At 56.7% G+C, this 56,194-nt stretch carries 55 protein-coding genes, 1 tRNA gene and 1 riboswitch (2 of these 57 running past the window's edge); of the genes, 26 read left to right on the forward strand and 30 right to left on the reverse strand.

The genetic code is table 11. The annotated features are described in order from the left end of the window. Together ACR0JW_RS03640 and ACR0JW_RS03645 are read left to right on the forward strand one after the other, a co-directional pair. Positions 1 to 615, forward strand: the 3' portion of a protein-coding gene (locus ACR0JW_RS03640; RefSeq protein ID WP_170676610.1) for a type II secretion system F family protein. 372 nt of this gene lie to the left of the window's left edge; 615 of the gene's 987 nt are visible here — the last part of the coding sequence; its start codon lies beyond the left edge, outside the window; its stop codon occupies positions 613 to 615. Positions 616 to 966: 351 nt separating this feature from the next. Further along, positions 967 to 1,317, forward strand: coding sequence for an Arm DNA-binding domain-containing protein (locus ACR0JW_RS03645; protein ID WP_170676608.1), 351 nt, complete (start codon positions 967 to 969; stop codon positions 1,315 to 1,317). Positions 1,318 to 1,615: 298 nt separating this feature from the next. Here ACR0JW_RS03645 and ACR0JW_RS03650 read toward each other — a convergent pair whose 3' ends face one another. Next, a complete protein-coding gene (locus ACR0JW_RS03650) occupies positions 1,616 to 2,557 on the reverse strand; it encodes a response regulator (RefSeq protein ID WP_170676606.1) in 942 nt (313 codons plus the stop codon). A 555-nt stretch (positions 2,558 to 3,112) separates the two neighbouring features. On the opposite strand from ACR0JW_RS03650, the gene ACR0JW_RS03655 reads away from it, so the two are divergent. Both ACR0JW_RS03655 and ACR0JW_RS03660 read left to right on the forward strand, forming a co-directional pair. After that, positions 3,113 to 3,853 carry an acyl-homoserine-lactone synthase gene (locus ACR0JW_RS03655; RefSeq protein WP_480713585.1) on the forward strand — a complete coding sequence of 247 codons (741 nt, stop codon included), beginning with the start codon at positions 3,113 to 3,115 and terminating at the stop codon, positions 3,851 to 3,853. Positions 3,854 to 4,256: 403 nt separating this feature from the next. Further along, positions 4,257 to 5,393 carry a response regulator gene (locus tag ACR0JW_RS03660; protein ID WP_170824591.1) on the forward strand — a complete coding sequence of 379 codons (1,137 nt, stop codon included), beginning with the start codon at positions 4,257 to 4,259 and terminating at the stop codon, positions 5,391 to 5,393. Between the two features lie 63 nt (positions 5,394 to 5,456). On the opposite strand, the gene ACR0JW_RS03665 is transcribed toward ACR0JW_RS03660, so the two are convergent. Then, a complete protein-coding gene (locus ACR0JW_RS03665) occupies positions 5,457 to 6,707 on the reverse strand; it encodes a cytochrome P450 (protein WP_480713586.1) in 1,251 nt (416 codons plus the stop codon). A gap of 385 nt (positions 6,708 to 7,092) precedes the next feature. On the opposite strand from ACR0JW_RS03665, the gene ACR0JW_RS03670 reads away from it, so the two are divergent. Beyond that, on the forward strand, positions 7,093 to 8,520 hold the full coding sequence (locus tag ACR0JW_RS03670) for a sensor histidine kinase (RefSeq protein ID WP_170676601.1): 1,428 nt from the start codon (positions 7,093 to 7,095) through the stop codon (positions 8,518 to 8,520). Between the two features lie 294 nt (positions 8,521 to 8,814). On the opposite strand, the gene ACR0JW_RS03675 is transcribed toward ACR0JW_RS03670, so the two are convergent. Both ACR0JW_RS03675 and ACR0JW_RS03680 read right to left on the reverse strand, forming a co-directional pair. Further along, positions 8,815 to 8,967, reverse strand: a complete 153-nt coding sequence (locus ACR0JW_RS03675; RefSeq protein WP_170676599.1) for a hypothetical protein — start codon at positions 8,965 to 8,967, stop codon at positions 8,815 to 8,817. Between the two features lie 332 nt (positions 8,968 to 9,299). After that, positions 9,300 to 9,386, reverse strand: a tRNA-Leu gene (locus ACR0JW_RS03680). Positions 9,387 to 9,526: 140 nt separating this feature from the next. Between ACR0JW_RS03680 and ACR0JW_RS03685 the strand changes: the two genes are divergently transcribed. Both ACR0JW_RS03685 and lipB read left to right on the forward strand, forming a co-directional pair. Next, positions 9,527 to 10,186, forward strand: coding sequence for a DsbA family oxidoreductase (locus ACR0JW_RS03685; RefSeq protein WP_170676597.1), 660 nt, complete (start codon positions 9,527 to 9,529; stop codon positions 10,184 to 10,186). A gap of 39 nt (positions 10,187 to 10,225) precedes the next feature. Next, positions 10,226 to 10,882, forward strand: coding sequence for a lipoyl(octanoyl) transferase LipB (gene lipB / locus ACR0JW_RS03690; protein ID WP_170676595.1), 657 nt, complete (start codon positions 10,226 to 10,228; stop codon positions 10,880 to 10,882). 308 nt (positions 10,883 to 11,190) lie between these two features. Here lipB and ACR0JW_RS03695 read toward each other — a convergent pair whose 3' ends face one another. After that, on the reverse strand, positions 11,191 to 12,123 hold the full coding sequence (locus ACR0JW_RS03695) for a cation diffusion facilitator family transporter (protein ID WP_170676593.1): 933 nt from the start codon (positions 12,121 to 12,123) through the stop codon (positions 11,191 to 11,193). Between the two features lie 80 nt (positions 12,124 to 12,203). On the opposite strand from ACR0JW_RS03695, the gene ACR0JW_RS03700 reads away from it, so the two are divergent. Beyond that, entirely contained in the window at positions 12,204 to 12,617 is a 414-nt protein-coding gene (locus tag ACR0JW_RS03700) for a MerR family transcriptional regulator (protein ID WP_170824592.1), read from the forward strand. Between the two features lie 2 nt (positions 12,618 to 12,619). Here the strand turns inward: ACR0JW_RS03700 and ACR0JW_RS03705 are convergent, their stop codons facing one another. Then, a complete protein-coding gene (locus tag ACR0JW_RS03705; RefSeq protein ID WP_170676589.1) occupies positions 12,620 to 13,039 on the reverse strand; it encodes an HIT family protein in 420 nt (139 codons plus the stop codon). Between the two features lie 288 nt (positions 13,040 to 13,327). Between ACR0JW_RS03705 and ctaD the strand changes: the two genes are divergently transcribed. The 3 genes from ctaD (at position 13,328) to ACR0JW_RS03720 (ending at position 16,279) form a co-directional block, all read left to right on the forward strand. Further along, positions 13,328 to 14,986, forward strand: a complete 1,659-nt coding sequence (gene ctaD, locus ACR0JW_RS03710) for a cytochrome c oxidase subunit I (protein WP_170676586.1) — start codon at positions 13,328 to 13,330, stop codon at positions 14,984 to 14,986. 144 nt (positions 14,987 to 15,130) lie between these two features. Then, a complete protein-coding gene (locus ACR0JW_RS03715) occupies positions 15,131 to 15,730 on the forward strand; it encodes a 2-hydroxychromene-2-carboxylate isomerase (protein WP_170676584.1) in 600 nt (199 codons plus the stop codon). Between the two features lie 45 nt (positions 15,731 to 15,775). Then, on the forward strand, positions 15,776 to 16,279 hold the full coding sequence (locus tag ACR0JW_RS03720) for a DUF2244 domain-containing protein (RefSeq protein ID WP_170677683.1): 504 nt from the start codon (positions 15,776 to 15,778) through the stop codon (positions 16,277 to 16,279). A 16-nt stretch (positions 16,280 to 16,295) separates the two neighbouring features. On the opposite strand, the gene ACR0JW_RS03725 is transcribed toward ACR0JW_RS03720, so the two are convergent. Beyond that, positions 16,296 to 16,775 carry a GatB/YqeY domain-containing protein gene (locus ACR0JW_RS03725; protein WP_170616417.1) on the reverse strand — a complete coding sequence of 160 codons (480 nt, stop codon included), beginning with the start codon at positions 16,773 to 16,775 and terminating at the stop codon, positions 16,296 to 16,298. Between the two features lie 183 nt (positions 16,776 to 16,958). On the opposite strand from ACR0JW_RS03725, the gene carA reads away from it, so the two are divergent. Together carA and ACR0JW_RS03735 are read left to right on the forward strand one after the other, a co-directional pair. Further along, the gene (carA, locus tag ACR0JW_RS03730) at positions 16,959 to 18,125 is read left to right on the forward strand and encodes a glutamine-hydrolyzing carbamoyl-phosphate synthase small subunit (RefSeq protein WP_170676582.1); all 1,167 of its coding nucleotides are present in this window, start codon (positions 16,959 to 16,961) and stop codon (positions 18,123 to 18,125) included. 80 nt (positions 18,126 to 18,205) lie between these two features. Continuing rightward, on the forward strand, positions 18,206 to 20,086 hold the full coding sequence (locus tag ACR0JW_RS03735) for a glycosyltransferase (protein WP_480713587.1): 1,881 nt from the start codon (positions 18,206 to 18,208) through the stop codon (positions 20,084 to 20,086). A 2-nt stretch (positions 20,087 to 20,088) separates the two neighbouring features. On the opposite strand, the gene ACR0JW_RS03740 is transcribed toward ACR0JW_RS03735, so the two are convergent. Continuing rightward, positions 20,089 to 20,736 (reverse strand): GntR family transcriptional regulator, encoded by a 648-nt coding sequence (locus tag ACR0JW_RS03740; RefSeq protein ID WP_170616423.1) that lies wholly within the window; start codon positions 20,734 to 20,736, stop codon positions 20,089 to 20,091. Positions 20,737 to 20,836: 100 nt separating this feature from the next. Between ACR0JW_RS03740 and ACR0JW_RS03745 the strand changes: the two genes are divergently transcribed. From ACR0JW_RS03745 to ACR0JW_RS03755, 3 genes are all read left to right on the forward strand, one after another. Continuing rightward, positions 20,837 to 21,481, forward strand: a complete 645-nt coding sequence (locus ACR0JW_RS03745; protein ID WP_170676578.1) for a pyrimidine 5'-nucleotidase — start codon at positions 20,837 to 20,839, stop codon at positions 21,479 to 21,481. Between the two features lie 87 nt (positions 21,482 to 21,568). Beyond that, the gene (locus tag ACR0JW_RS03750; RefSeq protein ID WP_170676576.1) at positions 21,569 to 21,817 is read left to right on the forward strand and encodes a hypothetical protein; all 249 of its coding nucleotides are present in this window, start codon (positions 21,569 to 21,571) and stop codon (positions 21,815 to 21,817) included. 74 nt (positions 21,818 to 21,891) lie between these two features. After that, positions 21,892 to 23,088 carry a UbiH/UbiF family hydroxylase gene (locus ACR0JW_RS03755; RefSeq protein WP_170676574.1) on the forward strand — a complete coding sequence of 399 codons (1,197 nt, stop codon included), beginning with the start codon at positions 21,892 to 21,894 and terminating at the stop codon, positions 23,086 to 23,088. 15 nt (positions 23,089 to 23,103) lie between these two features. Here ACR0JW_RS03755 and ACR0JW_RS03760 read toward each other — a convergent pair whose 3' ends face one another. Beyond that, complete coding sequence (locus ACR0JW_RS03760; protein ID WP_170676572.1) at positions 23,104 to 24,231, reverse strand: aminotransferase class V-fold PLP-dependent enzyme; 1,128 nt, start codon at positions 24,229 to 24,231, stop codon at positions 23,104 to 23,106. A gap of 234 nt (positions 24,232 to 24,465) precedes the next feature. On the opposite strand from ACR0JW_RS03760, the gene ACR0JW_RS03765 reads away from it, so the two are divergent. Then, positions 24,466 to 25,167: a GntR family transcriptional regulator gene (locus ACR0JW_RS03765; protein ID WP_170676570.1), complete on the forward strand. Its 702-nt coding sequence runs from the start codon at positions 24,466 to 24,468 to the stop codon at positions 25,165 to 25,167. Position 25,168: 1 nt separating this feature from the next. On the opposite strand, the gene ACR0JW_RS03770 is transcribed toward ACR0JW_RS03765, so the two are convergent. Next, complete coding sequence (locus ACR0JW_RS03770; protein ID WP_170676568.1) at positions 25,169 to 25,627, reverse strand: Lrp/AsnC family transcriptional regulator; 459 nt, start codon at positions 25,625 to 25,627, stop codon at positions 25,169 to 25,171. After that, positions 25,624 to 26,079, reverse strand: a complete 456-nt coding sequence (locus ACR0JW_RS03775; protein ID WP_170616437.1) for an Lrp/AsnC family transcriptional regulator — start codon at positions 26,077 to 26,079, stop codon at positions 25,624 to 25,626. Before ACR0JW_RS03775 ends, ACR0JW_RS03770 begins: the two co-directional genes overlap by 4 nt. A 131-nt stretch (positions 26,080 to 26,210) precedes the next feature. Here ACR0JW_RS03775 and ilvC point away from each other — a divergent pair, with 131 nt between their 5' ends. Then, complete coding sequence (ilvC, locus tag ACR0JW_RS03780) at positions 26,211 to 27,233, forward strand: ketol-acid reductoisomerase (RefSeq protein ID WP_170616439.1); 1,023 nt, start codon at positions 26,211 to 26,213, stop codon at positions 27,231 to 27,233. 45 nt (positions 27,234 to 27,278) lie between these two features. Here ilvC and ACR0JW_RS03785 read toward each other — a convergent pair whose 3' ends face one another. Next, positions 27,279 to 27,734: an SRPBCC domain-containing protein gene (locus tag ACR0JW_RS03785; protein WP_170676566.1), complete on the reverse strand. Its 456-nt coding sequence runs from the start codon at positions 27,732 to 27,734 to the stop codon at positions 27,279 to 27,281. Beyond that, positions 27,727 to 28,041 carry an ArsR/SmtB family transcription factor gene (locus ACR0JW_RS03790; RefSeq protein ID WP_480713588.1) on the reverse strand — a complete coding sequence of 105 codons (315 nt, stop codon included), beginning with the start codon at positions 28,039 to 28,041 and terminating at the stop codon, positions 27,727 to 27,729. The genes ACR0JW_RS03785 and ACR0JW_RS03790 overlap by 8 nt, the downstream gene beginning before the upstream one ends. A 79-nt stretch (positions 28,042 to 28,120) precedes the next feature. Here ACR0JW_RS03790 and ACR0JW_RS03795 point away from each other — a divergent pair, with 79 nt between their 5' ends. Next, a complete protein-coding gene (locus ACR0JW_RS03795) occupies positions 28,121 to 29,023 on the forward strand; it encodes a DMT family transporter (protein WP_170676562.1) in 903 nt (300 codons plus the stop codon). On the opposite strand, the gene glmM is transcribed toward ACR0JW_RS03795, so the two are convergent. The 8 genes from glmM to ACR0JW_RS03835 form a co-directional block, all read right to left on the reverse strand. Next, a complete protein-coding gene (gene glmM, locus ACR0JW_RS03800) occupies positions 29,020 to 30,363 on the reverse strand; it encodes a phosphoglucosamine mutase (RefSeq protein WP_170824594.1) in 1,344 nt (447 codons plus the stop codon). The two genes, ACR0JW_RS03795 and glmM, sit on opposite strands and share 4 nt — an antisense overlap. Positions 30,364 to 30,399: 36 nt before the next feature. Beyond that, a complete protein-coding gene (gene folP / locus ACR0JW_RS03805; RefSeq protein WP_480713589.1) occupies positions 30,400 to 31,398 on the reverse strand; it encodes a dihydropteroate synthase in 999 nt (332 codons plus the stop codon). Beyond that, positions 31,395 to 32,315, reverse strand: coding sequence for a dihydroneopterin aldolase (locus tag ACR0JW_RS03810; RefSeq protein WP_480713590.1), 921 nt, complete (start codon positions 32,313 to 32,315; stop codon positions 31,395 to 31,397). The genes folP and ACR0JW_RS03810 overlap by 4 nt, the downstream gene beginning before the upstream one ends. Before the next feature lie 196 nt (positions 32,316 to 32,511). After that, positions 32,512 to 33,153, reverse strand: a complete 642-nt coding sequence (locus ACR0JW_RS03815; RefSeq protein WP_480713591.1) for a cell wall hydrolase — start codon at positions 33,151 to 33,153, stop codon at positions 32,512 to 32,514. Positions 33,154 to 33,339: 186 nt separating this feature from the next. Then, positions 33,340 to 35,901 carry a pyruvate, phosphate dikinase gene (locus ACR0JW_RS03820; RefSeq protein WP_170676552.1) on the reverse strand — a complete coding sequence of 854 codons (2,562 nt, stop codon included), beginning with the start codon at positions 35,899 to 35,901 and terminating at the stop codon, positions 33,340 to 33,342. 43 nt (positions 35,902 to 35,944) lie between these two features. Then, complete coding sequence (gene glyS, locus ACR0JW_RS03825; protein ID WP_480713592.1) at positions 35,945 to 38,164, reverse strand: glycine--tRNA ligase subunit beta; 2,220 nt, start codon at positions 38,162 to 38,164, stop codon at positions 35,945 to 35,947. Between the two features lie 9 nt (positions 38,165 to 38,173). Beyond that, the gene (gene gltS, locus ACR0JW_RS03830) at positions 38,174 to 39,385 is read right to left on the reverse strand and encodes a sodium/glutamate symporter (protein ID WP_170676548.1); all 1,212 of its coding nucleotides are present in this window, start codon (positions 39,383 to 39,385) and stop codon (positions 38,174 to 38,176) included. Positions 39,386 to 39,395: 10 nt separating this feature from the next. Then, positions 39,396 to 39,941 carry a DUF6446 family protein gene (locus ACR0JW_RS03835; RefSeq protein WP_170676546.1) on the reverse strand — a complete coding sequence of 182 codons (546 nt, stop codon included), beginning with the start codon at positions 39,939 to 39,941 and terminating at the stop codon, positions 39,396 to 39,398. Positions 39,942 to 40,012: 71 nt separating this feature from the next. On the opposite strand from ACR0JW_RS03835, the gene ACR0JW_RS03840 reads away from it, so the two are divergent. Beyond that, entirely contained in the window at positions 40,013 to 40,645 is a 633-nt protein-coding gene (locus tag ACR0JW_RS03840) for a MarC family protein (protein WP_480713593.1), read from the forward strand. A gap of 8 nt (positions 40,646 to 40,653) precedes the next feature. Here the strand turns inward: ACR0JW_RS03840 and ACR0JW_RS03845 are convergent, their stop codons facing one another. Then, positions 40,654 to 41,583 carry a glycine--tRNA ligase subunit alpha gene (locus tag ACR0JW_RS03845; RefSeq protein WP_170676542.1) on the reverse strand — a complete coding sequence of 310 codons (930 nt, stop codon included), beginning with the start codon at positions 41,581 to 41,583 and terminating at the stop codon, positions 40,654 to 40,656. Positions 41,584 to 41,788: 205 nt separating this feature from the next. Between ACR0JW_RS03845 and ACR0JW_RS03850 the strand changes: the two genes are divergently transcribed. Continuing rightward, complete coding sequence (locus ACR0JW_RS03850) at positions 41,789 to 43,528, forward strand: serine protease (protein WP_480713594.1); 1,740 nt, start codon at positions 41,789 to 41,791, stop codon at positions 43,526 to 43,528. A gap of 65 nt (positions 43,529 to 43,593) precedes the next feature. Here the strand turns inward: ACR0JW_RS03850 and ACR0JW_RS03855 are convergent, their stop codons facing one another. The 4 genes from ACR0JW_RS03855 to folE2 form a co-directional block, all read right to left on the reverse strand. Then, positions 43,594 to 45,168 (reverse strand): thiamine pyrophosphate-binding protein, encoded by a 1,575-nt coding sequence (locus ACR0JW_RS03855; protein WP_170676538.1) that lies wholly within the window; start codon positions 45,166 to 45,168, stop codon positions 43,594 to 43,596. After that, positions 45,168 to 46,616 carry a TrkH family potassium uptake protein gene (locus tag ACR0JW_RS03860; protein WP_170616471.1) on the reverse strand — a complete coding sequence of 483 codons (1,449 nt, stop codon included), beginning with the start codon at positions 46,614 to 46,616 and terminating at the stop codon, positions 45,168 to 45,170. The genes ACR0JW_RS03855 and ACR0JW_RS03860 overlap by 1 nt, the downstream gene beginning before the upstream one ends. A gap of 50 nt (positions 46,617 to 46,666) precedes the next feature. Further along, positions 46,667 to 47,371 (reverse strand): hypothetical protein, encoded by a 705-nt coding sequence (locus ACR0JW_RS03865; RefSeq protein WP_170676536.1) that lies wholly within the window; start codon positions 47,369 to 47,371, stop codon positions 46,667 to 46,669. Positions 47,372 to 47,646: 275 nt separating this feature from the next. Continuing rightward, complete coding sequence (gene folE2 / locus ACR0JW_RS03870; protein WP_170676534.1) at positions 47,647 to 48,750, reverse strand: GTP cyclohydrolase FolE2; 1,104 nt, start codon at positions 48,748 to 48,750, stop codon at positions 47,647 to 47,649. 256 nt (positions 48,751 to 49,006) lie between these two features. On the opposite strand from folE2, the gene ACR0JW_RS03875 reads away from it, so the two are divergent. Then, positions 49,007 to 49,804 carry a HalD/BesD family halogenase gene (locus ACR0JW_RS03875; protein ID WP_480713595.1) on the forward strand — a complete coding sequence of 266 codons (798 nt, stop codon included), beginning with the start codon at positions 49,007 to 49,009 and terminating at the stop codon, positions 49,802 to 49,804. Positions 49,805 to 49,849: 45 nt separating this feature from the next. On the opposite strand, the gene metZ is transcribed toward ACR0JW_RS03875, so the two are convergent. Further along, a complete protein-coding gene (gene metZ, locus ACR0JW_RS03880) occupies positions 49,850 to 51,040 on the reverse strand; it encodes an O-succinylhomoserine sulfhydrylase (RefSeq protein WP_170676532.1) in 1,191 nt (396 codons plus the stop codon). Between the two features lie 64 nt (positions 51,041 to 51,104). Then, positions 51,105 to 51,182, reverse strand: a riboswitch (SAM riboswitch). A gap of 118 nt (positions 51,183 to 51,300) precedes the next feature. Here metZ and ACR0JW_RS03885 point away from each other — a divergent pair. Further along, the gene (locus ACR0JW_RS03885) at positions 51,301 to 51,999 is read left to right on the forward strand and encodes a glutathione S-transferase N-terminal domain-containing protein (RefSeq protein WP_170616480.1); all 699 of its coding nucleotides are present in this window, start codon (positions 51,301 to 51,303) and stop codon (positions 51,997 to 51,999) included. Positions 52,000 to 52,068: 69 nt separating this feature from the next. Here ACR0JW_RS03885 and ACR0JW_RS03890 read toward each other — a convergent pair whose 3' ends face one another. Beyond that, entirely contained in the window at positions 52,069 to 52,560 is a 492-nt protein-coding gene (locus ACR0JW_RS03890; RefSeq protein WP_480713596.1) for a hypothetical protein, read from the reverse strand. 234 nt (positions 52,561 to 52,794) lie between these two features. After that, positions 52,795 to 53,166: an OB-fold nucleic acid binding domain-containing protein gene (locus ACR0JW_RS03895; RefSeq protein ID WP_170676528.1), complete on the reverse strand. Its 372-nt coding sequence runs from the start codon at positions 53,164 to 53,166 to the stop codon at positions 52,795 to 52,797. A 127-nt stretch (positions 53,167 to 53,293) separates the two neighbouring features. On the opposite strand from ACR0JW_RS03895, the gene ACR0JW_RS03900 reads away from it, so the two are divergent. Together ACR0JW_RS03900 and ACR0JW_RS03905 are read left to right on the forward strand one after the other, a co-directional pair. Then, positions 53,294 to 53,617: a 2Fe-2S iron-sulfur cluster-binding protein gene (locus ACR0JW_RS03900; RefSeq protein ID WP_170346586.1), complete on the forward strand. Its 324-nt coding sequence runs from the start codon at positions 53,294 to 53,296 to the stop codon at positions 53,615 to 53,617. Then, positions 53,617 to 54,339, forward strand: a complete 723-nt coding sequence (locus ACR0JW_RS03905; RefSeq protein ID WP_170676526.1) for an FG-GAP repeat domain-containing protein — start codon at positions 53,617 to 53,619, stop codon at positions 54,337 to 54,339. The genes ACR0JW_RS03900 and ACR0JW_RS03905 overlap by 1 nt, the downstream gene beginning before the upstream one ends. A gap of 117 nt (positions 54,340 to 54,456) precedes the next feature. On the opposite strand, the gene purD is transcribed toward ACR0JW_RS03905, so the two are convergent. After that, complete coding sequence (gene purD, locus ACR0JW_RS03910; protein ID WP_170676524.1) at positions 54,457 to 55,719, reverse strand: phosphoribosylamine--glycine ligase; 1,263 nt, start codon at positions 55,717 to 55,719, stop codon at positions 54,457 to 54,459. A 75-nt stretch (positions 55,720 to 55,794) separates the two neighbouring features. Here purD and xseA point away from each other — a divergent pair, with 75 nt between their 5' ends. Then, positions 55,795 to 56,194, forward strand: the 5' portion of a protein-coding gene (xseA, locus tag ACR0JW_RS03915; RefSeq protein WP_170676521.1) for an exodeoxyribonuclease VII large subunit. It continues 1,085 nt past the right edge of the window; only the first 400 of its 1,485 coding nucleotides appear in the window; the start codon lies at positions 55,795 to 55,797; its stop codon lies beyond the right edge, outside the window.

Here is a 56,194-nt window from a genome sequence, read left to right on the forward strand (position 1 = left end):
GCCATGGCGCTGCCAATAGAAACCCAGGTTCAATTGGGGGTCGCCGGCATATTGCAGGGTGTTACTTGGATGAACACATTGCAGATCGTAACGGTCTTGATGGTCTCGGGCTTCTATGGACCCGCAATCTGGTTGCGCTATCGAATAAAGAAACGCCGCCAGGCAATTGAACACAGCCTGCCAAACGCACTCGATCTTCTGCAGGTGGCAATTGAGGCCGGTCTGGGTTTTGATGCAGCGATGATCCGTGTGTCACATGAGATGGCAAGTGCGGCGCCCGAGATTTCGCAGGAGTTCTCAATTCTTCAGCTGGAATTGCAGGCGGGCAAGGAACGACAGGCCGCCTTTCTTGACATGGCCGACCGGGTCGGAATCGACGAGTTGAGTTCATTTGCCAACGCGTTTTTACAATCCAACCAGTATGGCACCAGCATTTCCGCATCGTTGCGCAGGTTTGCGACTGACATGAGGCTTGATCGCGAGCTACGTGCTCAGGAAAAGGCAAACCGCCTTCCAGTGCAAATGTCCGCCGTTATGGCCATGTGCATGATGCCCGTTTTGTTGTTGATTTGCCTTGCGCCAATGCTGATCCGCTGGGTGAACATGTTTGGGTGATGCAAAGCTGGTGGTAATGAGATCTTCGATTAAGCGGTCATTCCGTGGTGACTTTAGCCACATCCAGAATTCGGATATGCTCCGGTGACCTTCGGCTTGCGAAAAACTGCCTCGACGATCCGCCAGACCAGTTATTTCACAGACGTAAGGCGCTACATGGCCAGCAAGCATATATTGCCAAGCGCGGGACGCAATCTAAGGCAGCCTAAATCCGCCTCACTTTCAGGGTAATTTTACATTGCTTTAATAGGATTTTGGTGCGGTCGAGATGCATTGAAGACTTGAACACGCATATTTCTGACCGTTTCAGGTTGCCTCAAGAATTCAACTAAACCACTGCAAAACATAAAAATGTGGCTTCCATTCGCGTCAGAGTGGTTCACTGTGTCTCACACTATAAGGTGGACCAGAGGGTGGACCAATGCCAGCACTCAACAAGCTATCATCATTGCAGGTAAAGAATGCCCACCCGGCAAATACTCGGACGGCGGGGGCCTCTGGTTACACAAAAAAGATGGTGATGGCGGCAAGTGGTTCCTTCGGGTCCATGTCCACGGGCGTCGCAGAGAGATGGGTTTGGGCGCTCTGTCAGCCGTATCTTTGAAGGAAGCGCGCGAGGAAGCCGAGAAATGGCGACCCGTAGCCCGTAAAGGCAAAGACCCCATCAAAGAACAAGAACGGATACGCCGGGAAGCTGCTTAGACCGATCACGCTTTGACCGTGGTCGCGAAAGAAACCTTCAGGAAATTAGAGAGAGGCGAATACGCCAGATCTCGCATCAGATCAAATTTCGAGAAGAAGCTTACGGGTTCTTTCTCCGAGTTGTTGCCGCCGGGTAGGCACTGAGATCGGACAAAGTAGGCCAAAAGCACAAAGGTTGAACGTCTGATGAACGAGCGCGCGGATCTATTTCAACCAGCAAAATGAAAAACTCAGGGCGTTCTGATGTATTTTTTGCACCAACAGCCTGGTTTTAATCACCATTCATATATGCAGTCTTTCAAGCGATATTCGCCGCTCGACCCTCCGACATTTCAGCCATTTCGACGGCCTTGTCTATCAAGAACAACGCCTCCATCTTGGTTTTGGCTTTAAGCATAACTTCTTCGCTAACTTGGAAGCCAATTGGCCGACCTGAAGTGGTGTCACCGGAAATTTCCTTCAATGCCTCGGGAAGCGGAGCACCCAACTGGTCCACACTCAAATCAATTTGATTGTCATAGATCATCAAGAATATGCCATTTCCCCAATAGGTCGCTACTTTGCGCCCTTGCTGATTGGCTGTCAGAAGCGCTGTACCAGCTAAAGTCATGGCACTACGGAATTCACTGACCGTGCTCGTCTCATAGATGTGTTCGGCGCCTATGCATTTCACCGCCACAAGCTTTGCAGCCAAGGAGTGCATCGTTGAAAGCTGAATTACGTAGTTCTCAAATTCAGCTAACCCAATGAAACCGGGCAAATCTCCGAAACATTGCGGATCAATTAAGCGAACGTCCGGACCATTGCCAAAACACAACTCAAAATCCGCTTCAGCTTCCAGCACTTCGATTGCGGCTCTTCGTTCCGCTGCCATTCTATAGGCGTCAGACAACCTCTGCTTTAGATCAGAGAACTCAAAAGGCTTTGTAACGTAGTCCGTTGCCCCAACTCCGAATGCTTCGTCGATGTACTCTTTTTGCACCATGGCGGTCACCATGATAATGGGCGTGTACTTGTATTCTGGTAATTTTCGCACTTCTTCGCAAAGAGTTATGCCGTTCATTTGCGGCATCTGCACATCCAGTAGCAAGCAGTCGAACGCTTCGTTAGGTCGTGACAGTGTTTCAATGGCCTCTGGCCCACTTCTGGCGGTGACGACGTCTTTATAACCGAACGCGTCTAGAACTCTATCTAGCAACTCCAGGATGCTAGGATCGTCGTCTACAGCAAGTATACGCATAACTTTTCACCAACCTTTTACACCTCGCCAACCGTTGGGCATTGCAGACTTCAGGCAACGGTTGGCTGGAGCATGATACACTCAGGGTTTTCTCATCCTCTCTTACGAAGGCGGCAAAACGGTGACATAAGGTGGGCTTCCTTATGTCTGTGCATTTTTTTTACCTTGTACAATTCCTCCCGTGCGAGAGCGCATACTGAAAAGCAAATCCCTCCAATTCTTGATGCCATTTTAACTTTGCTTCTATCAGCCGTCACGACTGCCTCGAAATACTATCGGATAGCGAAACTGCGCCTGATCCATCGAGAATTTGAAAGGGATACATAAGAGAAGCTATATTTTTCAGAGTGTTGCCAGACATGGGGAAATAATTGGACCTGCAGAAGAAAATAGAAGCCAAGAACTTTCTAAAGTTTTTGGTCAGGCAGCGAAGGTAACCAAAGGAAGGGAGGAGATTTAGACACACCTATCCATCTATTCGTGCAACTACCGCATAGGGTTGTGGACTTGCTGAGTTGAATCTTGCCATAAGTGTGTCGGAAATATGAGTAAAATATGGACCAACCACTCAGGTATAAGCAGACATACCCGGTCCCGCAGGGGCTTCCGGAACTGACACCTGCTAACGGCACTTCAGGCGCACCAAATACTTTGGCGCGACTAGAAATTTTTGCTGTCAATAGCAAGCCGCCAATGCCACGTGGCAACATTGGCCATATTCGCGCGACTACACTTAATTTTCGCAATATTTACGAGCATGGCACCCTTCTGGCAAAATACCTTGAAACCAGAAAATCAATTTTCATTGACCAGTTAAAGTGGCAAGTTGGTGAAGCTGACGGGATGGAATTTGACCAATACGACACACCAGCCTGTCGATGGGTTGTGTTGCATGAATTCGGTGAGGTCTTAGGAGGTGTACGACTTCTGCCCACGACTGCAGAGTGCGGGGTATATAGTTATATGCTGCGCGACGCTCAAAGAGGTATCCTTAAAGGAATACCATCTGACGTTCTATTTATTGACGCCCCGGTAAAGCGCTCTGTTTGGGAAGCATCCCGTTTCTTCGTGGCAAAGGATGTTGCATCGTCACGCAGGCTTCCGGTTCAACAGGAGTTGTTTCACCAGATGACTACTGTCGCGATGGAAGGTGGTGCAACCAGCATCCTGGGCATCGTCCCCTCAGTCTGGGCACGGTGGTCACGGCGACTGGGCATCAATGCCTCGCCTGTCGGCGCAAAGTTTTCCATCGATGGCACCATCAGTCAGTCGGTTTTATTCAACATCCACAAGTAAATGGAACACCTCACCCACTAGATTGTCTTATTTTCTCTTGGACGCCCGACGCATATTTCATTGCAACTAAGGTTGATTTTAAGACTATTGGGAAAACTCGGTTGTACTGCGTTTTTGAGGGGTTTCCAGAGTCGATGCTTAGACTTCCAACCGTTGTTCAATTCCGTAGTTTTGCGATCGTAGACTGCCCTTTGGCGCCAACAGATTGCCGAAATAAGAACGTTACGAGAAAGCGACGCTAGTTCACAACAATAACTGGCAATTCGTTGTTGAGGCCGTTAGCGCCAAATAAAGGTCAAGAAAAAGCCCCTTTCTACGAAGACTTTCTCCATTTTCGCCGCTGTTTCGACCCACTCTCCTCCTAAGTTTACCCCGTTATGAGGATATCGACGGTTCACCAGTTATGAGACATTCCACATTTGGCAGTGATCGGTTCCAAAGAAATTTAGAGCATCGAGCACAAAGAAAGACCGCACTTACTGTACTGGCGGTTGATGATGATCCTGACATTTTGAAATTGCTCCAGTCAGCACTTCCTGAACTCGAAAACTGCAATGTGGCTGCTGCCAGTTCAGCTGATGAAGCGCTTGGGATGATAGAAGCAGCAGAATCCCCGTTCGACTGTCTGCTTGTTGACATTCAGATGCCTGGAACCTCGGGGATAGAGTTGCTTTCACAAATCCGAAACCTGCCGGAAAATCTGGAAACACCTGTCATAATGCTGACTGCACTGGATGACAGGCAGAACATCGAGAAGGCATTTTTAGAAGGCGCGTTTGATTATGTAACTAAACCCTTCGACTTCTTTGAATTGCGCAGCCGTATGAACGCTGCTCACCTTCTGATGATGGAGAGAAAGAAAACCCAATCCTCATCGGCGTCGATAGAAAATCTTCGCAGTGAATTGGATTTCAACCAGAAATTCAATTTCAAGGATCCATTGTCTATCGACGAGCAAGCACAATGCTTGGGGTATGTCGAATTCGACAACTATGTCGAGCAGCTTTCACGGAGGCGTCGATTTGACACCTGGGTCACCGCAATCAAATTTCGTGACGCCGAGTATCACTTTGATCTGAAGAATTTTGGTGATTTTCGGCGATCTGTTTCCGACATTGGATTCTGCATTGAAAGAACAACACAGGCTGCTGGAGGAATCTATTCCTATCGCGGGAGTGGCGCATTTCTAATTGTTACACATGGGCGGGAATGCACCCAGAATATTCCGACCGAAGCTTTCCTAAACCAAGAACTAGGGACTGTTCTCAGCAACCGCTGCGCATCTGTCCATCTTAAAGTGGTGAAAGGTACACCGGTATCGCTTCGTTCTTTTACGAAGGTTGGAGCATTCGCCTCTTTGGACATGGCTATCAAAAACGTGAATCATCGTGAGGCCAATCTCAGAAAGGGACTGGTTACAACCTCTTCCACATTTTCTGAGCCCACACCGCATCGCAAAGAAATGGTCAACGATAGACTGTTTGATGTAGTCTTGCGTGAGCTGTACGGCGATAACACTTACCTCACTCGCCGGCAGTAAGCTAATTCTATCGCCAGGCCTGACGTCGATCAAAGGTCAGGCACTGGAGTTTAGATATCAACTTTATTCGCGAACCCGTTCGGCGTTGAGGATGAGTGGGCCACTGGTACGCATGGTGAATGTCAAAACTGGTTCCGGTAATTCAGACTCTGTAATAGAAAAATTAATTCGACGGAGCACCGAAGCCATAAGTACCATGATTTCAGTTTCAGCGTACTGAGCACCAATGCAGATTCTGGGACCATCTCCAAATGGAATGTACTGACCTCGAGGTAGTGTAGATCCCAAGAACCGTTCCGGTCGATAGTGGTCAGGAGCATCCCATAGTTTTTCGTTTCTGTGCAAAGAGTAAACTGGGAAGAACAGCGCGTCACCATTTGCAATCTTTACCCCTTTGATTTCAAGGTCGGCAGATGCGTCTCTAGCAAAGAACGCGGCTGAAGGGTAAAGCCGCAGCGTCTCTTTTACATGGGCGCGCAGGAGTGGCATTGCTTCCAGGTCAGAAAACTCCATTGGGCCTTTTGGGCGAACCGACCGAATTTCTTGTCTAACCTTAGCTTGCATATCTTGGTGCAACGCCAGCAGATAATACCCCCAGGCCAGAGCGTTGGCGGAAGTTTCATGGCCAGCGACGACAAAGGTTAAAAGGTTGTCAACGGTTGTCGCTTCATCCTCGAAATCTGTTTTTAACGCCTCAATCATAAAATCAAGGAAGTCCTGTGGCTCGCTGCGGCTTTCGGCGCGACGCTGATCAATGACCTCTCTGGCGAGGTTCCGCATATTGGTGACCGGGGCCAGGCTGCGTAGCCAATTCTTGCGCGGCACCCACTTTGGCAAACCCATTAAATCGAAAAGAGACAAATCAGAAATGTACTCAAAATACTTGATCAGCCCCATGCGTATCTGCTCTGAACTGACTTTCTTGTTACCCGAAAAAATTACCCTAGAAATATTCGTCAACGTTGATGCAGGCGCAATTTGTGCAATATCTACAGGGCCTTCATGTTCCGCCAATGAATCTGCAATCTCGACACCAGTCTCTGCAAAATGCCGGGCCAGAACCGGGAGGTTCCTGGCGGCGAATAGTGGAGAATACCTACGCCGCTGCTGACGCCATTTTTCCCCTTCGGAGAGTATCAACCCGTTGCCTACAGCCGATCCAATAATGTCTTTAGTGAACTTGGCTTTGGGAAACGAACGGCCCTGCCCGACAAGTAACTCGGTTATTATTTCAGGATCGCAGATATAGTGTATGTTCAAAGGCCCACGAACATAAGTTTCACGCAAAGTTTCGGCCGGGATGACTTCAAACATGTTTCGACCAGCGGACCTTGCAAACTGAAGCAGTGTCACCGGCTTTTTTGCAAGCCTAGCCGAAACAGGAGCGACAGCGCCCTGTCCCAACTTCGAAAATTCAACTGCAGTCAAACCCCAACCCTTTTAGATTTTCTCCTTCTTTCTGGCACATTAAGAAAAAAAAAATGCACTTAGCAACGAGATCGTCAATTTTGGGCGCCCCACACTGCATTTGCGCAACAAAAAGTTTTTCAACCTCTCACACCAGAACCTTGCGTGAAACGCCAACAATCACGGTGGCCTTCAAAGGATTAGCGCCAAACTGTGAACCCAATTCAGACCAACTAAGTCCTCATTGTGCCGCTAATGGTACTGTCCAAGCGCCAAAAACGAAGACATCTAGATGACAGCCATCGACGCCAATCTGCCGGACCGGGACTCCGGTGAAACGGAAAACCGGCTTCTGCAAAACATCATAGATTATACTGCCATGAGCTTTGCGCTTCTGTGGCAGCGGCAGGCTATTTATCTGGCCACGACCATTTTGACTGCGTTCTTCTTCGATCCCATTAACGCCATGCTGTTCTACGGGACAATCCTCATTTGCGAAGCGCAAGATTTATTGCTGGCCAAACGCGTACCGCGCTTAAAGCCAGATCAGCACAAAGCAATTAGTATGATGGTTGTTTGGATTCTGTTGAACACGATCCTCAGCTCAACTGCAATCTGCCTGTATGCTGTTTCAGTAGCTTTCGCACAACCCGCCGGCGGTCACTTTACTCCAATGTTCTTCTTGTTTGCTGCGGCGTTGTTTGCAGCAATGAACAACCATCAGTTTCTGTGGGCAATGATTGTCCGTCTGACCATGTACGGCGTATCGTTCATGTTGATTGTCGTCAAGGATATCTGGACCGAACGCCCCGAGCTTTCATCTGAACTCTGGCTGCACTTCTTCACCGTTATCTTTGTAATGTACTTTCTGATTGACTGTTCGGTGGTGTTTCTGAAGCTCTACCGTAGGAATTTGGAACAACTCGAAAAGCTCAAAGCAGAGCACGAAAGAACAAAAGCGGCCTACATTGCGAAAACTCAGTTTATATCGACAGTTAGCCATGAACTGCGTACGCCTCTCACTTCGATCAAGGGATCACTTGACCTAATCAACACAGGCGCATTGGGTGAAGCTCCAGAATCAATGCAAAGCCTCATTCATTTAGCAGGTAAAAACTGCGAACGGCTCGCATCCCTAATCAATGATGTGCTGGACATTCAAAAAATGGAAGCGGGCGAGATGAACTACCGTGAAGGAACTGTTGATGTACATGCGCTGATTCAGGAAGCGATTGCCTGTAACATGGGATACACCAGTGCTCACAATGTAGAAATTGTAGAAGACTTAAGGGGAAACAATGATCTGTACGTTAAAGGTGATGCCTCCCGCCTTCTTCAGGTTTTGGCCAACATTATCTCAAACGCAGCTAAATTCTCCCTCGATGGAGGCGAGATAACCGTCGGATGCGAGAAAGTCGGCGGGAATATTCGCCTCTTCGTCAAAGACCATGGCATCGGGATACCTGAGGGGTTCCATGACAAAGTTTTCGATCGCTTTTCCCAGATAGACTCCTCCGATGAACGTCACGCAGGCGGTACCGGACTCGGGATGCACATTTCAAAGGAAATTGTTGAGCATTTTGGCGGAACAATAGACTACAGAAGCAAACTTGGTGAAGGCACAGAGTTCTTTGTTATGTTTCCCGCGATAAGCGGGCACGAGGTAGGTTCCGCCGGAGCCGAGCACACCTCACTAACCTGCGCAGTGCAATCCAAGTAACTTTAGCCGAATCCCACTAAGCAAGTCACCATGCGTTTTCGAAGGAAACCCATGGTTTCAGAGCGGATTTTTCGCAGTAAAGTTAACGCCAAAATTACATGACCTCATGACAAGCTCAAAACCGCCTGCGGTAAAATGAGGGAGCCTGCATATTGCCAATGCAACTCCAAAAAAAGAAAATGCTGTTCCGGTCATGAGATCGGAACAGCACACTCGTTACCAGATACATTTCCGAAGATGCAGCAGAATCACAACTTTCGGCAAATAGGCCTACTACTTGCAGGCCGCAATATTTCAACGAACATCATAAGTGATGAGCTGTCCAAGCACCGAGAATTTCTCGTGTTTTGTTCGTTTCAGTTGTTCTAATTGATGTAAACCGGAAACAAAGAAGCCAATGACCGCCGGACTGTCAACATATTCAGCTTCTTCATCGATTCGACGCACTCTATCTGAACTAATTCACTCAAGTTTTGACGCCCAACTCAGATTGTATGGTCGTCACAGTACTTAAGCCCGTATTGCACGTTTAGCCAAGCAGCAAATCCTACCGCAAAGGCCCCCGCCAACGCTCCAACCCCTTGTATAACGGAACCTATGTCTCCCCGACCAAAACCTGACATCAGTGTACTTCCGACTTCTAATTGAACTTATTTGCCTATCGTTTCGGCCTTAGCCAGAACCATTGTAACGGAGGGATGCAGGGTGGACCCAAGGGTGGTCCAAATGGCGTAATTATTGTTCAAATATTTGTTTTTAAGTTATTTTGTTAATATTTTTGGTGCGGTCGAGAAGACTCGAACTTCCACGGGAGTTACCCCACAGCGACCTCAACGCTGCGCGTCTACCAATTCCGCCACGACCGCACTGCCGGTGACTTGGTAGAGGGCGTATAGACGCTGATGAAGACGTTGTGAAGAGGCAAAAGATATCTGTTTGAAATCCCCTGCCCTCTGCTTAACTAATCAACCAAACCGACTACAGGATTCCCGCGCAGGAGCTCTCGATGACAACATCCGATCCCCGTCCCGTTGTTCAGATCGACATCATTTCGGATGTGGTATGCCCATGGTGTATTGTGGGATTTCGTCAGCTTGATCTTGCTTTGCAACAAACAGGTGTGCTTGCCCGTCTTCGGTGGCATCCGTTTGAGCTGAACCCCGCCATGCCGCCGGAAGGTCAGAACCTGAGAGAGCATATTGTCGAAAAATACGGCTCGACACGCGAACAAAGCCAGCAGGTACGCGAACGGCTGACAGCGCTGGGGGCTGAGCTTGGGTTTGCCTTCAACTTCAACGATGACAGCCGGATCGTGAATACCTTTGCCGCACACCAATTGCTGGATTGGGCAGAACATGAGGGGCGTCAGCATCCGCTGAAACTGGCTTTGTTTGATGCCTATTTCACGCAACAGCAGGATGTCTCGGACATTGATGTATTGATGCAGGTCGTCCGAGCGGCAGGTTTGAACCCTGACGCGGCACGGGGCGCACTGGCTGGCGGCACCCACGCGGCTGCCGTGCGGAAAAAACAGCAATTCTGGACAAGCCGGGGTATTTCAGGTGTTCCGGCTATGGTGTTTGGGGGCAAGTACCTGCTGACCGGCGCTCAGGGTCAGGACACGTATGCTCAGGTATTGCAGCGATGCCTGTCCGAAGCCGCCTGACCCCTTTTCCCTGACCCCTGCGCAGGATAAGAGGCCGGTATGGAATGGAAGATCACCGAAGGGCTGACCGAATACGAAGACGCCGTGGCCTTCATGGAGGCGCGCGTGGCCGCGATCGCCTCGGGCGACGCGCAGGAGTGTATCTGGTTGCTGGAACATCCCCCGCTTTACACGGCGGGGACATCCGCGCGTATTGAGGATCTGACCGATCCGGAACGGTTTCCTGTTTACCAAAGCAAACGCGGCGGCGAATACACCTATCACGGACCAGGCCAGCGTGTGGCCTATGTCATGCTGGATCTCAACAAGCGTGGCCGGGATGTGCGCAGGTTTGTGAAACAGCTGGAAAACTGGGTGATTTCAGCACTTGCCGAATTCAACGTCCGCGGAGAGATCCGCGACGGTCGTGTCGGCGTCTGGGTGCGGCGGGATGACAAGCCGCTTACCGTTACGGGCCAGCCTGCCGAAGACAAAATTGCGGCCATTGGGCTACGCCTGCGGAAATGGGTCAGTTTTCATGGAATTTCGATCAATGTCGAACCTGATCTTGATCATTTTACGGGCATCGTACCGTGCGGCATCACCGAATATGGGGTGACATCCCTTGTCGATCTGGGGCTGCCGGTGACACTGGCGGATGTGGATTCTGCCCTCCAGAGAACCTTTGACGACGCTTTTGCTGCGGGTGATTCCTGACGGATCGGTCGATGGCGCGGTACAGATTGCCCAACGTGAAGTAACAATCACCGACTCCTCTGGCATCTGTTTCCCGGTCAGTGGGTTCATTAACCACTATTACCCACATTTCCGGTGATATTTATGCAAAGTTTAATTCTGGCCGATACAAAGAAGACGTTAACGAGTAGTATGAGTTCACCGTTCTAAAGTGAGTGGTATGTTAACCGGTGATCACGGGCTTGCCCGGAGAATCCGACTATGTGTTTGGTTACGAGTCTGCCGTTCCGACCCCAAATCGGAACGGCAATTCTCATGAAACCCATAATTCATTGATGCCCAAAGCGTGAAGATGCCGGACAGGATTGGTCGGTCCGCTCAAACTCCAGCGTTGCGTGCGCAATTCCAAATCGGTCTTTCAGGCTCTGCCTGATCCTTGATCTGACGGCCCCGGCATCGGACCAGGACGCCTCGTCAACAATGACATGTGCGGTCAGCGCCGGTTCACGCTCCTGCATGCTCCAGATATGCACGTGGTGTACGGCGGTTACGCCTTCGGCCTCTTCGATGGCCGTGGCAACCTGTTCCGGCTCCAGATCGGGGGGCGCCCCCAGCATGAGAACCCGGATCGTTTCACCGATCTCACCTTTGACATGCCAAAGGATGTAGACCGAGATCATGATCGTGACCGCGGGATCAACCCATGTCCAATCAAACAAAATGACCGCTGTTCCGGCGATAATCACGGCAACAGACCCCAGCGCATCCGCCACGTTGTGCAGGAAGGCTGCCCGGATATTCATACTCTCCTTGGCCATTGAGTAGGTCAGTGCCGCAGTGATGAGGTCGACGACTAAAGCAATCCCGGCAATCCAGACGACAATCCAGCCATTGACCGGTTCCGGCTGGATGAACCGCGTGACACCTTCGTACATCAGGTAGACGGACAACACGATCAACGTTGTGTAGTTGATCAGCGCTGCCACGACCTCGGCCCGGCCATATCCGAAACTCATGCGCGGGTCGGCAGGTCGCCGTGCGATCTTGCGGGCGAAAAAGGCGATGATCAGCGCCGCGGCATCCGACAGGTTGTGCAGAGCGTCGGCGATCAGCGCGAGCGAGCCGGACAGAATGCCGCCGACAATCTGCGCCAGTGTAAGGAACAAATTGACAGCGATTGCCCAGGCGACACGGGCATCTCCGGCCTTTGGGTCGATGTGATGATGGTGCCTGTGGCTTGAATGCGAGTGCTGATGTGCCATGTAACGAGCGCCTGTTGTTTCGGTTCTTAAAGCAATGTAATTCCTCCAGTGACTAGAGGTTCAAGTGGCAGGCCAATAAAATGTACTCAATCGGTGATTTGTCCCGCCATACCGGGGTCAAGGTTTCCACCATCCGATTTTACGAAGAAAAAGGGCTGTTGCCCAAACCTGCGCGAACAGCCGGAAATCAGCGGCGGTATGATGAGGCTGCGCTGCGGCGCTTGCAGTTCATCCGCCACACGCGCGATCTTGGGCTGCCCCTTGCCGAAGTCGAAGCTCTACTGACCCTGGAAGGCGCGCAAGGGGATGACCTGAACCGCGCGCATGACATCGCCGAGCGTCAACTGGCTGACATCCGCGACCGGATCGCACGTCTGGCCCGGCTGGAAAAAGAACTGGCTCGCATCACCAAAGCATGTGACGGGCATCATGATCATGTCTGCGCCGTTCTGCACGCATTCGGGGATCACGACACCTGCGATGGGGCGCATTAGAGTCAGGTCAGAGCTGCGCGAATTTTCTCGGCATGTTGGGCGATGAGGTCGAAATCACCCATATTTCCCGGCGGGCGCATCGAAACGCCCTCGTGCCGAGGCAGGACATGGAAATGCAGGTGGAAAACCTCCTGTCCGCCTGCGGCTTCGTTGAACTGCTGAATGGTGACGCCGTCCGCGTCAAAGGCCGCCTTAACCGCCCTCGCCATTCTCTGCACGGTCGCCATTGCAGCAGCCAGTTGCTCGGGTGAGGCATCCAGAACGTTCCGGCACGGTGTTTTGGGTATGACCAGAAGATGACCGTCCGAGCGTGGCATAATGTCCATGAAAGCAAGCGTGTCATCGTCTTCGTAAACACGGGTCGCTGGGATTTCACCACGCAGGATCTTGGCGAAGATGTTGTCAGTGTCGTAGCCCGTCATGGCATTACTCCCGATTTGGTGCTGCTACCCGTTCTGCGACCCAACCCGCCGGGGGTCAAGCACGGAAACGGGAACCGGGCGTACCTCTTGAAAACCGTACTGCAATGGCCAAATAGCAGGCACCACCGGGTCAAAAATGTCGTGGAAGCCTCCTGCCCGCGACAATTAATCTTGATCCAGATCAAACTCGACCATTGAAGGTCGTCCCCTCGCAATCTAAAACCAGCAGGAATCCCGCGCGTTGGAGAGGTCCGACTGCGCGGTAGTGTTGTAACAGGAGGCACCTAAATGGCAGACGCAGCCATTCATGGTCACGAACATGAGGACAATCGCGGGTTCTTCACGCGCTGGTTCATGTCGACCAACCACAAGGACATCGGGATTCTTTACCTGGTCGTCTCGGCAATTGCCGGTCTGATCTCGGTCCTGATGACCGTCTACATGCGGCTTGAACTGATGCACCCCGGTGTTCAGTACATGTGCCTGGAAGGCTTCATGGCCGACCCGTGCACACCCAACGGACACCTTTGGAACGTGATGATCACCTATCACGGTGTTCTGATGATGTTCTTCGTGGTCATCCCCGCCCTGTTTGGCGGATTTGGCAACTATTTCATGCCGTTGCAGATCGGCGCACCGGACATGGCCTTCCCGCGGATGAACAACCTGTCCTTCTGGCTGTACGTCGCGGGCACCTCGCTGGGTGTGGCCTCGCTGCTGTCTCCGGGTGGTAACGACCAGCTCGGTTCGGGTGTGGGCTGGGTTCTTTACCCGCCGCTGTCCACGACCGAAGGCGGCATGTCCATGGACCTTGCGATCTTCGCCGTGCACGTATCGGGCGCCTCCTCGATCCTCGGCGCGATCAACATGATCACCACCTTCCTGAACATGCGTGCCCCGGGCATGACCCTGTTCAAGGTGCCGTTGTTCAGCTGGTCGATCTTCGTCACTGCATGGCTGATTCTTCTTGCGCTGCCGGTTCTGGCCGGCGCGATCACCATGTTGCTGATGGACCGGAACTTTGGTTTCACCTTCTTTGATCCGGCCGGTGGCGGTGACCCGATCCTGTATCAGCACATCCTGTGGTTCTTTGGCCACCCGGAAGTGTACATCGTGATCCTGCCAGGCTTTGGCATCATCAGCCACGTCATCGCGACCTTCGCACGCAAGCCGATCTTCGGTTACCTGCCGATGGTCTGGGCGATCATCGCGATTGGTGTTCTGGGCTTTGTCGTGTGGGCGCACCACATGTACACCGTCGGCATGTCACTGCGTCAGCAGGCATACTTCATGCTGGCCACAATGGTCATCGCGGTTCCGACAGGTGTTAAGGTCTTCTCGTGGATTGCGACGATGTGGGGCGGATCCATCGAGTTCAAGACGCCAATGCTGTTCGCCTTCGGCTTCCTGTTCCTGTTCACCGTTGGCGGTGTGACCGGCGTTGTACTGTCGCAGGCGGGTGTGGACCGTGCCTATCACGACACCTACTATGTGGTGGCGCACTTCCACTATGTGATGTCGCTGGGTGCCGTGTTCGCGATCTTTGCCGGTGTCTACTTCTACTTCAGCAAGATGACGGGCCGTCAGTACTCCGAGTTCTGGGGTAAGGTTCACTTCTGGATGTTCTTCATTGGCGCCAACCTGACCTTCTTCCCGCAGCACTTCCTGGGCCGTCAGGGCATGCCGCGCCGCTACATCGACTACCCCGAGGCATTTGCCCAGTGGAACTTCGTATCGTCGATTGGCGCGTTCATCTCGTTCGCCTCGTTCCTGCTGTTCTTCGGCATCGTGATCTACGCCCTGCTGCGCGGCGCGAAAGAGACACGTCCTAACCCGTGGAACGAATACGCGGATACGCTGGAATGGACCCTGCCGACGCCGCCACCCGAGCACACGTTCGAGCAGCTGCCCAAGCAGGAAGACTGGGACAAGGGCCACGCCCACTAATCCCTGAAAACATCACTGCAAAGCCCCGCCCGTTCCGGCGGGACTTTTCTTTGGAAAGCTTCCGACATTTCGGGAATATCGCCAGAAGGCCAAAAATCGGCTATTCTGTTTGCGGTTGGTCATCCGGCAATCCGGAGGTACGCAATGCCCGAAATTGATTTCTGGTTCTCAATAGGTAGCACTTACAGTTTTCTGACGGTGATGCGTCTGGATGAATGGTGTGCAGAACATGATGCGACGGTGCATTGGAAACCGTTCAACGTGCGAACCATCATGTCCGAACAACAAAACATTCCATTTGCCGGAAAACCCACAAAGTCAGCCTACATGTGGCGGGATATCGGACGGCGCGCGGCAAAGTACCGGCTTCATGCCAAGCTGCCTGCCCCTTACCCGATTTCCGATCTTGCCCTTGCCAATCAGGTCGCCCTTCTGGGCATGCGCGAAGGCTGGGGCAAGGACTTTACCCAGAACCTCTATCGCATCTGGTTTGAAGATGGCGTCGAAGCAGGCAGCGAAACTGCCCTGTCCGAGGCCCTGTTCAGATGCCAGCAGGATCCGCGCCTTGCACTGTCCCGTGCGCGCAGCCCGGAAATCTCGGAGGCGCTGGAATCCGAGACCAAGAACGCCACCCAGCTAGGCGTTTTTGGCGCCCCGAGCCTCGTCGTGCGCGGTGAGGTGTTCTGGGGCGATGACCGGCTGGATGATGCATTGTCGTGGGCGCGTGTCGGCCACGTGATCTGATCTTTTGGCCATCGACTCCGGGTGTCGATGCGCTATTTTTTCACCATGCCCTATCAATGGACTCAGACATCAGACACAGAGCAGGAATTGCGCCTTTGGCCGCATAATTCGCTGCCGCCCCGCTGGGCGATGCGGGTCATCCTGTTGGTGTTTGCCTTCGGGCTTATCCCGATGCTGGCGGTGCTGGGGTCGGTGCTGCTGTGGGGGCTGCTTCCTTTCATGCTACTCAGCGTTCTGGGCCTGTGGCTGGCCATTCAGACAAACTACCGCGCCCGCAGCGTCTTTGAGGTTCTGACGCTGAGCGGCAGCCAGGCCCGGCTGGTGCACCACCACCCCCGAACCGGTCGTCAGGAATGGAAGTGCAACCGATATTGGGCCCGGCCTGAAATGCACCAACGCGGCGGGCCTGTTCCACATTACGTCACCCTGACCGGCGACGGTCGACAGGTGGAAATCGGTTCATTTCTGTCCGAGGAGGAGCGCATCGCGCTCTATGACGAGCTGATACAAAAACTGCGCGAACCTGTCGCGCAGCAATTGGTGCAGTAAACGTCGAAGTGACAGGTCAGCTGTTGCTGGCCGCGCAAAGCTGATCCTTGACCATCGGTCCGACCTTGCCGAAATCCATCTGGCCGGTATAGCGGGTTTTGAGTTCGCCCATCACCTTGCCCATATCACGGATCGAACCGGCACCTGTCGCGGTGATCGCGGTCAGAATGGCCTGGTTCACTTCGTCATCATCCAGCTGCTTTGGAAGAAATTCCTCGATCACATCAACTTCGCGCAGTTCGCGTTCTGCCAGATCCAAGCGCCCGCCCTCTTCATAGGCGCGTGCGCTTTCCTTGCGCTGCTTGGTCATTTTACCAAGGATTTCAAGTACCTCGGCATCACCGCAACCTTTTGCTTCTTCGTTGTCCGAACCCCGTGTTGCGATGTCGCGGTCCTTGATCGCCGCGTTGATCAGCCGCAGCGTCGACAGACGCTCGGCCTCCTTGTCTTTCATTGCTTGCTTCAGGGCTGCATTCACCCTTGATCGCATATCCATCTGCTCAATCCATCCCCAAGATGAAGGAACCCCGACCATATCGAAACAAAAAGCGCGACACAACCGGGGTCTAATATATCTAAGTCATTGATATTAAATGATTGCCCAAAAATTGAACAGACTTGACCCAGCGGCCCAACCCCCTTAGGAATGCGCCGATTTACCCTGCAGGAGAGTCGCGCCATGGCCCAGAACGCCCCGTCCAAGCCCACCGCATGTCTGGCTTTGGCCGACGGAACACTGTTCTACGGCACAGGCTTTGGCGCCACCGGCCAGACCGAAGCCGAGCTGTGTTTTAACACCGCCATGACCGGTTATCAGGAGATCATGACCGACCCCTCATATGCGGGACAGATCGTGACCTTCACATTTCCTCATATTGGGAATGTCGGTGTGAACCCCGAGGATGACGAGACCGGCGATCCGGTTGCGGCAGGAATGGTGGTCAAATGGGACCCGACCGAGCCTTCGAACTGGCGTGCCGCAGACGAGCTTAAGACCTGGCTGACGCAACGCGGGCGAATTGCGATTGGCGGCATTGACACCCGGCGACTGACCCGTGCCATTCGGCAGCAAGGTGCGCCTCATGTGGCGCTGGCCCACGATCCGGACGGTAATTTCGATATCGAGGCTCTGGTCGCCGCAGCCCGTGGGTTTGCCGGTCTGGAGGGCATGGACCTGGCCAAGGACGTGACCTGCGCACAAAGCTATCGCTGGGACGAAATGCGTTGGACCTGGCCCGACGGTTACTCACGCCAGACAGCCCCCATGCACAAAGTCGTGGCGCTGGACTATGGCGCCAAGCGAAACATCCTGCGCTGTCTGGCTTCGGCCGGATGTGACGTGACCGTTCTGCCCGCGACGGCAACCGCTGCCGAGGTTCTTGCACACGAACCGGATGGCGTATTCTTGTCCAACGGTCCGGGCGATCCCGCCGCCACCGGCGAATACGCTGTTCCCATGATCAAAGAGGTACTCGAGACCACGGACCTGCCCATCTTTGGCATTTGTCTGGGCCATCAGATGCTGGCGCTGGCGCTTGGCGGCCAAACCGTCAAGATGAACCACGGTCATCATGGCGCAAACCACCCGGTCAAGGACATGGAAACCGGCAAGGTCGAAATCACCTCGATGAACCACGGTTTCGCCGTTGACGCTCAATCCCTGCCCGATGGCGTCATTGAAACCCACCGGTCGCTATTTGACGGTTCGAACTGCGGTATTCGCATGACGGACCGCCCGGTCTATTCAGTGCAGCATCACCCCGAAGCATCGCCGGGGCCGCAGGACAGTTTCTACCTGTTCGAACGCTTTGCGGATGCAATGGCCGCGCGAAAAGAAAAGGCTTAGCCGCCTGCCTTTGCCGGATTAACCGGCCATTAACTATGTTGAAGCAACCCTGACGTGCGTAATCGCGTCAGGGTTTATTAATGGTCGAACTGAACTTACAGCAACTTGCTCCGGCAGAACCGGTACCGGCACTGGGGCTGCGCAAACCTCTCGGCCTCTATTTGATGGAACGCGGCCTGATCACCCGCGCGCAACTGGATCACGCATTGCTGCTCCAATCACGACAGCAGGCCCCCTTGGGCGAGATATTGGTGAGCGAGGGCTGCGTCAGCCGGCAGGATGTCTTGCTGGCCTTGCCCAAACAAACAGGCCTGCAAATCGCGGATCTGGAAGAAACGCCGCCATCCCCTGATCTGGTCGATCTGAAACCTGCGTCCTTCTGGCTTAAGAACCATGTTATACCGTGGGTCAGACTGGGTCCGATCCTTCTGGTTGCCACTGCCCGGCCAGACCATTTCGATGCCATTGCAGCAGAATTTGAGGCAAGCCGATATACATTGATTCCCGTTCTGGCGGCACCAGATCAGGTTGGCACGGCGATATCCCGACTATTCTCCCAAGATCTGGCCCGGGCGGCCGAAACCCGTGTGGACCCGCTGCACAGTTGCCGCACCTGGACAGCCCGGGCACGCACCGGACCAGTCGCAGGCGCAATCGCCCTGTTGGCGACAATGATCGCAATCCCAACGATCGGTTGGTCCGTTCTGGTGTTTGCGGCGGTCTGCACGTTGTTCCTGTTCTGGGTCCTGAGATTGTCCGGGTTGCTGGCCTTCTTGACGTCAAAGACAGCTCGGACATCGGAACAGGAAGGACCCAGGGTGTCACGCACTCGCCAGCCCTATGTGTCGATCATGGTGCCTTTATACAAAGAAACCGAGATTGCCGACGCGCTGATCCAACGACTGCGGCGGCTGACATACCCCAAAGCACTGTTGGACGTTATTCTGGTGCTCGAAGAAGACGACGCCGTTACCCGCGAAACACTGTCACGCGTTGATCTGCCCAGTTGGATGCGCACCGTGGAAGTCCCGGAATTGAACGGCTTGACCACCAAACCCCGCGCGATGAACTACGCCCTAGATTTCTGCCGCGGCGATTTGATCGGGGTCTGGGATGCCGAGGACGCGCCGCAACCGGATCAGATCGAACGCGTGGTCGATCACTTTGAACATGCGCCGCCAGATGTCGTGTGTCTGCAGGGCGTGCTGGATTACTACAACCCGCGCACCAGTTGGAGATCACGGTGCTTTACAATCGAATACAACAGCTGGTTCAGGGTAATCCTGCCTGGTATTGCCCGATTGGGCCTTGTGGTCCCGCTGGGCGGCACCACCTTCTTTTTTCGCCGGGACAAATTGGAGGAGTTGGGCGCCTGGGACGCGCACAATGTCACCGAAGACGCCGATCTCGGTGTCCGGTTGTACCGCGCCGGGTATCGGACCGAGATGGTGGACACAACAACCTTTGAAGAGGCGAACTTTCGGACCTGGCCCTGGGTCAAACAACGCTCGCGCTGGCTCAAGGGTTTCATGGTGACCTATCTGGTCCACATGCGCACACCGGTTGGTTTGTTGCGGGATCTGGGATTGCTTCGCTTTTTGGGCGTTCAGGCGTTTTTTCTGGGAACTTTGGGGCAATTCCTTCTTGCCCCTGTCCTTTGGGTGTTCTGGCTGTTGGCGATGGGCATATCCGTACCGCTGCCGCAGGGGCTGACGCAAGAAGGTGTCACAGTCCTTTTCAGCCTGTTTCTTGCAGCCGAACTGACCAACGTCATGGTCGGACTTGTCGCCGTCGCAGCAAGGGAAAGGCGTTTCCTGCTGCCTTGGGTGCCGACGATGATCCTGTATTACCCGTTGGGCGTTCTGGCGGCCTACAAAGCGCTATGGGAGCTGATCTGGAACCCATTTTTTTGGGACAAGACCCAACACGGACAAGCGGCCGAGGAACAGCTGCCCTCCTGAGTTCAGGACTCGCGCCGGACCGCATCCTGTTTGAGGCGGGTCATGAACGCGATCGAGATGTGTTCCCGCAACGCCTGGCTTGCGGCGTCTTCATCACGTGCCGCGATCGCTTCGACAATTCCCTTGTGCTCGTTCTGGGCGATTTCACCCCGGCCCTGCACGGCAAGCGATGTCGTGGCCATCAGGGCCATCGTGCGATGCACCAGATCCAGTTGCTGAACCAGATATCGGTTGTGCGACGCCAAATGAATCTGTTCGTGAAACCGCCGGTTGGCACGCGACAGGGCCGTCGGATCATCGACCAGTTCGTCATCTGCCAGAACCATGTCCTGAAGAACTTTGATTTCCTCTTCCGTTGCGTGTTTGGCGGCTAGACGGGCTGCCAGCGCCTCGAGTTCGCGGCGCACGACGTACAATTCAGCCATCTGGTTGTGATCCAACGATGCCACGATAAGTGATCGCCCGTCCCTTTCCAGCAGGGATTGTGTTTCCAGTCGCTGCAACGCTTCGCGAATCGGGGTGCGCGACACGCCAAAACGTTCCGCCAATTCGCTTTCGACAAGCCGATCGCCGGGCTTGTACACGCCAACATCAATGGCTTCGAGAATCAGGCTGTAGGCATCTTTGTTGGGTTGGCGGGTCTGGCTCATTTTGTCTTTCGTCTCCTCGTTCGGTCATGTCTATCCGCCACTTGGCCTTCCAATCAAGTGAAGCATTGAAATCCGCAGCACCGGACCCTAAACCATAACCATGGTCAAACCTGCATTTGCTCATGTCACCCAGTGGGTATTCGATCTCGACAATACGCTCTATCCGCCCCATATGCGCCTGTTCGATCAGATCGAGGTGCTGATGACGGATTATGTCGTGCGCACTCTGGGTGTGGACCAGGCCGAGGCGGATCGTTTGCGGTCAGAATACTGGCGCCGGTACGGCACAACGCTGGCCGGGTTGATGGCCGAGCACGACCTGGACCCTGATCCATATCTGCATGCGGTCCATCAGGTGGACATGAGTCATATGGATCCGGACGCGGAACTGGCCGCCCATATCCGCTCACTTCCCGGTCGCCGCATCGTCTATACCAATGGCAGCGCGCCCTATGCGGAACGCGTTTTGGCGGCACGCGGTCTGAGCGGGTTGTTTGATGCAGTCTATGGTGTCGAACACGCCGGATACCGCCCAAAACCGGAAAAAGCCGCTTTCGAGGCAATTTTCGCGCGGGACGGTATTCGCGCCGAACAGGCCGCGATGTTCGAGGACGACCCGCGCAATCTGGCAGCCCCGCACGAGATGGGAATGCGCACGGTCCATGTGGCACCTGAACCGCACACTGCGGAGCATATCCACCACTATACAGACGATCTGACCCAGTTTCTCGAACGCCTGGTCTGACAGGGCAACCTGCGACGATCTGCTCATTCTGCACCTGCATCATCGTTCCTATATCCGCCTTAGCGACGAACAGAACGGAGACCTCCAATGAGCGCGATCGAAATGTCCCCGCGCCTGCCTATCTGGCAGCGCTTGTTGTTTGCCATTCCCTTGTTTGGATGGATGGCCCGCGACGTGAAAGACGGCGCGCCCGAAGATCTGGGCTATACCGCCGCCGCCATCGTCAGCATGTGGGGCTGTTCCATCCTTCTGTTCGGTCTTCCCGGCCTTTATCTGCCCGCACTTGCGATGGTGCCGGTGATGTTCCTGATCCTGTTGCTGATTTCGCGGGGTTAGGAACCGGGACAGGATGTCACTTGGCGCCCGGGCCGCAACACCACTAGGGTCTGCGGACAACGGAGAATTTCGCGATGACTGACAGTTGTGACATCCTGATATCAGGTGGCGGTATCGCCGGTCTGACCGCCGCCGCTGCCTTTGGGGCAGCCGGATTTGACGTAATCTGCGTCGACCCTGCCCCGCCCGTGACCGAGCGCGACGTTGAAGGGTCAGACCTTCGAACAACGGCGTTTCTGCAACCCGCCCGGGTTTTGCTGGAACAATGCGGGCTGTGGCAACGTCTGGATGCGCACGCCGCCCCTTTGCAGATCATGCGCATCGTGGATGCCGGCGGTGACGTGCCTGAACCGCGTGTCGTTCGCGACTTTGATGCCTCGGACATTTCCGACCAGCCTTTCGGTTGGAACCTTCCCAACTGGCTGCTGCGCCGGGAAATGGTGGCGCGGCTGGCCGAGTTGCCCAATGTGGATTTCAGACCCGGAACCGGCACCACCAGTCTGTTTACCCGCACCGCCGAAGCCCGCGTCGGGCTTAGTGACGGCGCCCGGGTTCGCTGCCGTCTTGTGATCGCAGCAGACGGGCGCAATTCACCCATGCGCGAAGCTGCTGGTATCGGCGTCCGGACAACACGCTATGGTCAGAAAGCGCTGGCTTTTGCGGTCACGCACCCAATCCCGCACGAAAACGTATCAACCGAAATCCACCGCTCCGGCGGGCCATTCACTCTGGTTCCGTTGCCCGACTGGCAGGGTCAGCCGTCCTCTGCGATTGTCTGGATGGAACGTGGTCCTCGTGCGGTCGAGCTCATGAACCTCGACTCCCCGGATTTCGAGGCAGCCATGACCCGTCGATCCTGCGAACTCTTCGGACCGCTCAAGTTAGCGTCGCGCCGCACGATCTGGCCGATCATCAGTCAATCGGCCGAGCATCTGTCCGGTGAAAGACTCGTCCTGATGGCCGAGGCCGCACATGTGGTTCCGCCGATCGGGGCCCAAGGTCTGAACATGTCGCTGGGGGATCTGCGGTGCCTGCTGGATCTGGCGCAGGCGCGACCGGACGGGCTGGGTGATGCCCAGATGCTGGCGGCCTACCACAAAGCGCGCCACACCGAGATCGAATTGCGTGTCAAAGGAATCGACCTGCTGAACCGCGCCTCCATGATCGAAGCGCGCCCATTGCGTGACGCCCGCGCCATGAGCCTGAATGCCCTTTATTCACTGGCGCCGGTGCGCAAAACGCTTATGCAAATGGGCCTCGGCATGCGCTGAGGCCCGATTGCCGGCTCAAATCACCTGATCCAGAACCCGTTTCAAACGTTGGATGGTGCCGTCCACGTCATACAGCTTGTCCAGCCCAAACAGACCAAGGCGGAACGTGCTGAACCCTTCAGGTTCGTCGCATTGCAGCGGCACGCCCGCCGCGATCTGCATACCCAGCGCTGCGAATTTCTTGCCGTTCTGAACATCGGGATCCGATGTATAACTGACGACAACACCGGGCGCGCCAAATCCGTCGGCGGCCACCGAGACAATTCCCTTGTCATTCAGAATCGCCCGCACACCATTCCCTAGCGCCCATTGCGCATCGCGCAGCTTTTCGAAACCATAATCACGGGTTTCAATCATTGTTTCACGAAACGCACGAAGCGCATCCGTTGGCATCGTGGCGTGATAGGCGTGACCGCCATTTTCGTAAGCCTGCATGATCTGGCGCCACTTTTTCAGATCGATAGCAAAACTGTCCGACGTCGTTTGCTCAAGTCGCGCTTCGGCCTGTTCGGACAACATGACCAAACCGGCGCATGGCGACGCGCTCCATCCCTTCTGTGGCGCGGAAATCAGAACATCAACGCCGGTTGCCTTCATGTCGATCCAGGCGCACCCCGAAGCGATGCAGTCCAATACCATCAGCGCGCCGACTTCGTGCGCGGCTGCAGCCATGGCCGCCACATAGTCGTCAGGCAGAACCACACCTGCAGCGGTTTCCACATGCGGTGCGAACACGACATCCGGACGTTGTTCACGAATGGTCGTCACGACCTCGTCAATCGGGGCCGGTGCAAAGGGCGACGGGCTGGTATTTCCGGTCTGGCGCGCTTTCATCACAGTGGCCGAGGCCGTCAATCCACCGGTTTCGATGATCTGGCTCCAGCGGTACGAAAACCAACCATTGCGAACCACCAGAACATTGGCGTTCTGTGCAAACTGGCGGGCAACGGCCTCCATCGCATAGGTTCCGCCCCCAGGGATCACCGCAACACCGTCAGCGTTGTAGACCTGTTTCAACATATCCGAGATATCGCGCATCACCTGCTGAAAGGATGCCGACATGTGATTTAGGGACCGGTCCGTAAAAACCACCGAGAATTCTTCGAGACCGTTTGGGTCAACACTGTCCAGCAACGCGGGCATGATTGTTCCTTTCCTGAGAGGTTCATGAAGTTCTGAACCTTTTGGCGAATTTCGTAAAGCACCTTAAGCACGTCACATGTTGACGCAACGGAACCTTTCTCTTCAGATTGTTTTTTGCGTCTCGCACGGCCCGATCAAGGCACAAATGACGCCAATTAGGGTCACCCCTACTTTACACTTTGACGTGTTTCTGACCAGATACATACACTTTGTACAAGAAAGGTAATTTCGCAGGTGACAGGGCAAAAACGGATAAGTTTTCAGGTAGTTCGCGACGAAGTCAAAAGAAGGATCGAAGCCCGTATCTGGCCGCAGGGATCTTTGCTGCCGACCGAGACGCAGCTGGCCGAAGAGTTCAATTGCGCCCGCGCGACCGTAAACCGGGCCCTTCGGGAACTGGCCGAACAAGGCTATGTCGAAAGAAAGCGGAAAAGCGGGACACGGGTCAAAAAAGAACCCAGCAAACATGCCAAGCTGGAAATTTCGCTAGCGCGCCAGACAGTGGAAAACCAGAATGCCACCTATCGCTATGCTCTGGTCGAACGAAGCGTCGTGCCCAGCCCAGGCTGGCTGGCATCGCAACTGAGCGTTTCGCCGGACGCGCGCGTCCTTCATATCATCTGCATGCACTACGCGGACAACCGCCCCTTTCAGCTCGAAGAACGCTGGATCAATATCGAGGCCGTTCCGGATGTGGAACACGCCGATCTGAACCAAAACGGGCCGCATGAATGGCTGCTGAAGACCGCACCCTTTACCGAAGCCGAAATCGCGTTCTGTGCCGTTTCCGCTGACGGGCGACTGGCCGAATTCATGGGGACCACGACCGGTACCTCAATGATTCAGCTTGAGCGTACGACCTGGAAAGATGGAGAGCCGATGGCGTTTGCCCGCATGACGCATCACCCGGGTTTCTGCATCCGCTCAAAATACTGACTTATCCGATCGGTCCCGGAAGACGCTCTTCACTCAGCAGCACGTTGGCCTCGACGTCCCCGGCCCCAGGCAATGTCATGATACGCCGCCGCAGGACGCGTTCAAAGTCCGACAGATCCCGCGCAACGACCCGAAGTCGGTAGTCATAAAGACCCAGCACATGCTCGACCGTCTGAACCTCGGGAATGGCGCTTACGGCACGTTCGAAATCCTCAAGGCTGACCTGCCCTTTGCGCGCCAGTTTCACACCCAGAAACACCGTCACCCCAAACCCCAACGCCTCGGCGTTCAACCGTAACCGGCGCCCCTTGATGATGCCTTCCTCCTCCAGCCTGCGGATACGCCGCCAGGTTGCCGGTTGCGAAAGGCCAAACCGTCGCCCAAGCGCGCCCGCGCTTTGAGACGCATCCTGCGCCAACGCACGTAAGATCTTGCGGTCGGTTTCGTCCAGTTCCGTCATACCGGCAACACCTCGTCCCGTTTCACCCGGGCAATATGCATCAGCGCTTCGATGTCAGCGATGTGCGGCAACGTCAGAATGCGGTCACGATACACCTGCTGGTAGTGGGACATATCCCGCGCCAAAACGGAAAGGCGCACGTCAACCCGCCCGAGAAAGGTCTGAATCTCGATCACTTCGGCCACTTTGCGTGCTGCGGCGGTGAACTCGTCAAAGGCACGTGGCTGGGTCTTGTCCAGCGTGATCCTCAGCGAAACCTCAACCGCATACCCAAGCGCGACCCAGTCGATCACGGCCTCCTGCCCCTGAATGATCCCTGCGGCCTGCATCTTTTCAATCCGCCGCCAGCACACCCCTGCACTGATCCTGCACCGCTCGGCGAGTTCGGCTGTGGTCAGGCTCGGATCGGCCTGGAAATGACGCAGGATGCGACGGTCAGTATCGTCAAGCATGATTTTTTCACATGAAAGATGTTTTGCGAATTATTCTTCATCTTTTTCTCAAATACTCAACCCCAATGCTATCGCCATTGCGCCGGCGGGCAGATAGAACCACCGCAATCGAAACTGAAAGGACCGGCAAAATGCGCGTCTATTACGATCGCGATTGCGACATCAACCTGATCAAAGACAAGAAAGTGGCCATCCTGGGCTATGGCAGCCAGGGACACGCACACGCGCTGAACCTGCGCGACTCGGGTGCCAAGAACCTGGTCATTGCCCTGCGCGAAGGCTCGCCCTCGGCCAAGAAAGCCGAAGCCGAAGGTCTGCAGGTGATGGGCATTGCCGAAGCCGCCGCATGGTGCGACGTCATCATGTTCACCATGCCCGACGAGCTGCAGGCCGAAACCTACAAGAAATATGTGCATGACAACATCAAGCCCGGCGCGGCCATTGCCTTTGCCCATGGTCTGAACGTCCACTTTGGCCTGATCGAGCCGAAAGAAGGCGTTGACGTCATCATGATGGCCCCCAAGGGCCCCGGACACACCGTGCGTGGCGAATATGTCAAGGGTGGCGGCGTGCCCTGCCTGGTCGCCGTGAACAACGACGCCACCGGCAAGGCGCTGGAAATTGGTCTGTCCTATTGCTCGGCCATCGGTGGCGGCCGCTCGGGCATCATCGAGACCAACTTCCGCGAAGAATGCGAAACCGACCTGTTCGGCGAGCAGGCCGTTCTGTGCGGCGGCATCGTCGAACTGATCCGCTGCGGCTTCGAGACGCTGGTCGAGGCAGGTTATGCACCGGAAATGGCCTATTTCGAGTGTCTGCACGAAACCAAGCTGATCGTTGACCTGATCTATGAAGGCGGCATCGCGAACATGGATTACTCGATCTCGAACACCGCCGAGTATGGCCAATACGTGACCGGCCCGCGGATCCTGCCCTATGAGCAGACCAAGAAGGCGATGAAAGAGACTCTGTCGGACATCCAGACCGGTAAGTTCGTGCGTGACTTCATGCTGGAAAACGCTGTTGGTCAGCCGACCATCAAGGCGGCCCGCCGTCACAACGATGAACATCAGATCGAGCAGGTCGGTAAGAAACTGCGCGACATGATGCCCTGGATCTCGGCCGGCAAACTGGTCGATCAGGAAAAGAACTGAGCCTGGCTTCTGTCAGCACAAGGGCGGCCCCGGTGGCCGCCCTTTTCAGTTTGCAACCGCATTTCGATAGCACTCGCCCAGAACGTAATCCCAGCCGCCGTCGTAACTGCCGCGTTTGTCCGGTGCCTCCGTTGCCCAGACCTGCCAGCCGGAATGGGTAAGGACTACCTTTGTTTGCCCCGACCCGTGGTCTTCAAATTCGACTGTCACCAGGGTGGAACGCTTTTCGTCTGTTCCGGGATGCCAGGTAAACGCCACCTTTTGCCCGGGCGCAAACGACAGAACCTCTCCCCAATCCGAACGTGTGCCGTCAAACATGGTTTCGTAAATCGCGCCACCTACAAACGGCTCGATCGAGACAGCAAATGCCGGTCTACCGTGTGCGGCGGACACGGCATGGCCATGCAGTGGCCACCACTTTGCAATCCGGTTCACAAACACATCAAATGCCTGTTCACGCGTCGCATTTACAATCACCGTTTTGACGATAGGATCAGTCATGGTTCTGTCCGCTTTCACTAAATTCGGCCGCATAACCTTCCAACACTTCGAACCAATACCGATCCAGCCAATCCCGCAACTCGGCAAGCCCTTCGGGGCGGGCAGCATATATCCGCCGGGTCCCTTCGGCACGGCACACCACGAGGCCCGCATCGGTTAGAACCCGAAGATGCTGGGACACGGCAGGACGACTGACAGGCATGTTTTCAGCCAAATCCCCAACTGCCTGCGGCTTGATTGCAATCGCTTCGAACAATTGTCGCCGGGTGGGATCACTTATAGCAGAGAATACATATTGGTTAGCCATCACTTACCGTAAGTGAAAACTTACCGACTGTCAAATATGGCGGCGTGACATCCCCGGATGCGCAAGATAAGGGGAAGCCATGGTAGAGAGCCCCAATTCACGCGACTGGAGCGGCGTTGTAACGCTTGGCCTGATCTGGGGCGGCACTTTCATGGTCGTTGCCATGGCCCTGGAAGGTTACGGTCCGATCACCGTGGCAACCGCCCGAACGACACTGGGTGCACTGACTTTGCTGTTGATGATGGCGGCGACGGGCCGAAAAATTCCCACTGGAAACCCGGCACTCTGGTGGTCGATCATAATCATCGGCATCCTGTCGACGGCCCTGCCCTTTGTCCTGCTAAGCTGGGGACAGCAATTTGTTCCGTCAGCCTTTGCCGGGCTTTCCATGGCCGCAATCCCGTTGATGGTTTTGCCGCTTGCCCATTTCTTTTCCGATGAACCGATGAATGCGCGCAGACTGTTCGGTGTAACCCTTGGGTTCACCGGCGCACTGATACTGATCGGCCCAGGTCTTGCACAATTGGGGTCGGGGGCTGAACCCATGGCTCAACTGGCCTGCGTCGGCGCGGCATTGTCCTACGCCCTGGCCTCGATCTTCACCCGCCGCTGCCCGCCTGTTGATCCGGTTGTCCTGGCCGCCCTGACGCTTGTGGTCGGTGCTGTGCTGTTGCTGCCGATCATGTTGGCTTACGAAGGTGTACCCCGCTGGGAAGGCACCCGGCCCGGCCTTGCCATCATCGTGCTGGGCCTGTTCCCCACTGCCTTTGCAACGCTCCTGCGGGTTTCCATCATTCGCAGCGCCGGGTCCGTTTTTCTGACCCTGGTGAACTATCAGGTTCCAATCTGGTCAATGGTGTTTGGCGCCTGGATCCTGTCCGAGGCGCTGCCTTTCCGGTTCTATCTGGCGCTGGCAATGATCCTGACTGGGCTGGCCATCAGCCAATGGTTCAGCCTGCAGAAACTGCTTTTCAGACGCTAGCCAGCCGCCGCCTCGACCTCGGAGACGATGCCGTCAACGACTTGATTCAGCAGGATATCATCTTCGCACTCGGCCATGACCCGGATCAGCGGCTCAGTCCCGGACATGCGAATCAACAAACGCCCCTGTCCGTTCAATCGCGCTTCGGCATCGGCAATCGCCGTCTTGACGTTCTGAGCTTCCAGGGGATGCTGGCCAACTTCGTAGCGGACGTTTTTCAGCAATTGCGGAACTTTCTCAAACTGCTGCGAGATCTCGGAGGCGCTGCGGCCAGCCCGAACCATTTCCGCCAGGAAATGCAGTCCTGCCATCAGCCCGTCCCCGGTGGTTGCGTAGTCTGTCATCACGATATGACCCGACTGCTCGCCGCCCAGATTGAACCCGCCTTCGCGCATGCGTTCGACAACATAGCGGTCGCCTACCGCTGTGCGTTCAAGTCGCAGCCCCCGCGCAGCCAGGTGCCGCTCGAGCCCGAGGTTGGACATGACCGTTGCCACCAACGCCCCGCCGGTCAGCCGATCAGCACGGGCCCAGCTGCTGGCGAGCAGCGCCATCAACTGATCGCCATCGGCGACCTGCCCCTGTTCATCGACAATCACGACCCGGTCTGCGTCACCGTCCAGGCAAATCCCTACATCGGCACCGTGGGCAACCACGGTTTCCGCCGCCATTTGCGGTTTGGTCGACCCGCAGTTCAGGTTGATGTTCTTGCCGTTGGGCGCGATGCCAATCGGAATGACCTCGGCACCCAGCTCCCAAAGAACCTCCGGGGCGGTGCGGTGCGCAGCGCCATTGGCGCAGTCGATCACAACTTTCAGACCATCGAGCCGCAATTCACGTGGCAACGAGGATTTCACACGCTCGCCATAGCGAAACCGCGCATCATCCACGCGACGCGCCCTGCCAATATTCTGGGCCTTGGCGGGGTGGACGCCTTGTTCAATCAGGTCTTCGATATCCATTTCGGCCTGATCCGACAGCTTGAAGCCGTCGGGGCCAAAAAACTTGATCCCATTGTCTTCAGCCGGGTTGTGGCTGGCAGAAATCATCACGCCCAGATCAGCGCGCATCGACCGGGTCATCAGACCCACCGCAGGCGTTGGCACCGGGCCCAGCAGCAACACGTTCATACCGGTCGAAGTCAAACCTGCCGTCAGCGCGTTTTCCAGCATATAGCCCGAAAGGCGCGTATCCTTGCCGATGACCACGCGGTGCACGCCGGAGGCGTCGCGCCGGAAATATCGCCCGACTGCCGCACCAATGCGCAAAGCCATTTCCGCCGTCATCGGATGCGTGTTGGCAGTGCCCCGCACCCCGTCGGTTCCGAACAATTTGCGCATCGGCGTTTTCTCCAAAATTCCAGCTTTGGGACCGGATTACCGGACGGCAGTCCACAAGCGCAAGGCCTGAGCCGTCTCGGCCACATCATGGACCCGAATGATCTGCACACCTTGCGACAATCCCGCCAATGCAACAGCAATTGATCCTGGTGCACGCGCATCCTTGCGCGGTTCTTTGCCGATCTGACCGATGAATCCCTTACGGGACACACCCAACAGGATCGGGCAGCCCAACCCGTGAAACAGGCTGAGGTTCCGCAACAGGGTCAAGTTATGAGCCTCGGTTTTGCCGAACCCAATGCCCGGATCGGCAATGATCTGGTTCCGGTTCAGGCCAAGGCCCTCAAGATGTTCGATCTGTCCATTGAGGAAATCGTATACGTCCAGCAGGACGTCATCATATTGCGGGTCATCCTGCATCGTCGCGGGATCACCCTGCATGTGCATGACGCAAACCGGGGCAGCGACCCCAGCACAAAACGGGGCCAGATCCGGATCAAAGGTAAACCCTGACACGTCGTTGATCAGCCCAGCCCCGGCTGCCCAGGCGGCTTCGGCGACACTGGCCTTGCGCGTATCGATTGAAACCAAAGCATCCGTTTCCGCGCAGATCGCGGAAATCAGCGGGCGCGTCCGCTCGATCTCTTCAGCTTCCGGAACATATGCGGCACCCGGGCGGGTGGATTCCCCACCGATGTCCAGAATGCTGGCGCCATGCGTGACCATGGATTTGGCCGCAGACACAGCGGCTTCGACCGAATTGTGCAGACCTCCGTCCGAGAAGCTGTCGGGCGTTGCGTTCAAAATGCCCATGATCTGCGGGACCGTCATGTCCAGACCTGCAACTGCCGCCCTTTTGCGGGTCAGGCGGCTGATCACTTCTTCCGGGATGTCGTTCACGGCGACCAGAACCGGGTCGCCGTCGCGTGTCAGTTTTTCCGCATGGGTGAACCACAGGTCCTGCCCCGCCAACGACACCGCATGGGCCGGGCGCGTTGGTCCGTGCTGTACAAGAGGACGAAAATACGCGGTCACAGTTTGGCCTGATCCACCGGCACCGCCCGCAGGGGAGTTTTGGGAGCCTCTGGAAGGCCGCCGCCTATGACCAACATCTCGCTGGCTTCGAATGTTGCCGCGAACCACGCTGCCAACGCAACCGAATCGGACGGCGCCGCTGACGGGCCATCCACCGCATCCAGAACGATCTTGGACGGCGCCCAGACACAAATCTGGCCGTTCTTCATGGCCCAATCCAGCTCTGTCCGCGTTGAAACCACCACGCACCGGTGATCGTGCGCCGCCAATACCCATGCATTTTGTTCAATGGCCAACAGGTCGATCCGACGTTGTGTCATTGCATGACCGGTTTTCGGAACAGTCAGGTCCGATGCCCCGACACACAGGATCAGAGGGCGCTGACGGCTTTCAAGCTGATCGATCCAACCGGTCAGATTTTTCGACTGCATCGCCTCGTTCGACAAATAAACCAGACGTGGATGCGGCCGCTCTTCTTCAATCAGGTCATGATGGGCCGTGTCCTTGCCGCGAACGATCTCGACGCCCAAAGCACCTGGACCCCGGTCCAGCTTTTCTATTCTGACAAAAGCTCTTACAGCCTGAGGTTCAAGCAAGATACGCTCGGCGATCCGGTCGGCCAAAGTTTCCAGAAGGTTCAACCGCTCGGCGGCCAGTTCAAATGCAATGGCTTCTGTGACGCGGTCGTAGGACAGAATCCGGTCGACATCATCATCAATCGGATCGCTGATCGGGCGCACTTCGACCACGATGTTGAAACAGATGCGCTGCGTTGTTCCCCGCTCGGCCTGAAATGCGCCGATTTCCACTTCGACGATATGATCGCGCAGTGAAATACGGTCCAGAGGACCCCGGGACGCTGTCGCTTCCGAGCGTTCGGACGGGTGCGCAAAGGCAAGGCGGATTTCAGAACTCATGGGTATGGCCTTTTCGGGCTCGGGCAGTGCAGGTTGCCTATCATAGGCGGTGCGCAGGCCTATAACATTCATACAAACGCCATTCCAACCGCCTAAAACGCCACTTGGGCCATTTGCACCGGCGAGAACTTGCGAAACCCGAGCGTGCGAATGCCGGTTCAGCATTCGCGGTGCTTAGTCACCAATCGGAAGCAGGTCAGTTGCTCGCGGTACGGTAATTGTGACGATAAAAGATGTGCACACCGATCCGGGCGGTTTCCTTGTACACCCGCGACCAAGACGGGCGTACGGCTTTGGTGTGATAATGCGTTGCCCCTTCGGTCAGTTGATCTGCAATCCCATCAATGGACGTGCGGGCAACTTTGGCGACACGCTCATAGGCTTTCTTTTCGTGAATGACCTCTTTGCGGCCATCGCAGGTGTAGGTGAACTGACACTGGTACTTCTTGCCCGTTCCCTGCTGGATGACACCGCACAGATCATCCGGAAAGCGGCTGCTTTCAACCCGGTTCAAAATAACCTCGGCCACCGCAAACTGCCCACGGACGCTTTCGCCGCGTGCCTCGAAGTACAGTGCTTCGGCCAGACACCTCCAGTGCTCATCGCCGGTTGCCTTGGGCTGCTGGTCCAACCATTCCTTGGAATAGGATACGTCCAGCGGTTTGGCTTCCTTTCGGGGCGTAAATAGCTTCAGGTAATCACGAAAAACCTGACCCGGCAGTTCACTCCGAGTCACCAGCTCAGCCTTGGCGGAATGAGTCTCTTCCTTCTCGGCGAAGGATACAGCCGGCAGCACGGTTGCTGCCACAGTGGCAACAGCCATTATGTAACGTAGCATCAGATAACCTCGCACAGGCACTTCTCGCGCCATACCCTCCCCCGGCGGGCGCGATGAGGCTCTTAACGCACTGAGGGCGAAAGGTCTACATCTGAAAAAAATGCAAGAGGAAAATTGCCTGCGGGGTCGAGTTTTTTCGACCACAGGTCCTTCCAAAACCACTATTCCTAGGGCTTGCGACCCTTGTCAACCCCCAAGTCTGGACGAAATCGCCAGTTGAGCGGCAGCCAGCCGAGCGACAGGCACCCGGAAGGGCGAACAGGACACATAGTCAAAACCCAGATCGCGGCAAATCGAGATTGATTCGGGGTTTCCGCCATGTTCGCCACAGACCGAAAGTGTGACATCCGGCTGCGCGGCACGCCCGCGTTCCGCCCCGAGTTTCAGCAGCTCGCCGACGCCGTCGCGGTCCAGAACATGAAACGGATCTTCGACAAACACACCTTGGCGCACATAGGCAGACATGAACCTTCCCGCGTCGTCGCGTGACAGCCCATAGGTCATCTGGGTCAGGTCGTTTGTTCCGAAGCTGAGGAACGAGGTCTGTGGTGCGATTTCATCCGCACGCAGGCACGCACGCGGTGTTTCCACCATGACGCCCAGTCTGTATTCGAATTCCTGCCCCTTTTCCGAGGCGACGGCGGCAGCCACGGAGTCGATACGGGACTTCACCAGCTCGACCTCGCGCCGGGCGGAAACCAGCGGAATCATGACTTCGGGCACGACTGCCGCGCCATCCATACTGGCTTCGATCGTGGCCTCGAAGATGGCCCGCGCCTGCATGTCATAGATTTCAGGCACCGTAACCCCCAGACGCACGCCACGCAGGCCCAGCATCGGGTTGTATTCAGTCATCGCATTGACCTGCCGCTCGACATCCGACACCGGCAGATCAAGCGCTTCGGCCAGCTCACGTTGCCCTGTACGAGTGGTTGGAAGGAACTCGTGCAATGGCGGATCGAACAGACGGATGCAGACAGGTTGCCCTTCCATGATCCGGAAAAGCTGTACGAAATCTTCGCGTTGCATCGGCAGCAAACGCTCCAGCACAGCCGCACGACCCGACGAGGTCTGCGCAAATATCATCTCGCGCATGACAATAAGCCGACCGGGATCGAAAAACATATGCTCGGTTCGACACAAACCGATGCCCTGCGCCTGGAAATTCCGCGCGGTCTGTGCGTCCGCCGGCGTGTCTGCGTTGGCGCGGATTGCAATATCGCGCTCGGCGTCGGCCCAACCCATCAGTGTCTGGAAACAATCGTCCAACGCGGCCTCAAGCATAGCAGGCCGACCGGCCAGAACCTGACCCGAACTGCCATCAATTGTCAGTTCGTCACCAGTTTGGAAAACACGCCCGTCCGGAGCGGTCAGCAACTTCTTTTTTGTCTGGAACCGCATCTCCGAAGCGCCAACGATACACGGCAGACCCAGACCACGCCCGATTACCGCTGCGTGGCTGGTCATGCCGCCCTTTTCCGTCAGCACTGCCACTGCGGCATGCATGCCGCGCACATCCTCGGGCGCAGTTTCGCGCCGCACCAGAATGCAAGGCTCGCCACGCGCGGCACTGGCCTGTGCCTCGGCGGAGGTAAAAACAATCTTGCCTGTTGCCGCACCCGGGCTGGCGGCGATCCCGGTGGTCAGGATGTCCCGCTCTGCCTTGGGGTGTACCTGCCGGTGCAGCAGCTCGTTCAATGAGTGCGGATCAACGCGCATCACCGCGTCCTGCGGCGGCACAATACCGTCTTCGGCCAGACGCACGGCTATCCGCATCGCGGCGCGCGCACTGCGCTGAACGCGTACCCCGTCCAGAATATGCACATGCCCGTTTTCGATAACGAATTCGACCTGCATTTCCTCACGCAGCTTTTCGCGCATCAGCGCGGCATGAGATTTCAAGTTGTCAAAGGCCTCGGGCGCCAGTTCCTCGAGCGACAAGCCGCGCGGATCTTTTTCGAGATACAGCGCCGCCACATCTTCACCCAAAGCGTCCCGACCCTGGCTTTGACTCAGGTAACGGCCCGTGATCTGCGGCAGCCCGGTCGTGGAATCCACAAGCTGCAGAACTCCGGAACCGCATTCCCCCTGCCCGACGCCCGGTATCATTTCCTGAATGACAAGGCCAAGGCCGGCGTCAGCCGGTGCACCCTTGGCCTGGCGCAGCAAACGCGCAGAAGTGCCATCCCAGGCTCGGGCCATCGAACGCAGAACACCGATCAGTTGCTCGCCCCGATCCTGCGGAAAGGCCTCTTCGGCTTCATCTTCGTAAGCCCGCAAAGACTGGCGCAAACCTTCGCGGCCGGTGAGATCGATATCATCAAACAGGTCAGGGTCCAGCCGGGCGACATGGATGGCATAACTCTGGACAAAACGCAGATACAGTGCGGCCGCTGCTTCAGCTCCCATCTTGTCGGACAGGTCAACATAGCGGGCGTCGTTCATGCCGATGTTCAGAACCGCGCCCGGCCCGCCCCAGTCGGGGTCCTCGGAACTGGGACGCACACACAGCAATGCAGTCGGTTCGAACTGTTCTAGAATGGCGGCGATGTCGGGGATATGACCTTCGGCGATCCGGTGCACCGCATCGAATGACAAGGCGACCGTGCGCGGGACCGGCAGGTCAAGCCGGACCAGACGTTGCAGGCATTTCGCCCGGCCGCCATGGGTGTGGGCGGCGACTGGCGCGTCGGATGTGATCAGCGTTGTATGCGGGTTATTCTGCACTGCGGCACCTTTTGATTTCACCGCAGCATAAGCGCAAACACTGTTGGCGCAAGTGAGTTCTGGGTCAGCCTTCGATCTTGCTCAGGTCGGCGACACCCAGACAAACCCGGCGGATCTGGCTGAGCAGGTTCAGACGGTTGCGGCGGAGAATATCATTGTTGGTATTCACCTGAACCTCGTCAAAGAACGCATCGACCGGGCCGCGCAATGCGGCCATGGTAGCCATCGCCTTTGGAAAGTCCTCGGCCTTCAGTGCGGGTTCGATTTCGGCCTGTGCCTGCTCCAACGCGGCAAACAGGGCCTTTTCGCTGTCGGTCTCGGCGAATTTGATGTCTGCACCGTAGGAATATTCCACCCCGTCCTTTTGCTCGGCTTGCGTCAGGATGTTGTTGGCGCGTTTGAACCCCTGCACGAGGTTTTCCCCATCCTCGGTCGCAATCACTTCGTTCAGCGCGCGGGCGCGTTTGACCAGCAGGTTGAGATCGTCATTGCCGTCCATCGCGATACAGGCGTCGATGATGTCGTGGCGGATGCCCTCGTCACGCAGAAAGACTTTGAGGCGGTCATGGAAGAAGGAGAGGAGATCGTCAGATGCGTCTGGAACCTTTTTCTCCAGCTCAAGAAACGCCGCCGCAGGTGATCCTTCAAGCCCTTCTTTGACTGTCTGGAAGGCCGCACCAAATACGCCGTGCTCGGCGATTTTTTCCAATAGAACGCGTGTATTCGCTTCCGGCAGCGCGTCGTTGATAGCACTTTCCGCTCGAACCAATTGGCTGTCGAAGAAACGGTCCATCCGAACACGCAGATTGTTATCCAGCACCAGCCGAATAACGCCCAACGCCGCGCGGCGAAGGGCAAATGGGTCTTTCGATCCGGTCGGCTTTTCATCAATCGCCCAGAACCCGGTCAGTGTGTCCAGCTTGTCGGCAAGCGCGACGGTCACCGACAGCGGCGCGGTCGGCACGTCATCCGACGGACCCAGCGGCGAGTAGTGCTCCTGCGCCACGGCGGCCACGGCGGGGTCTTCGCCTGCGGCCGCGATGTAATAGCGGCCCATAAGTCCCTGAAGTTCGGGGAATTCATAGACCATCTCGGAATTCAGATCAGCCTTGGCCAGACGCGCGGCTTTCTCGGCCTGATCGGCGTCCGCGCCGGTCACCGGGGCCAGTTCGCGGGCCAGCGCGGCGATGCGGTCGATACGTTCGGCCTGCGTGCCCAGTTTGTTGTGGAAGGTCACATTCTCCAGCGCGCGGGTCCATTGGGCGATGTCCGATTTGGCAACGCGCAGGTCGTTCTCCCAGAAAAACTTGGCGTCTGCCAGACGCGCCGACAGAACCTTCTGGTTCCCGGCCAGAATGGTTGCCCCATTATCAGCGGTTTCACGGTTCGCAACGGTAATGAACTGTTCGATCCGACCCGTTTTGGGATTGCGGACCGAGAAGAACTTCTGGTGTTCCTTCATCGAGGTTTGCAGAACCTCAGGCGGCAATTCCAGGAACTCCTCGTCGATCTGTCCCATCAGAACCACGGACCACTCGACCAGCCCGGCAACCTCGGCCAGCAGGCCCTTGTCGTCGACCACCTCAAGACCGGCAGCGAAGGCAAGGTTCTGCGCGTCATTCCAGATATGCTCGGCGCGTTCCTCGGGAGACAGTACAACAAAGGCTCGCTTCAACTTGGCCGAATAGTCCTCGAAAGACGAAACCGAGAAACGATCCGGCGCCATGAAGCGATGGCCGGCGGTTCTGTCCCCGGCGGTGATCCCCTCGACCTCAAGCGGAACCACCTGCGCACCGGCCTCGTCGGTCAGGATGCACAGGATCGAATGCAAAGGGCGTACCCAGCGCATCGGGCCACTGCCCCAGCGCATCGATTTGGGCCAAGGGAAATTGCGGATTGTAGCCTCAAGCACCTCGGCCACGATATCGGCAGCCGCCCGACCAGGCTTTTCGATGGTTGCGAAATACACCGCACCTTTGGGTGTCTCGCGTTCTTCCAACTGATCGCGGGTCAGGCCCGCGCCGCGCAAAAACCCTTCGATGGCTTTGTCCGGTGCGCCGACCTTGGGGCCTTTACGCTCTTCCCGGATTGTGGGGCTTTCGGCCAGTAACCCCTCGACCGCCAGGGTCAGACGGCGCGGAGTGGTCATTGCTGCGGCCCCGGCATACGTCAGACCGGCCTCGACCAGACCATCTGTAACCTTCTTTTTCAGATCCTCACCCGCACGGCGCTGCATGCGTGCGGGGATTTCCTCGGAAAACAGTTCGATCAGCAGGTCGGGCATTTTCGGTCCTTAGAAATTCACAATCGTCTGGATGACGATGGCGTTGGCGATATCCACAAAGAATGCGGATACAAGGGGCAGCACGATAAAGGCAATAGGCGACGGCCCATATCGCTTGGTCACGGCGGTCATATTTGCGATGGCGGTCGGAGTGGCACCCAGCGCAAAACCTCCGAACCCGGCAGCCAGCACTGCAGCGCGGTAATTCGATCCCATGATCGGAAACAGCACCCAGATAACGAATACCACCGCAAACAGGGTTTGCGCGGTCATGATTACGGCGATGGCCATTCCAAGTTCCGCAATAGTCCACAATTGCAGGCTCATCAGTGACATGGCCAAAAAGGCACCCAACGCGAACTCGGAGATCAGCGCCAGCGACGGCGTTCGCGCAACCGGAGGGGCTGAGGGCGCGATGGCTGAACGGACGTTGGCGATCACGATGCCCATGATCAGGCAGGGCACGAACAATGGCAGTTTGAGCCCGGCTGCCGTGATGACTTCGCTGAGTGCATAGCCAAGAATGATGGCCAGATTCAGATGAAGCAAAACGCGCATCACCGTCAGGTGATCTATTCCGGCGCTCGCTTCATTCGGATTGTCCGGCAGACCGACGGTGTGCTCTTCTTCCGGCCGATCCGGGCTAAGCTTGCGCCCTTCGATCAGAAACCGAGCGACGGGGCCACCAACAAGCGCAGCTAATACAAGACCCAGCGTGGCTACGGCCACACCAAGTTCAGTTGCGCCATCCAGACCGGTGGCCCTGCCCACTTCCGGGGCCCATGCGATTGCAGTACCGTGACCGCCGATCAGCGCCGCAGAGCCAAACAATACTCCGGATTGCATCGGGTACCCGAACACGACAGCCCCAGCCGCGCCAATGACGTTTTGCGCAACGATTGTGATCAGAGTTAGGACAAGAAGCAAAAACAGGGGCTTGCCGCCCGCAATCAGATCCGACAATCGGGCATTCAATCCGATCCCGGCAAAGAACAGCACCAGAAGAAAGTCCCGCGCCGCCAAACCAAAGGACAGTTCAAGACCCGCCACCAAATACAGCAGCAACACAACGAGCGACGCCAGCAGCCCCCCAGTTACCGGTTCGGGGATGTTGAACTGACGCAGGGCTGCGACCCGGGCGTTGATCTCGGCACCGATCAGGTAAACCGCAAATCCCAGCGTCGCTGTCAAGAAATCGGGGATCTGGACCGTATCAACCAAAATGAACCTCTTACTCCTGTGGCCGCGGCGGACATTCTTCGCCTACAACTGTCCCGTCATAAGCCTTTTCGCCGCAATTGTTCAGCCTGTGCCAGACATAGCCCTGCCCGCCATCGGTCACGGCCACAATGCGATCGACCCCGAAATGGACGTTTTTGATGGCGATATACGCCCGCGCATGTCCGGTCTTCAGCGCATCGGCGACGGCCACGGCATCATAGCAGTCAAACCAACCGGGCGCGGTTAGCGGTTCGGGATCGTCGGCAGGCATGAAGGCAGAGGACAAATCTTCCAATGTCAGCTCTGTTTCGAAACAGGCGCGATAGCGGATCGGCGAACTATCTGCGTCAATCGCCTGAAATGCGCTGTAATTGATGGCAACCGGCTGGTTCGTTTCGATTTCCGTCAGAACAACATCCTTGCCGGGTTTCGCTTCGACATCGTAATAGAACCCGTAAATCTGCAAATAATACATGCTGATGCCCGCGATGCCCGCGCACAGCAACAGAATGACAACAAGGACCTTTCCGGCCGAACTTTTTCTTGTTTCGCTCATGCTGCCTCTTCATTCATCGTTGAAAATAAGACAACCTCGCGCAGATTGCAGAACTGATCGAGGCACCCTGAATGGAAACGACCCTTGCCATTGGCTTTTTTGGCGCGCTTTTCGCGATCATGAACCCGGTCACCAACTTGCCGGTGTTCCTGAGCGTCACACAGAGCCTGTCCGTCGCCGACCAGCGCAAAGTTGCGATCAAGACCGCCGTCTATTGCCTGATCCTGGGTGGAGGGTTTGCCGTCATCGGCAGTCAGGTATTGGGTCTTTTTGGCATAAGCGTGGACGACCTGCGCGTTGCCGGGGGCCTTGTCGTTCTGATGTTCGGGCTGAACATGCTGAACGGTAACGAAAGCAGTTCGCACCATGGCACGCAGAATGAAAAGCAATCCTATGCGACGCTTGAAGCGGTCGCTTTTTACCCGCTTGCATTTCCCATTCTCGTTGGTCCCGGAACGATTACAACCCTGATCCTGTATGCTCATCGCATCAAAAGCCCGACCGAAGCCATTGTGTACACATGTGTTTTTCTTGCAGTCGTGTCGTTGCTTCTGATCACGTACTGGAACGCCACGGCCCTGGCAAAACGGCTGTCTGACAACGCGCGCGTGATCATGAGCCGGTTCATGGGCATGATCCTGTCGGCCATCGCAATCGGCATGATCGCGGACGGCCTGAAGGCATTGCTTCCCGGCTTGGCCTGACCGGCCCATCAGCCCGCGTGACCGGCGGCCCCGGTCAGAACAAACGCATCCGCACATTGTTTGGCCAGCGCCCGCACACGCCCGATATACGCCTGACGCTCCGTTACCGAGATCACGCCACGGGCATCAAGCAGGTTGAAGATGTGCGAGGCCTTGATACACTGGTCATAAGCGGGGTGCGCCATGATGATACGCTTCCCGGTCTTGGGATCGTCATGTTCCTGCGCCAGAATGGCGGCGCATTCTGCCTCGGCCTCTTCGAAGTGACGCAGCAATACCTCGGTATTGGCCACATCGAAGTTCCAGCGGGCGTATTCCTCTTCGGTCTGTTTGAAGATGTCGCCATAGGTCAAAGGGCTGGGCGATTGCGGGTCATTGAACGGCATATCCATCACGTGATCGATGCCCAGCACATACATCGCCAGACGCTCGAGCCCATAGGTCAGTTCACCCGAGACCGGCGCGCAATCATGCCCGCCGACCTGCTGGAAATAGGTGAACTGGCTGACTTCCATCCCGTCGCACCAGACTTCCCAGCCTAGACCCCATGCGCCCAGAGTTGGGCTTTCCCAGTCATCTTCGACAAATCGGATGTCGTGCAATTCCATGTCGATGCCGATCGCCTCGAGGCTGCCCAGATACAACTCCTGCAGATCGGGCGGGCTGGGTTTGATCAGCACCTGATACTGATAATAGTGCTGCAACCGGTTCGGGTTTTCGCCATAGCGTCCATCAGTGGGACGGCGCGAGGGCTGCACATAGGCCGCAGCCCAGGGTTTGGACCCCAGCGAGCGGAGCGTCGTGGCAGGATGAAACGTGCCAGCTCCAACTTCCATGTCATAGGGCTGCAGAATGGCGCATCCTTTGGTGGCCCAGTAGGTCTGAAGCCTCAGGATGATCTCCTGAAATGAACGTGGAGCGCTGGACGGTTCGGTCATGACATTTCCCCTGGACGCCGCAGCATCCGTTTCCGGTCGGTTTTGCCCTTCCTATGCAAGGGGTCCGGGGGCGTCAACGGGCCAGTGGGCTCGTCATGTCTCTGTGCGGCCACACTGGAAATTCCCCGTAATCTGGCCATGGCGTTCCGAGGCCGATTTGGCGTATTCTCCGGGCTGAAAAAACTCTGCGAAACACAGGCGGACAATGGCACGCATATTCACTTCAATTGCATTTCTTTTTCTACTTGGCGTACGCGCCGTTTTTGCGCAACAGGATACGGGTGTCTGGGTCCAGATCGAGGCACAACCGACCTTGCAGGCGGCGCAGGATCGGGCGCAGATCTATGCAAATACCCTGCCCGACGTGAACGGTTTTCGCCTTAACAGCGGCTGGTATGCCATTGTAATAGGACCCTATTTACGATCAGATGCGGATCAGGTTCTACAGGTCTACCGGGCTGAGGGTCAAATCCCGTCGGACAGTTTCATTGCCTTTTCGAACGCGCTGGGGCCGCAATTCTGGCCAGTTGGTGCGAACGTTCTGGATCGGGGCGCGGTAACGCCGCCGGTTCAAACCCAGGCGCAAACAGAACAGCCGCAAGCTGCGGCGGCACCACAAGATACCGATGAAACCCGATCGCAAGCTCTGCAGGGCGAACGTCTGCTGACCGCGCAGGAACGCAAAGACTTGCAGTCAGCATTGCAGTCAGAGGGGTTCTATGACTCGACGATCGACGGGGCATTTGGTCAGGGTACACGCCGTTCCATGGCCGAATGGCAGCGCTTCAATGGGTTTGAAACCACCGGCGTTCTGACGGCGCTGCAGCGCAAGGCCTTGATGGATGACTACAATGCACCGCTGATCAGCGTTGGCATGAAGCGTTACGCAGACCCGCAGGCCGGTATTGAACTGGACTTGCCGCTGGGTGTTGTGGCCTTTGACCGCTACGAAGCACCGTTTGCGCATTTCAATGCGACCTCAGATCTAAATGCACAGGTGCTGTTGATCAGCCAGGAAGGTGACAAAGCGACGTTGCGCGCTTTGTACGAGGTGATGCAGTCGTTGGAAATTGTTCCGCTGAACGGCCCGCGCACCCTGCGGGGCGATCGCTTCACGCTGGAAGGCCGCGGGAAAGGGATTGTATCCTACACGCAGGCCGCATTGAAGGATGGCAAGATCAAGGGCTTCACCCTGGTCTGGCCGGAAGGGGACGAGGCGCGCCGTGCACGCGTACTGGCCTCCATCAACGCCAGCTTTACCACAAGGGATGCGGTCCTTGACGCCGGTGCCGGCGCGGATGCGGAACAGCGGATCGACCTGGTTTCAGGCTTGCAGGTGCGTAAACCGCGCTTGTCCCGCTCGGGCTTCTTCGCCGCTGCCAACGGTACGGTTCTGACGGTTTCGGAAGTGGCAAACAACTGCACCCGTATGACCCTGGACGACGATCAGGAGGTTCAGGTGGCGTGGGACGATGCCGATCTAGGCGTGGCCGTGTTGCGCCCAAGCCGGGCACTTGCCCCCATGAGCGTGGCCGAATTCAGCGCAGATGAGCCTCGTATCCGATCCGAAGTGGCCGTATCTGGCTTTTCCTATCTGGGCGCATTGGGTGCACCAACACTGACTTTCGGTCAAGTCGCCGATGTGCGGGGCCTGAATGGCGAAGATGGAATAAAACGTCTTACACTGGTCGCACAGCCCGGCGATGCAGGCGGTCCGGTGTTCGACGACAGCGGAAACGTGGTCGGGATGCTTCTGCCTAAGGCCTCTGAAGGTCGCACCCTGCCCGACTCGGTCAGTCTTGCCGCCTCGGTTGATCGACTGCGTACAGTCCTGGATAAAGCCGGTGTTGCAGGTCAGCCTGGGCAGGCAGTCGGTGAAATTTCACCAAACGAGTTGAACCGCCGCGCAACCGGAATGACTGTTCTGGTTCACTGCTGGGACTAAGAAACCGTTAGGTTCCACTAATGGCGTCGCCAGACCAGGCGGCGCCATATCTGTTTTCCGAAGCTTCAGAATATGTCCGGTGTGACGCGGATCAGCGTGGGTACCGGCACATCAAACGCCGCACGGATGGCGGATTGCAGGCCGACCCCCGAGTTGGGTTGGGACGACAACGCGCCAAATGCTTCGGCCAGCTTGCAGAAATCTGGATTGCGAGCCTCAACGGCATTCGGCGCAATCTGGCTGTGCACCATGCTGTCTTCAATTTCCTTCAGCTTGCCATTGTCCCACAGAATGATTGGCAGGGACAAACCCAGTTCGACCGCCACGCCCAATTCCTGCATCGTGTACTGGACCCCATAGTCCCCGGCGATCACGGCCGTGGGCTTGCCGCGTCGGGCAATCGCGCCGCCAATGCCCGCAGGCAACGCATATCCCAACGTGCCGAACCCGGTCGGGTGATGCCAGTGATACGGATAGGCCATGTCCCAGAGTTCCTTTGCGACATAGGCAAACTGCGTCATATCCGAGTAAATCATCGTGTCTGCAGGCAAAGCCGCGCGCATCACATCAATCGCTACGGCGATCCCGGGGCGTTCGGCGTCGATTTCGGCCCGCCACTTGGTACGGGCACTGGCCACCTCCTCGGCAGTCCAACCAGTTGCCGGTTTCACCTTATCCAACACCGCCCAAAGCGTTTTCGCAAAGCTTTCACCATCCGCCTGCAGCTTGATCGCTGCACGATGCCGGTCTGACAGAACCTCGGGGTCCAGATCGACGCGGATCAGTTGCGATGTGTGCCCAAGTTTGTCGCGCCAGAGATCTACTTCCCCCAGTTCCGCCCCAACGGCGACAACCAGATCCGCTGACGCAATCACATCGGCGCTGCCCGGTCGTGTCAGCATCGCCCCGAAATCCAGAGCGTAACCGGTGCCAGCCATGCCCCGCCCCGCAAAAGTTGTGAAGCATGCCGCCCCCAGTTGCGTCAATATCTGCCGCCACAGATTTGAATGCGCCCCTCCGCCCAGAATGAACAGGGGGCGGCGCGAGATATTCAGCATCGACAGGACCGGCGCGATATCAGGTGGCAGCACTTTTGTTCTGAGCCCGGGCTGATTCGGGAACGGCGCCGGGTCAGCCTCAGCCTCAAGCTGTGCGATCGGCACCTGAATGTGTTTGGGGCGGGGGCGCTTCAGCTCAAACTCTTCGAACGCGCGTTCGACTAGGCCAAAGGCCGCGTCGGCGGTGTTGGCCAGGCAGGACCAATCCGCCACGGTTTCTGCGGCGGCCCGCTGATCCTTCATTTGATGCAGCTGGCCCCGCTGGGCATTTACCTCATCCAGACAGGAGGACAGGACCAGCATCGGGACGGAATCGGAATAAGCCTGCCCCATCGGCGTCATGATATTGCACAACCCTGGTCCGGAAATCACATAAGCCACGCCCGGTTTCCCGGTAGCACGAGCATAGCCGTCGGCCATAAAGCCCGCCCCCTGCTCGTGCCGCGCCAGCACGTGCTTGATGCCCGCCTCTTCGATACCGCGATACATTTCCTGGTTATGTACGCCCGGAATGCCAAAGATCACATCTACGCCACGATCCCTGAGCATATGTGAGATTTGCGCACCAAGGGTTCTTTTCATCAACTTCTCCAGAATTGAACGGTGAAGATCGCGTAAACCGCCAGCAGTTCAAGCCGACCGACCAGCATACCCGTGATCAGCAGCCATTTCGCCGTATCGCTCAACCCCGCGAAATTGCCGGCCGGTCCGATCTGATTGCCCAGGCCCGGTCCGACATTGGCAAGTGCGGTTGCAGCACCGGACACGGATGTAATGAAATCCAACCCGGTCAGAGCCAGCGCCCAGGACAGGACACCCATCGTCAGCACGAAGAACATGAAGAAGCTCATGACCGAGGTCAGAACATCTCGGCTGATGGGGCGGCCGTCATATTGCGGTGTGAACACGCCGTGTGGCGAACGAATGCGGCTGATCTGTGTTTTGATCGACGCGAACAAAAGCTGATACCGGAATACCTTGATCGAACAGGCCGTGGAGCCCGCGCAGCCACCGATCAGACCGATCAGAAAGAACAGCATAATCGGAAAGTTGCCCCAACCCATGTAGTCGACGCTGGCATAGCCCGTGCCGGAAATGATCGAGGTGATGTTGAACAGCGATTCCCGCAAGGCTCTTTCCCAATGGTGCGGGAACACGGTCGTCAGAAAGACGGTCATGACAACGACCAACACCGCAATGGTCGCCAGAAAGGCGCGAATCTGGCTGTCTTGCCAAAGCGAACCGGTGTTGCCATTGGCCAGTTGCACATACCGCACGAATGGCAGTGCAGCCAGGATCATGAAAACGGCAGCGGCATACTCCGTCGGACCCGAGAATACGGCGAATGAGCTGTCGTAGTTGGCAAATCCTCCGGTCGCGATGGTCGTCATCGAATGCACGGCGGCGTCGAAAAAACTCATCCCGAAGGCTGCATAGACCAGGGCACAAATCAGAGTCAGTACAACATAGATCATGGAAATCTGCCCGGCGATCTCTTGCGCGCGCGGCAGAATCTTTCCCATGGTCTCAAACCCTTCCGAGCGGAAGATCTGCATCCCCCCGACGCGCAGTTCGGGCAGGAACACCATCGCAACCACGATGATTCCGATCCCGCCCAACCATTGCAGGATTCCGCGCCACAGCAGCAATCCAGTGGGCATGCCGTCCAGGCCCGATAGAACCGTGGACCCTGTCGTAGTCAGGCCGGACATGGCCTCGAAATAGGCGTCAACGAAACGCAGTTCGGTTTCGCCGAACATGAACGGAATGGCGCCAAACACCGGCAGGGCAACCCACACGCCGGTTGTCAGCAGAAAGGTCTGGCGGATTGTCAGCCCCTCGCCCACACCGTTTGAACAGCTCATGGCCAGGACCACGCCGGTCATAACGGTAATGACGGCGCTTTCCAGAAAGACATTCCATTCGCCCCGCCCTTCGATCAGGTCAGCAAGCAACGGCAGCAGCATGGTCGCCCCTAGAATGGCGACCAACAGGCCAATCACATATCCAACCGGGCGCATATCCGTCATGAGGCGCAGCGTTGGCGCGCCTGCACGACTGTGTCAAGCGGATGTCGGGTTCAACTGTCCGATTTTGGTGCCTGAACTGGCATCGCGGGCGGTTTGGAAGGTGCCCGGGTGCGCCGCACCGGCTGTTCGGCAGCGGTTTTAGGTTTTGCCGCCGCTGGTGCCTCGGGTGCCTTGCTTGCTTGACGCGCGACAGGCTTTGGCTCGGCCTCCGGCTGTTTGGCTGTCATCACCTCGGCCGTCTTGCCCGCCTGCGACTTGGGTGCCGCCACTTTAATGGTTTGAGGCTTTGCTGCCGCTTCCGGCTTGACCGCTGGCTTCTTGGGCGTCGGCGCCTTGGCCATAGTAGCGGACGATTTTGCGCTGGCCGGTTTCGGCGTGGCAGCGTTGGCGACCGGCGCGGTCTTAGGTTCCACTTTCTTTGCCACCGGTTTGGGCGTGAGAGACGACGCTCTGACAACAGGTGCCTTTGGCGTTGCCTGCGCTTTGGGTTTTGCCCGGGTCTTGGGTTTTGCCGCTGCCTTTGGTTTTGCCACTGCCTTTGGTTTTGCTGCTGGCTTTGCCCGAACTGGTTCCTTTTCAAGTTCCACCGCAGAAGACTCTGACGCCGCCGCGCGCAATGCCTGCAATGGCGCTAACGGCAACTCGATCGCAGAGCGGGTCATGATTTGCATGATCTTCATCTGATTGACCATGGCATAGCCAGCCACACGCACGGCCGCAGCCTGAAGTTCCAATGGTCCGGAAATCGGGTTCATCTACTAATTCTCCTCTGAAAGCGATGCAGGCAAAGACAGAGCAAAGGCGCTTCCCCGGCTCGGGCCCTTTGGGCGGCAGACCGAATTTGCAATCCAAGGCGTTGCACGTCCCGGCATCCTTTAAGGTGTCGCACCACCTGGTGCGATCATGCTGCATCTGCATTGTCTTGCAGACTACCCGGATATATGTGCTTGTGCAGAAATATTGCTGCGGTGCGGCAAAAAATCGCCACACCGCAACCTATTTTCGGAAAACTGCCCTTAAATCAGGCAGATCATCCGACGTGGAACAATGTGGTAAACAGCCGGGGATCCAAACTGGCCGCTGCAAAGGTCGGCCCTTCTGTCAGAATGGACACCGCGTCGTGGCTGTGCAGGCTTTCCTGATGGCTGGCAACTACCCGGAAATCACCGATGTGATGGTCCGCAAGCAGTTCAGCACAGAACAACCGGGCAGCGTCCTCGACAAAAACCGGGTTGGCGGCGTTCAGTTCGGCAAACGCCTGCTCATCTTCGCGCTTGACCATGACCTGAGTTTCGGTCGGAACCGCGCGACGGCACAGGGCGATCAGATCCTCGAACCACAGGCAATCAGCCTTACTGTCGACAACGACCGAGATTCGCGCGACCGAACGCTGCGAATGCGGTGTCGCCAGTTGCCCCCGCGATGCGCGTGCATGTTCGCTCAATTCCAGCGAACATGGGCAGGTCGAGGAATAGACGTAGTCAAGATGCATGATCTTCAGGCGTTCCCCGCCCCGATCAACCAGTTCCAGCGCGATGTCATAATACTGGTAGCCGGACAGGCCCGAACGCAGGCTTTCCACCCTAACCGGATATGAAAACCGCATCTGGATTCGCGCATCCAGACTGTCCAAGTCGGTCATATAGTCGTTGAGCGCGGCTTCCATCACCTCAAAGCTGAACGTGCTCTCGGCGTATTTGTAGAATGACCGCATGATCCGGGACATGTTGATGCCCTTTTTCTCGGCCTCAAGGCTTACCGAACCTGTCACTGATGTCTCTAGCATCAGGTCATGGCCCTTCTTGCGATGGAAGCGGATCGGCAAGCGGAAATTGGAGATTCCCACATGCTGAATCCGCTGTTTGGCACCCCGGATTAGGCTGGACGGACCGTTCTGCAGATCGGGCAGCGAGGCTTTGTACGCCTCATAAACCTTGAAATCCTCGGGGTATTGCCGCGAAAGAGACGGATAATTGACCGGCACAAGCCCCGGGATCAGACGTGCAATCGACGGGTCAAGCTGGCTGATTTCCGCTTCGGTCGCGGATGACGCCCATCGCCGCAAAACGTTAAGGGCCGCCTCGGCTTCGTCACGGTCGGGAGAATTCTCCAGGTCACGGGGATATACGTTCATACGCAGGGTTTCCTTGTGTCGACGCAGGAATATAGAAGGTTTCTGTTCTTTTCCAGTCCCCTTTAGTACGCACCAGATACCAGACCGGATTGAATAAATCTGCGTGAAACCGTCTATATTCAGCGAAACGCGGCGAGGATTTGATGCCTCGTTTTGGACAGGTTGCCCCTTGCTCGGCCGCAGGTGCCTGTCGCAAACAGGATAGCATTGCGAGTGGCGAAGTCACAGGTTGTCCGTAAAAACGCCAAGACCACCGATGAACGAGGCCGTTATGCGCGACATACTCGATCTGGAGCGATTCCCGCTGGACCAGCCCGGCAGCGAAGCGTGGCAAAGCCTTGTCGAGACCTGTCGTCAGGAGCTTGCACAGCAAGGATTGTTCAATCTCGAAGGATTGCTGCGCCCGGAGGTCTCCGAGTTCACAGTGTCAGAAATGATGCCACGCTTTGATTACGACGCCTTCCTGCATCAGCGCCGCCACAACATTTATTTCAAGAAGATTGAGGAATTGCCCGAAGATCACCCCGCGCTGCAGGAATTCGATACGTCCAACCGGACGCTCTGCGCCGATCAGATTCAGGATACCTCACTGATAAAGCTGTACGAATGGCCGGAATTCGCGCATTTTCTGGCCGCAACGATGAACAAGCCGGTACTACACGTGATGGACGACCCTCTGGCCCGGGTGAACGTCATGTCCTATCGCGAGGGTCAGGCCCTGAACTGGCATTTTGACCGGTCAGAGTTCACCACAACGATGCTGTTGCAGGCACCGGATCAGGGTGGCGCTTTTGAGTACCGGAAAGACCTGCGCAGTGAAAACGACCCGAACTATGACGGCGTTGCAAAACTGCTGAGCGGCAACGATGAAAACAGTCGGGTTATTTCCCTCAGCCCCGGAACCCTGAACGTGTTCAAGGGCAAGAATACCGCCCATCGGGTGACACCCGTAGCAGGAAGCAAGCCACGAATAATTGCCGTGTTTTCCTATTACGAAAATCCCGGTGTCACGTTTTCGGATACCGAGCGGATGGGTTTCTACGGACGGGCCTGAGGCACGTGCACCCTGCGGCGACTGCAAGCCACAGGGTGCATCTGTCTACTTTTGCGATGCCGCAAGCGCCTGTTGAATGTCCGCCAGAAGATCTGTCGGGTCTTCCAGCCCGATTGAAAGGCGGATCAGGCCCGGCGTGATGCCCAACTCATCCCGCTGCTTCTCACTCAGGCGCTGGTGCGTGGTTGTGGCGGGGTGTGTCGCGATCGACTTCGCATCACCCAGATTGTTCGAGATCACCGGAATGGTCATGGCATTCAGGAATGCAAAGGCTGCTTCTTTTCCGCCTTTGATATCCAACGACAGAACCGTTCCGCCCTTGCCGCCCAACTGATCCTGAACAAGCGCGTTTTGCGCATGGGTTTTCAGCCCCGGATACAATGTGCGAACCAGAGCAGGATGCCCTTCAAGCGCTTCCGCAACTGTCTGCGCCGTCTCGGCCTGCGCGTTTACGCGCAAGGACATTGTTTCCAGCCCTTTCAGCATGATCCAGGCGTTGAACGGGCTCAGCGCGCCGCCTGTATGCTTGAGATACGGCTCGACCGTGCCACGGATGAATTCCTTAGTGCCGATGATCACACCACCCAAAGCACGCCCCTGCCCGTCTATGTGTTTGGTGGCTGAATACACAACCACGTCGGCACCCTGCTCAATCGCGCGCGAGAAGACCGGGGTCGAGAACACATTGTCGACGATAACAACGGCACCGGCCGCATGAGCAAGCCGGGACACTGCGGCAATATCAATGACCTCAAGCGTGGGGTTCGACATGGATTCGAAGAAAACAGCCTTGGTGTCAGGCCGGATCGCAGCCTCCCACGCGGCCAGATCGGTTCCGTCCACAAACGTCACCTCAACGCCATACCGCGTCAGGATGTTTTCAAGAATATACAGACAGGAGCCAAACAACGCCTTGGCCGAAACAACATGGTCACCGGCCTGCAGCATCGACGTTAGCGCGCCGTTCACGGCCGCCATGCCGGAAGCGGTGGCAAACGCATCTTCACCGCCTTCCAAAGCGGCGATGCGCTGTTCGAACATCGCCACGGTTGGGTTGCCATAGCGGGCATAGATGAACTCATCCGGGCCGGATTCGATGAATCTCGCCTCGGCCTGCTCGGCAGTGTCATAGACGAAACCCTGCGTCAGAAAGATCGCTTCGCTGACCTCGTTATACTGGCTGCGGCGAATACCGCCATGAACGGCTTGAGTGCGTTTGTTCCAGGTCTCGCTCATCTTTTTCCTTTCCGCCCCCGACGCGGGAGGCAAACAAAAAACCCCAGACGCGGCCAAGCGAAAGGGGTCTTTCATCCTGACCTTTTAGCGGTGTTGTTTAGCGTGGCCCGCAATCCGGTAACAAATCGCCACGTAGCTCTGTGCTGCCATACGCCTCGGGCCGCTATTCGTCAAGGCTGCGCTTGGTTCTGTCACGCTTTCGTAACCGCCTCTTGCCGAACCGGCAGAAAGCCGCATGATCGCCGATACACGGAGGAGCCATGACCAACCCAATCGATCTGTATTTCTGGCCGACACCGAATGGCTGGAAGGTTTCCATTGCCCTGGAAGAGATGGGCCTGCCCTACACAACCCATCTGATCAATATCGGCAAGGGTGATCAGTTCGACCCCGAATTTCTGAAGATTTCGCCGAACAACCGCATGCCCGCAATTGTCGACCCCGACGGCCCGGGCGGCGCCCCGGTTTCGGTCTTCGAAAGCGGCGCGATCCTGATGTATCTGGCCCGCAAGACGGGCCGGTTCTATGGCGAAACCGAGCGTGATCGCATTGCCGTCGAAGAATGGCTGATGTGGCAAATGGGCGGCGTCGGCCCCATGGCCGGTCAGGCGCACCACTTCCTGAAATACGCCCCGAACATGGACCCGCCGCAGGACCACCCCTATCCGAAGGACCGCTACCGGGCAGAGGTTGGGCGTTTGTATGGCGTGCTGGATCGACGGCTGGCGGAAAACGAGTACGTCGCGGGCGATTTTTATTCCATCGCCGATATGTCAATCTGGGGCTGGGCCAGCCTGTGGGAAGGTCAACAGCAAGTGCTTGAGGACAAGCCTCATTTTGCGCGCTGGCTGGAAGCCGTCAGTGCCCGCCCCGGCGTGCAGGCCGGTCGCGCGCTACATGCCGATTTGCGCGGGGATCACCGGGACAAGCAATCGCAAGGGGTGCTATTCAAGCGGTGATGGTTTTCGGAAGTCGCTTTGGGTTTTCAATGATCATCGCTGTTTTTACCTTGGCCATACCAAAGACCGCTAGCGAAACAGGAATTCAGGCTCCGCCGGCAAAGGCATCAGCTTGTTTTTCCGGAGACCCTTGCGCATTTGCGCAGCATTGCTGCCGTCCGTACGCATCCGGGCGGTAAGGACAAAAGCCGCATGCCCGTTCTCTGTTGTTTGAGCTGGGCCGACTGAACGCTCTGTCTTTTTGAGATGCACGCCAATCGGTTTTTTCAACCGCGCAGAGCGGAAGTTTGGAACCGAATGCTGTTTCCGGTCTGTTTCTTCCTCCGACCGTGACAACTCAACGCCCTTCTGCTGCTGCAATTCTGAGAGGTAAGTTGTTGCAATTCCAAGGTGCCTGCGTTCGAAGGCGTAAGCATTCAGTGCCTCTTCGATCATTCTGGCGGTGTGTACATATCCTTTTGATCGCGTGAACTCTGAAAGTTCGACAAAACGATCGTGGATCTGGCTCTCATCCGGTCGGACATTTTTTTTGAGCGATCCATTTTGTGTTACGTTAGGCATCCGGACTGACTTCGAGAAGACGTTGAGTGGTGCACAGTCAAGCCCAGGCTTTGACAAAGGCCGACGCGCAAAGATGCTTGCAAGTACCCTTCCGGCATCGGAGAGTCGACCAACCGGCGTCAAAGCGGCGGAAAAGCGCCTTATACTCACACATGGATCATAATGTACGTATCCATGAGCGCCGGACCGCAAGTCTTGCAACCGGCAAGCGTCCACTTTGTCCGTAAGGCCGACCTATCCTTCCCCCCGCACCAGCACATCCAGCATCCCCGAGATATCCTCAATCTCTTCCGCGATCACATGGGTCACCGAATGCGCCCGCTGCATCCGGCCCGTTACCCGCAACAACCGCCCCGAGATCACCGCGCGACGGAATTGCTCGTAGATCTTGCGCCAGACAACCACGTTGACGATGCCGGTCTCATCCTCAAGCGTGACGAATATCACCCCCTTGGCCGTCCCCGGTCTCTGCCGCAGGATCACCAGCCCCGCCACCGTCACGCGCGCACCTTCGGGCGGGGCGTTCAGTTGGCCGGCAGGCAGGCAGGCGGGCGGGCGCGGCCAATCGCTGTTTTGATCTGTGGGGCGAACAGGGACAACAAGCATGAGAACAAAAATAGAACAAATGACAAGAAAGTCCAGTCGCGGCACGCCGAGTCGCAAATGAGGCTGGAAAGAGCTAAATGCCTTGACTAAGGAAGGTTTCGAACATCGCAAAAGGAAGACGTACGCAATGGCAAAGATCACCTATGTCGAGCATGGCGGTACCGAACACACTGTCGAGGTCGCCAACGGACTGACCGTCATGGAAGGGGCCCGTGACAACAACATCCCCGGCATCGAGGCCGATTGCGGCGGCGCCTGCGCCTGCTCGACCTGCCATGTCTACATTCACCCCGACTGGGTCGAGAAAATCCCGGCCAAGGACGACATGGAAGAAGACATGCTGGACTTTGCCTTTGAACCCGATCCGGCCCGCTCGCGACTGACCTGCCAGATCAAGGTCACGGATGCTCTGGACGGTCTGGTCGTGCAGATGCCGGAAAAACAGATCTGATGCCAGCCAGACCGGTCGTCGCCGTCGCAATCGCACTCGGTGTATGTCCGGTCACGGCACAATCGCAGCAACCGTGGCAGTATGAACCACTGGGCTCGGCCGAATACTCCGAACCCACGGCGCGATACCCCCATGGTGTTCTGGGTGATCAGATTGAATACGGCGCGCTGGTCCTGCAATACGCACCCGGATCGACGCAGTATACTATACGGCTTCCAGAAGAACGTGTTTTCGAAGACATCCGGCCGCGCCTGGTCGACGTTGACAACGACGGCCATCGCGAAGCCCTTGTCGTCGAAAGCCATCGCGACAAGGGTGCCCGGCTTGCAATCTACAACGGCGGCGGCCTGATCGCGGCCACGCCCTACATCGGCACCCGTTTCCGCTGGCTAGCACCGGTCGGCGCTGCGGACCTGGACAACGACGGCCATGTCGAAATCGCCTATGTCGACCGCCCTCATCTGGCGAAAACGCTACGGATCTGGCGTTTCGAGAACAACCAAATGACCGAGATCGCAACAATTCCCGATCTGACAAACCATCGCATCGGCGAAGATTTCATATCTGGCGGCCTGCGCTCCTGCGGGGACATTCCCTCGCTGATACTGGCCGACGGGAACTGGTCTCGTATTGTCAGCGTCACGTATGACAATGGCTGGCATTCAACAGATCTGGGACCCTTCCAAGGCCGCGACAGCCTCGCCCAAGCCCTTAACTGCTGATCCGCCCCTTCATCTGGCCAAAAATATCCTGGGGGTGAGGACGCAGACCGAGGGGGCAAAGCCCCCTGATCAAGAACCCGTGACGGGCGCAGCCCGCCACGAGACCTCTGCCAGAGCTTACAGTGCCCGCCAGCCGATATCCCGCCGACAGAAACCCTCGGGCCAGTCTATCGCATCGATCATCGCATAAGCCCTATCTCGCGCGTCCTGCAGCGATCCGCCACGTGCCGTGACATTCAGAACCCGCCCGCCCGACGCCGTAATCCGCCCTTCAGAAGACTTGGTTCCGGCATGGAACACCATGTTCTTGCTATCTTCCGGCAGGTCATCCAACCCCCGGATCACCGAACCTTTTTCATAGGTCCCCGGATATCCCTCTGCAGCCAGGACAACCGATATCGCATGATCATTTGCCCAATTCACTTGTGTATCGCGCAAACGCCCCTCGGCGGCTGCGTGCATCAGGTCCATCGCCTGCGCACCAAGTCGCATCATCAGAACCTGGCATTCCGGATCGCCGAAACGAACATTGTATTCGACCAACCTCGGCTGCCCGTCCCGGATCATCAACCCGGCATAAAGCACGCCCTGAAACGGCATCCCGCGACGTTTCATCTCGGCCATGGTCGGGCGCACAATCTCTTCCATCGCACGCGCTTCGACTTCGGCGTTCAAAACCGGTGCGGGAGAGTATGCGCCCATGCCGCCGGTGTTCAGCCCGGTATCGCCCTCTCCAACCCGTTTGTGGTCCTGCGCAGTGCCAATGGAAAGGATATCCTCACCGTCACACAGCACGAAAAGCGAGGCCTCTTCGCCCTCCATGAACTCTTCAATCACGACCTCGGCTCCGGCACCGCCAAAAGCGCCACCGAACATGTCGTCGATGGCCGCCAGCGCGGTGTCCTCGTCCATTGCCACAATCACGCCCTTGCCCGCAGCCAGACCATCCGCCTTGACGACGATAGGCGCACCCTGGGTCCGGATGTAGTCCTTGGCCGGACCGGCCTCAGTGAACCGGGCATAAGCCGCTGTCGGGGCACCCGCGGTATCGCAAATTTCCTTGGTAAAGCTCTTTGATGCCTCAAGTTGTGCGGCACCGGCCGACGGTCCAAAAACCAGGACGCCCGCTTCCCGCAACCGGTCGGCAACACCTGCCGCCAAAGGGGCTTCGGGCCCAACGATCACGAAATCTATCGCGTTTTCTTCGGCAAAGCTGACAACCGCGCCACCGTTTTCGATATCCAGCGCCGCGCAATCGGCGATCTGCTCGATCCCGGCATTTCCGGGTGCCACGATCAGACGGTCGCATTTGGGGTTCTGCAGCACCGCCCAGGCCAGACTGTGCTCGCGCCCGCCGCTGCCGAGAATAAGGATGTTCATGAATGCTCTCCGATCTGCTTGGCCTTGCCTGCGCGGCGTTCTAAGCTGGGTGAGCATTTGAAACAAGGCGCTGAAATGTCCGACCTGCTAGACGACCCAATTCCCGGCCAGAATACCCCTGAATACACTGTTTCGGACATCTCGGGCGAAGTGAAACGGACCCTCGAAGGTGCGTTTGGCCGAATCCGTGTGCGCGGCGAGGTCGGTCGCGTCTTCAAAGCACGTTCGGGGCATTTGTACTATGACATCAAGGATGACCGGAACGTCCTGGCTTGCACAACCTGGAAAGGTCAGGTTTCCGGCCTCTCCGTTGTGCCCGAAGAAGGTCTTGAAGTTGTCGTCACCGGACGGCTGACCGCCTTTGGCGCGCAATCGAAATACAATCTGAACGTCGACGAAGTTGCGGTTGCCGGGCAAGGCGCGCTGATGGCCTTGCTGGAAAAACGCAAGAAACAGCTTGAGTCGGAAGGCCTGT

Source organism: Ruegeria sp. BG6 (genome assembly GCF_056538465.1).

Coding starts and splice junctions, on each gene's coding strand:
- ACR0JW_RS03645 (WP_170676608.1), top strand. CDS start 967: ATGTGGCTTCCATTCGCGTCAGAGTGGTTCACTGTGTCTCACACTATA.
- ACR0JW_RS03650 (WP_170676606.1), bottom strand. CDS start 2,557: ATGCGTATACTTGCTGTAGACGACGATCCTAGCATCCTGGAGTTGCTA.
- ACR0JW_RS03655 (WP_480713585.1), top strand. CDS start 3,113: ATGGACCAACCACTCAGGTATAAGCAGACATACCCGGTCCCGCAGGGG.
- ACR0JW_RS03660 (WP_170824591.1), top strand. CDS start 4,257: ATGAGACATTCCACATTTGGCAGTGATCGGTTCCAAAGAAATTTAGAG.
- ACR0JW_RS03665 (WP_480713586.1), bottom strand. CDS start 6,707: ATGTTTGAAGTCATCCCGGCCGAAACTTTGCGTGAAACTTATGTTCGT.
- ACR0JW_RS03670 (WP_170676601.1), top strand. CDS start 7,093: ATGACAGCCATCGACGCCAATCTGCCGGACCGGGACTCCGGTGAAACG.
- ACR0JW_RS03685 (WP_170676597.1), top strand. CDS start 9,527: ATGACAACATCCGATCCCCGTCCCGTTGTTCAGATCGACATCATTTCG.
- lipB (WP_170676595.1), top strand. CDS start 10,226: ATGGAATGGAAGATCACCGAAGGGCTGACCGAATACGAAGACGCCGTG.
- ACR0JW_RS03695 (WP_170676593.1), bottom strand. CDS start 12,123: ATGGCACATCAGCACTCGCATTCAAGCCACAGGCACCATCATCACATC.
- ACR0JW_RS03700 (WP_170824592.1), top strand. CDS start 12,204: ATGTACTCAATCGGTGATTTGTCCCGCCATACCGGGGTCAAGGTTTCC.
- ACR0JW_RS03705 (WP_170676589.1), bottom strand. CDS start 13,039: ATGACGGGCTACGACACTGACAACATCTTCGCCAAGATCCTGCGTGGT.
- ctaD (WP_170676586.1), top strand. CDS start 13,328: ATGGCAGACGCAGCCATTCATGGTCACGAACATGAGGACAATCGCGGG.
- ACR0JW_RS03715 (WP_170676584.1), top strand. CDS start 15,131: ATGCCCGAAATTGATTTCTGGTTCTCAATAGGTAGCACTTACAGTTTT.
- ACR0JW_RS03720 (WP_170677683.1), top strand. CDS start 15,776: ATGCCCTATCAATGGACTCAGACATCAGACACAGAGCAGGAATTGCGC.
- ACR0JW_RS03725 (WP_170616417.1), bottom strand. CDS start 16,775: ATGGATATGCGATCAAGGGTGAATGCAGCCCTGAAGCAAGCAATGAAA.
- carA (WP_170676582.1), top strand. CDS start 16,959: ATGGCCCAGAACGCCCCGTCCAAGCCCACCGCATGTCTGGCTTTGGCC.
- ACR0JW_RS03735 (WP_480713587.1), top strand. CDS start 18,206: ATGGTCGAACTGAACTTACAGCAACTTGCTCCGGCAGAACCGGTACCG.
- ACR0JW_RS03740 (WP_170616423.1), bottom strand. CDS start 20,736: ATGAGCCAGACCCGCCAACCCAACAAAGATGCCTACAGCCTGATTCTC.
- ACR0JW_RS03745 (WP_170676578.1), top strand. CDS start 20,837: ATGGTCAAACCTGCATTTGCTCATGTCACCCAGTGGGTATTCGATCTC.
- ACR0JW_RS03750 (WP_170676576.1), top strand. CDS start 21,569: ATGAGCGCGATCGAAATGTCCCCGCGCCTGCCTATCTGGCAGCGCTTG.
- ACR0JW_RS03755 (WP_170676574.1), top strand. CDS start 21,892: ATGACTGACAGTTGTGACATCCTGATATCAGGTGGCGGTATCGCCGGT.
- ACR0JW_RS03760 (WP_170676572.1), bottom strand. CDS start 24,231: ATGCCCGCGTTGCTGGACAGTGTTGACCCAAACGGTCTCGAAGAATTC.
- ACR0JW_RS03770 (WP_170676568.1), bottom strand. CDS start 25,627: ATGACGGAACTGGACGAAACCGACCGCAAGATCTTACGTGCGTTGGCG.
- ACR0JW_RS03775 (WP_170616437.1), bottom strand. CDS start 26,079: ATGCTTGACGATACTGACCGTCGCATCCTGCGTCATTTCCAGGCCGAT.
- ilvC (WP_170616439.1), top strand. CDS start 26,211: ATGCGCGTCTATTACGATCGCGATTGCGACATCAACCTGATCAAAGAC.
- ACR0JW_RS03785 (WP_170676566.1), bottom strand. CDS start 27,734: ATGACTGATCCTATCGTCAAAACGGTGATTGTAAATGCGACGCGTGAA.
- ACR0JW_RS03790 (WP_480713588.1), bottom strand. CDS start 28,041: ATGGCTAACCAATATGTATTCTCTGCTATAAGTGATCCCACCCGGCGA.
- ACR0JW_RS03795 (WP_170676562.1), top strand. CDS start 28,121: ATGGTAGAGAGCCCCAATTCACGCGACTGGAGCGGCGTTGTAACGCTT.
- glmM (WP_170824594.1), bottom strand. CDS start 30,363: ATGCGCAAATTGTTCGGAACCGACGGGGTGCGGGGCACTGCCAACACG.
- ACR0JW_RS03810 (WP_480713590.1), bottom strand. CDS start 32,315: ATGAGTTCTGAAATCCGCCTTGCCTTTGCGCACCCGTCCGAACGCTCG.
- ACR0JW_RS03815 (WP_480713591.1), bottom strand. CDS start 33,153: ATGCTACGTTACATAATGGCTGTTGCCACTGTGGCAGCAACCGTGCTG.
- glyS (WP_480713592.1), bottom strand. CDS start 38,164: ATGCCCGACCTGCTGATCGAACTGTTTTCCGAGGAAATCCCCGCACGC.
- ACR0JW_RS03835 (WP_170676546.1), bottom strand. CDS start 39,941: ATGAGCGAAACAAGAAAAAGTTCGGCCGGAAAGGTCCTTGTTGTCATT.
- ACR0JW_RS03840 (WP_480713593.1), top strand. CDS start 40,013: ATGGAAACGACCCTTGCCATTGGCTTTTTTGGCGCGCTTTTCGCGATC.
- ACR0JW_RS03845 (WP_170676542.1), bottom strand. CDS start 41,583: ATGACCGAACCGTCCAGCGCTCCACGTTCATTTCAGGAGATCATCCTG.
- ACR0JW_RS03850 (WP_480713594.1), top strand. CDS start 41,789: ATGGCACGCATATTCACTTCAATTGCATTTCTTTTTCTACTTGGCGTA.
- ACR0JW_RS03855 (WP_170676538.1), bottom strand. CDS start 45,168: ATGAAAAGAACCCTTGGTGCGCAAATCTCACATATGCTCAGGGATCGT.
- ACR0JW_RS03860 (WP_170616471.1), bottom strand. CDS start 46,616: ATGACGGATATGCGCCCGGTTGGATATGTGATTGGCCTGTTGGTCGCC.
- ACR0JW_RS03865 (WP_170676536.1), bottom strand. CDS start 47,371: ATGAACCCGATTTCCGGACCATTGGAACTTCAGGCTGCGGCCGTGCGT.
- folE2 (WP_170676534.1), bottom strand. CDS start 48,750: ATGAACGTATATCCCCGTGACCTGGAGAATTCTCCCGACCGTGACGAA.
- ACR0JW_RS03875 (WP_480713595.1), top strand. CDS start 49,007: ATGAACGAGGCCGTTATGCGCGACATACTCGATCTGGAGCGATTCCCG.
- metZ (WP_170676532.1), bottom strand. CDS start 51,040: ATGAGCGAGACCTGGAACAAACGCACTCAAGCCGTTCATGGCGGTATT.
- ACR0JW_RS03885 (WP_170616480.1), top strand. CDS start 51,301: ATGACCAACCCAATCGATCTGTATTTCTGGCCGACACCGAATGGCTGG.
- ACR0JW_RS03890 (WP_480713596.1), bottom strand. CDS start 52,560: ATGCCTAACGTAACACAAAATGGATCGCTCAAAAAAAATGTCCGACCG.
- ACR0JW_RS03895 (WP_170676528.1), bottom strand. CDS start 53,166: ATGCTTGTTGTCCCTGTTCGCCCCACAGATCAAAACAGCGATTGGCCG.
- ACR0JW_RS03900 (WP_170346586.1), top strand. CDS start 53,294: ATGGCAAAGATCACCTATGTCGAGCATGGCGGTACCGAACACACTGTC.
- ACR0JW_RS03905 (WP_170676526.1), top strand. CDS start 53,617: ATGCCAGCCAGACCGGTCGTCGCCGTCGCAATCGCACTCGGTGTATGT.
- purD (WP_170676524.1), bottom strand. CDS start 55,719: ATGAACATCCTTATTCTCGGCAGCGGCGGGCGCGAGCACAGTCTGGCC.